Annotated in this window: 44 protein-coding genes and 2 pseudogenes; 19 read left to right on the plus strand and 27 right to left on the minus strand. The window is 62.8% G+C overall.

Translation table 11 applies throughout. The annotated features are described in order from the left end of the window. The coding region (locus QN397_RS20885; RefSeq protein ID WP_323501829.1) for a CHASE2 domain-containing protein at window positions 1-1,388 on the minus strand (1,388 nt) is incomplete at its 3' end. A 590-nt stretch (window positions 1,389-1,978) separates the two neighbouring features. On the opposite strand from QN397_RS20885, the pseudogene QN397_RS20890 reads away from it, so the two are divergent. Next, window positions 1,979-2,233, plus strand: a pseudogene (locus QN397_RS20890) (transposase); the annotation flags it as partial. Between the two features lie 356 nt (window positions 2,234-2,589). Here the strand turns inward: QN397_RS20890 and QN397_RS20895 are convergent. Further along, window positions 2,590-3,492, minus strand: coding sequence for a LysR family transcriptional regulator (locus QN397_RS20895; protein WP_323501830.1), 903 nt, complete (start codon window positions 3,490-3,492; stop codon window positions 2,590-2,592). 128 nt (window positions 3,493-3,620) lie between these two features. On the opposite strand from QN397_RS20895, the gene QN397_RS20900 reads away from it, so the two are divergent. Beyond that, window positions 3,621-4,361 (plus strand): glucose 1-dehydrogenase, encoded by a 741-nt coding sequence (locus QN397_RS20900; RefSeq protein ID WP_323501831.1) that lies wholly within the window; start codon window positions 3,621-3,623, stop codon window positions 4,359-4,361. 18 nt (window positions 4,362-4,379) lie between these two features. Here the strand turns inward: QN397_RS20900 and QN397_RS20905 are convergent, their stop codons facing one another. Then, window positions 4,380-5,204, minus strand: coding sequence for an ABC transporter substrate-binding protein (locus QN397_RS20905; RefSeq protein WP_323501832.1), 825 nt, complete (start codon window positions 5,202-5,204; stop codon window positions 4,380-4,382). Window positions 5,205-5,324: 120 nt separating this feature from the next. Here QN397_RS20905 and QN397_RS20910 point away from each other — a divergent pair, with 120 nt between their 5' ends. Further along, window positions 5,325-6,317 carry a Bug family tripartite tricarboxylate transporter substrate binding protein gene (locus QN397_RS20910; protein WP_323501833.1) on the plus strand — a complete coding sequence of 331 codons (993 nt, stop codon included), beginning with the start codon at window positions 5,325-5,327 and terminating at the stop codon, window positions 6,315-6,317. Between the two features lie 41 nt (window positions 6,318-6,358). Here the strand turns inward: QN397_RS20910 and QN397_RS20915 are convergent, their stop codons facing one another. The 12 genes from QN397_RS20915 to QN397_RS20970 form a co-directional block, all read right to left on the minus strand. Further along, complete coding sequence (locus tag QN397_RS20915) at window positions 6,359-8,230, minus strand: AI-2E family transporter (RefSeq protein WP_323501834.1); 1,872 nt, start codon at window positions 8,228-8,230, stop codon at window positions 6,359-6,361. Window positions 8,231-8,282: 52 nt separating this feature from the next. After that, a complete protein-coding gene (locus QN397_RS20920; RefSeq protein ID WP_323501835.1) occupies window positions 8,283-9,116 on the minus strand; it encodes an alpha/beta hydrolase in 834 nt (277 codons plus the stop codon). Between the two features lie 76 nt (window positions 9,117-9,192). Further along, complete coding sequence (locus QN397_RS20925) at window positions 9,193-9,888, minus strand: ABC transporter ATP-binding protein (protein WP_187051980.1); 696 nt, start codon at window positions 9,886-9,888, stop codon at window positions 9,193-9,195. Next, on the minus strand, window positions 9,860-10,666 hold the full coding sequence (locus tag QN397_RS20930; protein WP_323501836.1) for an ABC transporter ATP-binding protein: 807 nt from the start codon (window positions 10,664-10,666) through the stop codon (window positions 9,860-9,862). The genes QN397_RS20925 and QN397_RS20930 overlap by 29 nt, the downstream gene beginning before the upstream one ends. A 5-nt stretch (window positions 10,667-10,671) precedes the next feature. After that, window positions 10,672-11,604, minus strand: a complete 933-nt coding sequence (locus QN397_RS20935; RefSeq protein WP_323501837.1) for a branched-chain amino acid ABC transporter permease — start codon at window positions 11,602-11,604, stop codon at window positions 10,672-10,674. Window positions 11,605-11,620: 16 nt separating this feature from the next. Then, entirely contained in the window at window positions 11,621-12,508 is an 888-nt protein-coding gene (locus QN397_RS20940) for a branched-chain amino acid ABC transporter permease (RefSeq protein WP_323501838.1), read from the minus strand. Window positions 12,509-12,518: 10 nt separating this feature from the next. Next, window positions 12,519-13,679 carry an ABC transporter substrate-binding protein gene (locus tag QN397_RS20945; protein ID WP_323498267.1) on the minus strand — a complete coding sequence of 387 codons (1,161 nt, stop codon included), beginning with the start codon at window positions 13,677-13,679 and terminating at the stop codon, window positions 12,519-12,521. A 37-nt stretch (window positions 13,680-13,716) separates the two neighbouring features. Then, on the minus strand, window positions 13,717-14,259 hold the full coding sequence (locus QN397_RS20950; RefSeq protein ID WP_323501839.1) for a 3-isopropylmalate dehydratase: 543 nt from the start codon (window positions 14,257-14,259) through the stop codon (window positions 13,717-13,719). A 17-nt stretch (window positions 14,260-14,276) separates the two neighbouring features. Next, window positions 14,277-15,545: a 3-isopropylmalate dehydratase large subunit gene (locus tag QN397_RS20955; protein ID WP_323501840.1), complete on the minus strand. Its 1,269-nt coding sequence runs from the start codon at window positions 15,543-15,545 to the stop codon at window positions 14,277-14,279. Window positions 15,546-15,595: 50 nt separating this feature from the next. Beyond that, entirely contained in the window at window positions 15,596-17,173 is a 1,578-nt protein-coding gene (locus tag QN397_RS20960; protein ID WP_323501841.1) for an FAD-binding oxidoreductase, read from the minus strand. A 46-nt stretch (window positions 17,174-17,219) separates the two neighbouring features. Continuing rightward, window positions 17,220-18,125, minus strand: a complete 906-nt coding sequence (locus tag QN397_RS20965) for an MBL fold metallo-hydrolase (RefSeq protein ID WP_323501842.1) — start codon at window positions 18,123-18,125, stop codon at window positions 17,220-17,222. Between the two features lie 173 nt (window positions 18,126-18,298). Beyond that, a complete protein-coding gene (locus QN397_RS20970; protein ID WP_323501843.1) occupies window positions 18,299-18,442 on the minus strand; it encodes a hypothetical protein in 144 nt (47 codons plus the stop codon). Between the two features lie 130 nt (window positions 18,443-18,572). Here QN397_RS20970 and QN397_RS20975 point away from each other — a divergent pair, with 130 nt between their 5' ends. After that, window positions 18,573-19,430, plus strand: coding sequence for an IclR family transcriptional regulator (locus QN397_RS20975; protein WP_323501844.1), 858 nt, complete (start codon window positions 18,573-18,575; stop codon window positions 19,428-19,430). Between the two features lie 43 nt (window positions 19,431-19,473). On the opposite strand, the gene QN397_RS20980 is transcribed toward QN397_RS20975, so the two are convergent. Next, entirely contained in the window at window positions 19,474-20,349 is an 876-nt protein-coding gene (locus tag QN397_RS20980) for an isocitrate lyase/PEP mutase family protein (RefSeq protein WP_323501845.1), read from the minus strand. Window positions 20,350-20,547: 198 nt separating this feature from the next. Continuing rightward, on the minus strand, window positions 20,548-21,621 hold the full coding sequence (locus tag QN397_RS20985) for an SDR family oxidoreductase (RefSeq protein ID WP_323501846.1): 1,074 nt from the start codon (window positions 21,619-21,621) through the stop codon (window positions 20,548-20,550). 83 nt (window positions 21,622-21,704) lie between these two features. On the opposite strand from QN397_RS20985, the gene QN397_RS20990 reads away from it, so the two are divergent. The 3 genes from QN397_RS20990 to QN397_RS21000 all read left to right on the plus strand — a co-directional run bounded on the left by QN397_RS20990 (window position 21,705) and on the right by QN397_RS21000 (window position 23,174). Beyond that, on the plus strand, window positions 21,705-22,058 hold the full coding sequence (locus QN397_RS20990; protein WP_323501861.1) for a DOPA 4,5-dioxygenase family protein: 354 nt from the start codon (window positions 21,705-21,707) through the stop codon (window positions 22,056-22,058). Window positions 22,059-22,215: 157 nt separating this feature from the next. Beyond that, complete coding sequence (locus tag QN397_RS20995) at window positions 22,216-22,383, plus strand: DUF2256 domain-containing protein (protein WP_323498258.1); 168 nt, start codon at window positions 22,216-22,218, stop codon at window positions 22,381-22,383. 59 nt (window positions 22,384-22,442) lie between these two features. Further along, the gene (locus QN397_RS21000; RefSeq protein WP_323501847.1) at window positions 22,443-23,174 is read left to right on the plus strand and encodes an SDR family NAD(P)-dependent oxidoreductase; all 732 of its coding nucleotides are present in this window, start codon (window positions 22,443-22,445) and stop codon (window positions 23,172-23,174) included. Between the two features lie 73 nt (window positions 23,175-23,247). Here the strand turns inward: QN397_RS21000 and cadR are convergent, their stop codons facing one another. Beyond that, entirely contained in the window at window positions 23,248-23,694 is a 447-nt protein-coding gene (gene cadR / locus QN397_RS21005) for a Cd(II)/Pb(II)-responsive transcriptional regulator (protein WP_323501848.1), read from the minus strand. Window positions 23,695-23,792: 98 nt separating this feature from the next. On the opposite strand from cadR, the gene QN397_RS21010 reads away from it, so the two are divergent. Beyond that, window positions 23,793-26,051, plus strand: coding sequence for a heavy metal translocating P-type ATPase (locus tag QN397_RS21010; RefSeq protein ID WP_323501862.1), 2,259 nt, complete (start codon window positions 23,793-23,795; stop codon window positions 26,049-26,051). Between the two features lie 15 nt (window positions 26,052-26,066). On the opposite strand, the gene QN397_RS21015 is transcribed toward QN397_RS21010, so the two are convergent. Both QN397_RS21015 and QN397_RS21020 read right to left on the minus strand, forming a co-directional pair. Further along, a complete protein-coding gene (locus QN397_RS21015; RefSeq protein ID WP_323501849.1) occupies window positions 26,067-26,981 on the minus strand; it encodes a hypothetical protein in 915 nt (304 codons plus the stop codon). Next, entirely contained in the window at window positions 26,978-27,289 is a 312-nt protein-coding gene (locus tag QN397_RS21020) for a high-potential iron-sulfur protein (protein WP_323498254.1), read from the minus strand. The genes QN397_RS21015 and QN397_RS21020 overlap by 4 nt, the downstream gene beginning before the upstream one ends. A gap of 274 nt (window positions 27,290-27,563) precedes the next feature. On the opposite strand from QN397_RS21020, the gene QN397_RS21025 reads away from it, so the two are divergent. Beyond that, a complete protein-coding gene (locus QN397_RS21025; RefSeq protein ID WP_323501850.1) occupies window positions 27,564-28,868 on the plus strand; it encodes an ArgE/DapE family deacylase in 1,305 nt (434 codons plus the stop codon). Between the two features lie 66 nt (window positions 28,869-28,934). Here the strand turns inward: QN397_RS21025 and QN397_RS21030 are convergent, their stop codons facing one another. From QN397_RS21030 to QN397_RS21040, 3 genes are all read right to left on the minus strand, one after another. After that, window positions 28,935-29,576: a phosphatase PAP2 family protein gene (locus tag QN397_RS21030; protein WP_323501851.1), complete on the minus strand. Its 642-nt coding sequence runs from the start codon at window positions 29,574-29,576 to the stop codon at window positions 28,935-28,937. 125 nt (window positions 29,577-29,701) lie between these two features. After that, window positions 29,702-30,904: an MFS transporter gene (locus tag QN397_RS21035; protein WP_323501863.1), complete on the minus strand. Its 1,203-nt coding sequence runs from the start codon at window positions 30,902-30,904 to the stop codon at window positions 29,702-29,704. 369 nt (window positions 30,905-31,273) lie between these two features. Next, window positions 31,274-32,011 (minus strand): tRNA-uridine aminocarboxypropyltransferase, encoded by a 738-nt coding sequence (locus QN397_RS21040; protein WP_323501852.1) that lies wholly within the window; start codon window positions 32,009-32,011, stop codon window positions 31,274-31,276. Window positions 32,012-32,114: 103 nt separating this feature from the next. On the opposite strand from QN397_RS21040, the gene QN397_RS21045 reads away from it, so the two are divergent. The 6 genes from QN397_RS21045 to QN397_RS21070 all read left to right on the plus strand — a co-directional run bounded on the left by QN397_RS21045 (window position 32,115) and on the right by QN397_RS21070 (window position 36,292). Further along, window positions 32,115-32,645, plus strand: a complete 531-nt coding sequence (locus tag QN397_RS21045) for a peptidoglycan DD-metalloendopeptidase family protein (RefSeq protein ID WP_323501853.1) — start codon at window positions 32,115-32,117, stop codon at window positions 32,643-32,645. A 209-nt stretch (window positions 32,646-32,854) separates the two neighbouring features. Continuing rightward, window positions 32,855-33,193 carry a hypothetical protein gene (locus tag QN397_RS21050; RefSeq protein WP_323501854.1) on the plus strand — a complete coding sequence of 113 codons (339 nt, stop codon included), beginning with the start codon at window positions 32,855-32,857 and terminating at the stop codon, window positions 33,191-33,193. 480 nt (window positions 33,194-33,673) lie between these two features. After that, window positions 33,674-34,315, plus strand: a complete 642-nt coding sequence (locus tag QN397_RS21055) for a glutathione S-transferase family protein (protein WP_323501855.1) — start codon at window positions 33,674-33,676, stop codon at window positions 34,313-34,315. A 270-nt stretch (window positions 34,316-34,585) separates the two neighbouring features. Beyond that, on the plus strand, window positions 34,586-34,777 hold the full coding sequence (locus tag QN397_RS21060) for a hypothetical protein (RefSeq protein WP_323501856.1): 192 nt from the start codon (window positions 34,586-34,588) through the stop codon (window positions 34,775-34,777). 123 nt (window positions 34,778-34,900) lie between these two features. Further along, entirely contained in the window at window positions 34,901-35,839 is a 939-nt protein-coding gene (locus QN397_RS21065; protein WP_323501857.1) for a hypothetical protein, read from the plus strand. Window positions 35,840-35,950: 111 nt separating this feature from the next. Continuing rightward, window positions 35,951-36,292, plus strand: coding sequence for a hypothetical protein (locus QN397_RS21070; protein ID WP_323498243.1), 342 nt, complete (start codon window positions 35,951-35,953; stop codon window positions 36,290-36,292). 99 nt (window positions 36,293-36,391) lie between these two features. Here QN397_RS21070 and QN397_RS21075 read toward each other — a convergent pair whose 3' ends face one another. After that, window positions 36,392-36,667, minus strand: coding sequence for a metal/formaldehyde-sensitive transcriptional repressor (locus tag QN397_RS21075; RefSeq protein WP_323498242.1), 276 nt, complete (start codon window positions 36,665-36,667; stop codon window positions 36,392-36,394). Between the two features lie 47 nt (window positions 36,668-36,714). On the opposite strand from QN397_RS21075, the gene dmeF reads away from it, so the two are divergent. Beyond that, window positions 36,715-37,701 carry a CDF family Co(II)/Ni(II) efflux transporter DmeF gene (gene dmeF / locus QN397_RS21080; RefSeq protein WP_323501858.1) on the plus strand — a complete coding sequence of 329 codons (987 nt, stop codon included), beginning with the start codon at window positions 36,715-36,717 and terminating at the stop codon, window positions 37,699-37,701. 21 nt (window positions 37,702-37,722) lie between these two features. Here dmeF and QN397_RS21085 read toward each other — a convergent pair. Together QN397_RS21085 and QN397_RS21090 are read right to left on the minus strand one after the other, a co-directional pair. After that, window positions 37,723-37,971: pseudogene (locus QN397_RS21085) on the minus strand (ABC transporter substrate-binding protein); the annotation flags it as partial. Between the two features lie 42 nt (window positions 37,972-38,013). Continuing rightward, window positions 38,014-38,913: a TauD/TfdA family dioxygenase gene (locus QN397_RS21090; protein WP_323498279.1), complete on the minus strand. Its 900-nt coding sequence runs from the start codon at window positions 38,911-38,913 to the stop codon at window positions 38,014-38,016. Between the two features lie 354 nt (window positions 38,914-39,267). Here QN397_RS21090 and QN397_RS21095 point away from each other — a divergent pair, with 354 nt between their 5' ends. After that, window positions 39,268-39,843 carry a lipocalin family protein gene (locus QN397_RS21095; protein WP_323501859.1) on the plus strand — a complete coding sequence of 192 codons (576 nt, stop codon included), beginning with the start codon at window positions 39,268-39,270 and terminating at the stop codon, window positions 39,841-39,843. Window positions 39,844-39,877: 34 nt separating this feature from the next. On the opposite strand, the gene QN397_RS21100 is transcribed toward QN397_RS21095, so the two are convergent. Next, complete coding sequence (locus tag QN397_RS21100; protein WP_323498239.1) at window positions 39,878-40,075, minus strand: hypothetical protein; 198 nt, start codon at window positions 40,073-40,075, stop codon at window positions 39,878-39,880. 236 nt (window positions 40,076-40,311) lie between these two features. Between QN397_RS21100 and QN397_RS21105 the strand changes: the two genes are divergently transcribed. Then, the gene (locus QN397_RS21105) at window positions 40,312-40,764 is read left to right on the plus strand and encodes a hypothetical protein (protein ID WP_323498238.1); all 453 of its coding nucleotides are present in this window, start codon (window positions 40,312-40,314) and stop codon (window positions 40,762-40,764) included. A gap of 238 nt (window positions 40,765-41,002) precedes the next feature. Beyond that, window positions 41,003-42,069: benzoylformate decarboxylase (gene mdlC, locus QN397_RS21110; RefSeq protein WP_323501860.1), on the plus strand; the 1,067-nt coding region annotated here is incomplete at its 3' end.

A 42,069-nucleotide genomic window follows, 5' to 3' on the forward strand; every position in this document is an offset into this window, starting at 1 on the left:
CCGTCGGATCGGCACAGCACGACGGCGATGGGAAGTTTCAACAGCGAGAACCGCATGTATGCCTCCAATCGCATGAGCCGCAAGATTGCGTGATCTAGAGCGCCTATGTATCGCTCCACCGGGTCGTTGGCGCCAACGCGGACTGGCCCAACACGATCGGACTTAACAGATGGCACCTGACTCAGCGCAGCGATGTGTTCTTTTAAAAAGCCAATTACTTTGTGCAAGTGTTGCCAAGTCCAAAGCAAGTAGGCCGCCAAAATGCCGAACACGAAAAAGGACGAAGGGAGCCAGATGCCAAGTAAACCGAGCATCAAAGCGCTGAATGCGACGCCGATGGCAATGAAAGCCAGCCCCACCAGAGGCGCAGCCTTCGGTAACTTATCGAATGCAAACAGTACCGCCAAGATTGAAAGTGCCATCGCCAAGCCCAGCACCACCGGCGGCGCTACTGAAACGTAAGTGCCCTGCTGCAACGCGTCAATGGCACTCGCGTGAACTTCGGTCGAAGTCACCAGCGTGGCTCCGGAGGAGCCTGAAACGTACCACTGCCGTCCCAGCGGTACACCGTTAGTGGGTCCAACGACAACAATGCGCCCCTTGAGCCGATCAGCGGATAGCTTGCCTGCAAGGACCTCAGAATAGGAAATTGACGGGTGCGCTGCTTCGCCATTGAAAGGAATTCCAAATTGCAGATGCGTGCCGTTGGCGATAGCGCGATGCAACGGGGGAGCCGGAGCAACCATCGCGCCCACATAAGGTAGTGAGTTGTCCGGAGCAGGCGCAAAGAGGCTGATGAACCGAAGGCGCTTGCTTGAGTCGTCGGCGCTAAGGCTGGAATGCCCGATGCCTTGAACAGCTGCCGCAAAATGTCCTGTTCGAGTGCGAAGAGCTTCGCTTTGGTTCACGACAGCGCCGGATTGATAGCTTGGAATTGTGAGATACACCGGCAGTTTCCGCAGCGCAGCCGCCAACGCTACATCGTCGTCGCCTTCGAGCTTTGGAAAGCCGAGCCTGAAGTTGAGCACCACGGCGTGGGGCGCCTGCTGAGCAAGCTGGCGCAAGAATTCCGTGTGGATTGCTGCAGGCCACGGCCACGGCCCGATTTCTTGAATACTCCGAGCGTCAATCGAGATGATCTCGACCTCGGAGTTCACAGGCGCTGCCACGCTGGCCATTACGCGGTCATACAGACGTCCGTCCGCAGCCGTGGGCGTGGTGTGATCGACTTTCCATACGATGGCCAGCGGCAACAGGACAGCCAGTAAAACTCGCAATGCAACGCGTGTTTTAAGCTTCCGAAGCATTGACGCAAATTGCCTAAACATCTGCATCGCCAACGTCCGTTTGATCAACTCTTCTGTGAATGAGCCGATAACCCCGGCCATAAATCGTTTGCATCGGGAGCTCGTTACTTTCGAGTGCAAGCTGTCGGCGCTGTTTAAAAATCTGGCTGTTTTGAATTCGTGTGCTGCTGTGTCGCTGGCTTACGCTGGTAGCGTCCATCAAGCGGTTGTGCGATAAATCGCTCCCGATGTTTCGAAACGGCGCTATCGCCAGCCCGAACTCAGCGAATGAAAACGGAAACGTCCGCGGGAAAATCAGCTGCATGTGAAACGAGTCCGTGCGAAGCGATTGCCGGCTATAAACCCGGCACACGTCAAGGCTTCAGGGCCGACAATCGTTGGGAACCTCAGCGGCGAGACCCGCTGCCGCATTTGAGCGGATTCTTCTTCAAGCAGAGGTGTGCGCATTTCAAATTCCAACGGCTTGAAACCCGAGCACCATGATCAGTGAATCCGTGTACAAAATTATGAACAAAGTTTTCGAATTCATTCTCTTTAAATCTATTCCAACGAGGTCTTGTCTTGCTGTCAAAAACGTGCTCGATCGTTAGTTAGGGAGACGCTGATTTATTCCTTAATCACGGCATGCATCCTGCATGCGCAAGAGGGCAAGATTCCCAAGGGTGCCCGGCATGTTCCAACGCAGCTTCGCCAGCGCCGCGTACGCATTGAAGAGGAAACGAACTCGCCGGGAGAAGTTCCTCTTCGACATTGAACGCGTCGTGTCCTGGGCCCGGCTGATTGCCGTGATCGAGCCGCTGCACCTCACCAGTTGACAAGTCGGTCGTCAGCCCATCCGCGTACCTAGGATGCTGCGCATGTACTGTCTCCAGCGGTGGTACGCCTTGGCCGACGAAGCGCTGGAAGACGCCCTATACGACAGCCAGAAGCGCAAGGGACAACCTGGCACGTGGCGGGGTTACGCCGAACGCGCTGGCAAGGTGCCCGAGAGCGTGTGGCTGACTGGCTCGCCTTTGGGCTATCGAGGCGCATGGGAACCACCTGCGCATCGAATCTGCGTTCGCATTTCCAGTCCATGACAGCTGAGCAATGGGTGCATTACGCGGGGTGCGGGCGAGCGAGCCGCCGAAACATCAACGCCGACAGCAGTGTGATCGCGCCCATCGCCACGAAGGTGAATCGAAAGGCGAGCGCAGTCGATTCCAGCTGCGGCATGAAGAAGCCGGCTGCGACGATCCAGAGCGGCGCCCGGTCTGCGCGTGGTCTGGAGATCTGCTCTCAATCACGCATTCAAACGGCTTTGCATGAACTCGATGAACACCCGCAGTTTGCGCGGCGTGTGCGCGCGGCTCGGGTAGTAAAGATAGAAGCCCGGAAACGTCGGCCACCAATCCTGCAGCAGCGGCACGAGCTTGCCTGCGGCGAGGTCGTCCGCAACCAGCGCCTCGAACGTGCAGGCGATACCGGCGCCACCCCGGACCGCGGCCATCAGGATGTCGCCGTCGTTGGTCAATAGTGGCCCGTCGACTTCGATGTCGAAGTCGCGACCTTCTTGCGAAAACTCCCATCGGTAGATGCCGCCAGCGAGGCGCGCATTGAGGCAGCGATGTGACTTGAGGTCCTCAGGAGTCTGCGGCGCAGTAAGGCCCTTGAGGCCCTTCAGGTAACGCGGCGCCGCGACGGTCGCGATGCGATGTTGCCCTCCGAGCGGCACCGCCACCACATCTTGTGCCAGGTTCTCGCCGAGGCGAATGCCGGCATCGAAGCCGCCCGCCACCAAATCGATCATCGCGTTGTCGCAGCTCATCTCGAGAGTGATGTCCGGGAAGGCTTCCAGGAAGGCAACGAGGTGCGGCACGACCAGGATGTCCGACGCCGTGCGTGACAGGTTCAGCCGCAGCAGACCGACAGGCTTGTCTCGCGACTCGTTGACGCCGTCGATGGCGGCCGCGATCGTTGCAAGGCCGGGTTGCGCATCGAGCAGGAACCGTTGGCCGATCTCCGTCACGCCGACGCGTCGCGTGGTGCGGTCGAGCAGGCACACACCCAATCGAGTCTCCAGCGATCGCATAGTTTGCGACAACGCCGAAGGCGAGACACCGAGTTCGGCGGCCGCCTTGGTAAAGCTCGAATGGTGCGCGACGCGGGCGAAAGCGGCGATGGCCGGAAGCAGATCGGACGACATGGTCAATTATGAAGTTGGACTTCATGCCGCATCCCGATCACATGGCTTTATCCGAAGGAATGCGATGCCTATCGTCGAGACAGCTGTTGATTCAATCCGTTCTTATCTCTTTATCCAGGAGCATCTTCATGAGTTCACTCGCAGGCAAAGTCGCCATCGTCACCGGTTCATCGCAGGGCATCGGCGCCGGCATCGCCGAACGACTGGCAGCCGACGGCGCATCGGTCGTCGTCAACTACTCACGCAGCGTCGAACACGCCAATGCGATCGTGCAACGTATCGTCGCGACCGGCGGCAAGGCCGTTGCCGTAAGAGCCGACGTTTCCAAACCGGCTGATATTCCGCTGCTGATCGACGCGGCCATCGAAACCTTCGGGCGGCTCGACATCCTTGTCAACAACGTCGGCGTCTACAAGGTCGACTCGCTCGACACGTTGACCGCGGAAAGCTTCGACGAGCACTTCCACCTCAACGTGCGCGGCTTGCTGCTCGCCACTCAGGCAGCCGCACGCGTGTTGCCGGCCGGCGGCGTCATCGTCAACATCAGCTCTGGCCTCGCCAAGAGCCCGTATCCGATGGTGCATGTCTACAGCGCGACCAAGGGCGCGGTCGACGTGCTAACGCGCACGCTGGGAATGGAGCTCGGTCCGCGCAACATCCGTGTGGTCGGCATCGCGCCCGGCTTCGTCACGACCGAGGGCAATGCAGAGTCGGCTGCGAGCATGACAGACGTGCTGGTCGGCAAGACGCCGCTGGGCCGTGTGGGTCAGCCGCGGGACATCGCGGCAGCGGTGTCGTTCGCGGTGTCGGACGATGCGGCATGGGTCACCGGCAGCACGATCGACGTGGCGGGCGGCATGGTGTTTTAAAACGCCTGAGCCGCCAGCTCAACTATGCGTGCGCGGCGGTGCCACGCTGGCGCCTTCTATGCCGTGCCGCTGCAACGCAGCTGCGACGAAACCCGACGCCTTCATCTCTTCGAGGTAGCTGCTCAACCAGGCCTGCGCTGCAAGGCGACCCTTCGGCACGCCCATGGCCTGCTCGATGACCATGAAACGGCCGGGCAGCATGCGCAGGCCAGCTCCACCACTGCCGTTCAGTCGCATGGCGTCCGCCTCGAGTTGTTGCCGCACGCCCGCAGCCACTTCTAGCTTTTGCGCGATGAACTGGTTCGTTACCTCCGGTGAGGTCGGTATGCGCACCAGCGTGGCGGACTTGATATCGCGCGTGAGATAGAGGTCGTAGGCGCTGCCACGGCCGACCACGATGCGCGTGCCGGCGCGGTCGACTTCTTCATTGCGCTGAAGCGGCGACTCGTTGCGTACGAGGTAGGCGCCTTCGATCACCACGTACGGCGCCGTGTAGTCGGTGTCGGCAGCACGCACCGGATCGATCGCGACGAAGGCAAGGTCGACCTGCCGCGCCTTGACCGCTTCGACCACGTTGCCCGCGGAGTTGAACGGCACAAGTTCGATGGGCAAGCCCAGGCGGCGGGCTGCTTCGCGTGCGAGGTCGACAGAGACACCTTGCGGCTCGCCCGACGGCCCACGGCTCGCGAGGATCGGGTTGCCGAGGTTGATCGCGGCACGCAGCTTGCCGGTGCTGCCGAGTTCGGCGATGGCTGCGGCACGCGTATCGAGTCGGATGCTTGCGCAGCCGGTCAACAGCAGGCCGCCTGCGGCACCGTGGAAGGAACGTCGGGTCAGGTTCATCGGTAAGACTTTAGTGGCGCCGCTCGTCATGCTGCCCGACGACACCTAGGGAAATCCCTGAGTAGCATGCGCGCAGCCGCACATAGGATGCAAAGTTACATTTATTCACACTTGTACTCCATGCAATCCGATCTGAGTTGGTCACGGCGTTCCTTTCTGGCTGCCATGGGTGCGGGCGCATGCGCGCAAGCGGTGGGCGCGGCGGAGAGTTCAGCGCCCGGCGCGATGAAATGGATCGTCGGTTATCCGGCCGGCGGCGGTGCCGATTTCGTGACGCGTGTGCTTGCGGCGCAGCTCGGCTCCCAGATGAAGCAGGACATCGAAGTAGTGAACATGCCGGGCAAAGGCGGCACGCTCGCCGCCGGTGCCGCGGCGCATGCGGCCGCCGATGGCCGCAACCTGTTTACCGCTGACAACGGCATCCTGGTCTACAACGCCTCGCTGTTCAAGACACTGCCCTACGACCCGGACAAGGATTTCGCGCTCATTGGCTTCATGGCCCGCACGCCGTTGCTGCTGGTGGTGTCGCCCAAGTCCGGCTTCACCAGCTTCGAGCAGATCCTGAAGGCGTCGAAGGCCGGCCGTACGCCACCGCTTCAATACGCATCGCCGGGCGAAGGCTCGCCGCACCATCTTGCGATGGAACTGCTCAAGAGCCAGACCGGTCTCGTGGCCACTCACGTGCCTTACCGCGGCACCGGCATGGCGCTCCCCGATGTCGTGTCGGGCAAAGTGCCGATGCTCGTCGTCGACCTGGCAGGCGGGCTCATTCCGATCAAGAGTGCGGCTGTCGTTCCGGTGCTTTCGATGTCGGGGCGGCGAGTGACGCAACTGCCCGACATGCCGACGGTTTCGTACGACCTGACGGGCCCACTGAACGCCTATGCGACCGTCGGCCTGGTGGCCCCGGCCGCGACGCCCATGCCGATGCAGGAGCGACTCAACGCAGAACTGCAAACCGCCATGCGCGTCCCCGAGGTGTCTCGCAAACTCAACGATGCGGGATGGGAAACGGCGGCGGCCGATGCGACCTTGCTCCGCGCCTACATGGCTGCCGAACGCGCCATCTGGCCCGCGCTGATTCGCAATCGGGGCATCACCGTGACGCAGTAAAAAAGCGAATCGCACAGAGTTCGCGGAACAGCCTCGCGCGCTCACTCGACGGACGCGGCATCCGTTTTCTGTTTGCTCTCCAGCACAAACGCCTCCGCCTCGGAATACGAGTGGAGCACCAGATCGATCAAATCCTCGACCTGCTTTTCTTCGACCGAAGAATCGTCGAGTGCCAGCTTGATGGTGGCAAGAATCGCGTCCGGCAACGCGGCGCGCAGCTCGGCCGCCTTCTGCCGCCACTGCGCCAACCCGTCCTGCCGCGGATAGACGAGGAAGACAGTGCCCACCAGACTGGCCTTGTCCGCCGTCTCGGGGTCTTGGGGTTCGTTAGTCGACACGCTCCGGGCGTCCACGCCCTCCTCCCGCAGCGCCCTGACGAGCAGTTCCATCAGCAGATCGTCACGGTCGGTGCCAAAGCCCATGCACAGAACGATCGAACGCGAGGGCACATCGAGCCGCCCTTGCCACCGGCCGAGGCGCGCTTCGCGCATGTGCCGCAGATGGGCACCCATGTTGGCGTCGACCAGCGAAGTCGGCGCCCGACGGCGTGCCGTGCGCCGTGCCGGCTGCTCCCTCGACAACGATTCGGCCAAGGCGACGATGTTCGCCAGGATGCGCTCGCGCTGCTGCTGGTCGATACGCCCGATGCGAAAGTCCGCTGCGCCGAGCGCCAGTCCCGGAAACAGAACGTGATCGCAGTACCTGGCAAAGCTGCTGCGCCGTAGAAACGCCCGCGCCTCCTGCAAGTTGACGGACGCATTGCCCGACAACGCTCGCTGATAGAAGCGCTGGCCGGCAGACAGCCCCGGGGCATCGCTGAGAAGAATCGTGAATGGCGCAAGTGCTTTGACGTGTCGGCCCATCACCACCAGACACAGTGTCAGCGGCGTAGACAACAGCAGTCCCACAGGCCCCCAGAGCGCGCCCCAGAACAAGGCGGACACGATGACCGCCAGCGGCGCCAGACCCGTGCTGTGTCCGTAGACCTGCGGCTCCAGCACATTGGCGAAGACGAGTTCGAGCACACCGAAGAATCCCAGGCTGGCCAGCACGAGCGTCCACCCGGGATCGACCGCCGCCGCGAACACCGCGATCAGCGCGGCTGCGCCCAGCACACCCACATACGGGATGAATCGCAGCAGCGCGGCGACGCAACCCCATAGCGCGGCATGCGGCAGTCCTATCGCCCAAAGTCCCACGCCGACCACGGTGCCGAAGATCGCGTTGACGATCGATTGCGACAGGAAGAAGCGCGACACGCCTTGCGCCGCCGCGCTCAGTGCCTGCACCGTCGTCCCCAGCTCCGCCTCGCCGACCAGGCGGATGAAGCGGTCGCTGAGCGACTCGTGCTCCAGCAGGATGAAGACCAGCAGCACGAACACGATGCCAGCCTGCCCGACCGGTCCCCATAGCGTCGATAACAGTTTGGTGACCCGCTCCCCAGCCGACTGCGGTGCCTGGACGGCCGGTGCGGGCGGCGGCGCAACCACCGTGGCCCGACTGCCTTGACGCCGCGGTGCGGTCGCCTCGGGCGGCGCGGCCTGCGGCAACATTCCTTTGAGTTCAGACTCGATTCGTTCGAACGGGCGGACCGTGAACTCACGGATCGCGTCGACCTTGCCACTGATGGCCGCCGTGTACTGGGGCAGATCGCCGGCGACGGCGACGAGCTGTATCGCCAGCACCGCGCTGATCCAGGCCACGCACGCTGCCGCCAACACCACCGACACCAGCGTGGCCACGGTCCGGCCCAGACCCGCCACCGCAAGTCGTCGCACCAGGGGCGCCAGCACCAGGCTCAAGACACCCGCGATGACGATGGGCTTCAGAAAATCCTGACCGAAGTGCAGCAACAGCAGCACGCACGTGGCTGGGACGATCAGGCCGAACTGGAAGTTCTTGAGATTGGGCAATGGGCGCAGACAACGTTGTGGCGATGGTGAAGATGTTCTTGGGAAGCGAGATCTATGCCGCCTCCGGCATCGCCAGCACAGCGGTCAACGCAAAGTCCACCAGCAGCAGCCATGTCATTTCGAGATCGATGATGCTGTGGTGATCCGAGCCCGCAATCGTCTTCACCGATACCGGTGTCGGCCATGCCGCGATGAGCTTGGCGGAGCGCTCCGGCAACACGACGTCATCGCGCTCGGCCAGCAGCACTTGCGTCTTGGCAGCGACGCCGAGGCAATGCGCCAGCGAGTTGAACTGGTGCCGCAACAACAGCGATAACGGCACCAGCGGAAAGCGCTTCTTGGCGACCTCCAGCATGGAGTCGTACGGGGTGATCAGCTGCAGGCTGGTAAACGCCTGCTGCGCCACGAGTTGAATGGCCACGCCCGAACCAAGGCTGCGACCGACGACATGCAATCGCGCATGCGGAAAAGCCTTGCGCAAATGATTCGCGAACTGAACCGCGTCTGCGACCGAGGCGATTTCCGATGGATGCCCTTCGGAGTCCGCCATGCCCCGGTAGTTGACCGCGGCAAAGCCGAAGCCTTCAGGCAGCCAGTGCAGTGCCTTGGCCGTGGCACGAACATCCTCGCCGCGGCCAGCGAAGTAGATGAAAAGGTCTTGCAGCGCCGCCTCGCCGTGCGGGTGATAGACATAGCCGCGCACCATGCCGCCCGGCACAGTGTGAGAGTAGGTGGAGAAGTCGGCGGACAAGGCGACGACCGGCAGCTTGCGCGTGTCGAAAAGGATGTGGCCCTGCCGGGCGGAAAGCAGCGCCCAGTAAGCAGCGATCGCACCGAGCGCGGCGCCCGATGCGGACAGGGCGACGCGATAGGCTTTGGATGACAAAGTGGGTTCCGAAAGCGCATGACGGTATGCGCGTCCGAGTATGCATGGCGCGGGGATGCGCCGAATCTCGGGAACCTCAGGCCAGATAAGCCTCGAGCACGCCGGCATCGGCGCGCAGCGCGTCCACCGTTCCCTCCGTCACGATCGACCCGCGCTTCATGAGATAGGCGTAGTCGCAGACAGACAACGCGATCTCGGCGTTCTGCTCGACCAGCAGGATCGACTGGCCCTCGCGATGCAGGGTGACGATCGCCTGGAACACCAGGTCCACGATCGATGGCGCCAATCCCATCGACGGTTCGTCGAGCACGAGCATGCTGGGCTCGGTCATCAGTGCGCGGCCGATGGCGAGCATCTGCTGCTCACCGCCGCTCATGAGGCCCGCGATCTGGCCGCGCCTTTCCTTCAAACGAGGAAACAGGTCATAGACACGCGCCATCAAGTCGCTCGCGTTGCCACGCCCGGCGTAGCTGCTGAGCTTCAGGTTCTCTTCCACCGTGAGGGGCGCGACCACCATGCGTCCTTCAGGCACCAGCGCGAGCCCACGCCGGACGACACGATGCACCGGCATCGCAGAGATCTCTTCACCGTCGAGTTTGATCGAGCCCTTTACCGGCCGATGCAAGCCCGCGATGCTGCGCAACGTGGTCGATTTGCCCGCGCCGTTGGCACCGAGGATGGCGACCATGCTGCGCGGCCGGACCTCGAAACTGAGGTCGGTGACGGCGCGAATGGCGCCGTAGCTAGCGCAGAGCGCGGATACGGTCAGCATCAGCAGTGTTTCCAAAGTAAGCAGCCTGCACATCGGGGTGCGCCATGCAGTCTGCGGGTGTTCCATGGGCAAGCAGGCGGCCGAAGTTCATCACCGTGACGTCGTCGCAGAATTCTTTGACCAGCCGCACGTTGTGCTCGACCATCAGCACCGTCAGTCCGCCGTCGCGCAGGCTGTGGACGAGACTTCCGATCTCGTTCGATTCCTGCACGTTCATTCCGGCGGTGGGCTCGTCGAGCAGCAAAAGCCGCGGCCCGGTGCCGAGTGCACGAGCGATCTCGACCCGGCGCTGTTCTCCATACGACAGCGTTTCCGCCAGCAGATGCGCCTGTCGGCCCAGCTGCACGCGCTCCAGCAATTCGTAGGCATGAAGCTCGACCGCCTTGCGTGCGGCGCGGGCCTTCGGCAGGCCAAGGAACGATGCCCACAACGACGCACCGCGCCGCAGATAGCAACCCGCCATCACCTGCTCCAGCACCGTCATGCCGCTGAAGAGCCGCACGTTCTGATAGGTGCGGGCGATGCCCTGGGAAGCGATGTCGTATGCCGCACTGCGCTGGATCTCGACACCGCCGAATCGGATGGTGCCGGTGTCCGATGGCAGCAAGCCGCTGATGAGATTGACCAGCGTCGTCTTGCCGGCGCCGTTCGGGCCCATGACACCTGCAACGCTGCCCGCTTTGACCGTCATCGACAGGCCGGAGACGGCAGCGACGCCGCCGAAGTTCTTGCCGATGGCCTCGACCGCCAGCAGCGGCAGATCGGATGCAACGCTCATCGCATTCAAAGCGCGGCTCCGGCAGCTGACGCTACTTTTGCGGGCGCGCCGTCTGCATCGGCATTTGCATTTGCATTTGCATCTGCATTGCGTGCGGCGCGGCGCAAGCGAATGGCGCGCGGATCGACCAGCCCTCGCGGCAGGAAGATCATGATCAGCAGCAACACGACCCCGTTCGCCACTTCCTGGAAATGAGGCACGAAGGCTTGCGCGATCACCGGCAATGCAGTGAACACCGCCGCCCCGATGATCGATCCGATCCAGTGATACGACCCCCCCAGCACCACGGCCGCGATCATGGTGAAAGCGATGTTCACGAAGTAAGTGTCGGGCGAAAGAAACTGCAGGACCAGGGCGAGCAACATGCCGCCGAGGCCACCGACTGCCCCCGAGATCACGAACGCGATCGTCTGTATCCGGCGCGGTGCGATGCCCAGGCTGGATGCAACCGCCGGATCTTCGCGCACCGCTTGCGCCGCGATGCCGTACCACGACACCGACAGCCGGTAGAACACGATCATGGCCAGCGCCAGCAGGATGCCCAGTACGCCGATCGGCAGTGTGACCGGCACGCTCAGTCCGTTGACGCCGCCGGTCAGACTCGGCACGTTGATGACGGCGACGCGCACGATCAGGATGAGCGCCAGGCTTGCCAGCGCCATCCAGTGACTCTCGAGCCTGAGAAAGATCAAGGCGACGACATAAGCCAACAGCGCACCCGCCGCCATGGCCGCGGGCAAGAGGATCAGCGGATCGAGACCCGTCTGCAAAATCAGCCGCGCGCCCACGAAGCCACCGATGGCGGCATAGGTCACGGTGGCAAAGCTCAGGATGCCGGCCGACAGCACGGAATAGGTGCTGAGTGCGAAGAAGGCATTGACGATCGCGAACGCGACAGTGCTTTGGTAGGTACGCCAGAAATCGGCAAGTGCTTGCATGGTTGCTTGTATGAAATCAGGCCCGAGAAAAACCGAGACTGCCGAACAGGCCGCGCGGTCGTACCAGCAGAAAAGTCAGCAACAGCGCATAGGTGATGCCGTCACGCAGACCCGACGACAGGTACTGCGCCGACATCACCTCCAGCACACCGAGCCCGACACCGGCGACTGCGGTGCCGCGAACGTCGTCGTAGCCGCCGACCACCACCGCGGCGAACCCCTTGAGCAGCAGGCCCTCGCCAAGCAGGAACGAAACGTTGTGCGTGGTGATGCCACCGAGAACGCCGGCCAGGCCTGAAGTCGCACCGGCGATGAAGGCGGTGACGATCACGACATAACGCGGATTGACGCCGCCCAGAGAGGCGGCCGTCTGGTTCCAGCCGACCGCACGCATGGCCGCACCGAAGCGGCTGCGCCGGATGAGGATGTGGAGGCCGAAGGTCACGACGAGCATGACCGCCACGGTGATGAGCTGCATCGCCGGAATAGGAATGTCGCCCAGATGGAACATGGTGCCCGGATAGCTTCCGCGGGGAAAGCTCAGGCTCTGCTGCCCGGTAGCGGTACCGGCCAGGTTGTCGAGAATGATCCAGAACGCAATGCTGGTAATGAGCGCGCCCAGCATGCCGCTGCCGCGTTTGCGCAGCGGCTGAAAGGCGATCTGGTCGACCACGACCGCGAGCAGCCCGCCCCCGACGACACCGACGACCAGTGCCGGCAGGAAAGGCAGCTTCAGCTGTTCGACCGCTGCCAGCGCCGCGATCGCGGCCCAGCTCGCATAGCTGCCGTGCGCCGCATTCAGGATGCCGAGCGTCGAAAAAACGATCCCGAAACCGAGGCCGAACAGCGCGTACAGCGCACCGAGCGCGCAACCATTGATCAGTTGCTCGATGAAGAGTTGCATGACCCCGCGCCTACTTGGGTGCGACCCAGGGCACGATCTTGCCTTCAGCAGACCAGGCCACCACCAACGTGCCAGCCGTCTCTGCCTGGCCGTTGTTCATGGCCTCCCCGCCATAGACCTGATGGTCGATCTTCGTCACCTTCGACAGTGCCTGGCCCAGCGCCTCGCGGGTCGGTTTGCCGGAAAGCGACTTCAACCCCTGTGCGATGAACCACACCACCTGGTAGCCCTGGGCCGAATAGATGTCGGGCGCCGCGTTGAACTTCTTCTGGTAAGCCGCGACGAAAGCCTTGGCTTCTGGCGTTTCCACGATCGAGTCGGAGAAGCTGACCGGGAACGGTACGCCGACGACCGAGTCGCCCATCTTCTTGAAGATGGAAGCCGGCGACAGCACGTCGTTGCCGACGATGGTCTTGGCGTAGCCGCGATCCTTCAGCGCGGTGATGGCACCGGCGGCAGCACCCTGCGTCGCATAGACCAGGATGATGTCGGCCTTCAGACCCATGGCTTGCGTCGCGGCCGCGGTGAAGTCCGTGTCCTTCGTCAGCACGCTGACCACCCCGGCGGTGGTCACGCCCTTGGCCTCGAGCGCTTCGCGGGTCGCGTTCATGCGACCCTTGAAGGCGTCGTTGTCGGCCGCGAGGATGTAGGCGGCGGTCTTCGGCTTGACCGCATCGACGATCGTGAGCGCGGTGGCTTTGTCTTTGGGGCCGGGCAGGATCGTCATGCTGTAGACATAGGGCAGTTGCGGCAGGCCGGCCGCCGTCGCGCCGAAGATCACGAGCGGTGTCTTCGCCTCCGTCACGATCGGCTTCAGGGAGCCGGCAACCGGCGACAGAATGCAGCAGCTGATCGCCAGCAGCGAAGGGTCGGCCACGAACTGATTGGTCGCCTGGATCGCGCGGGCGGCATCGCTGCCGCTCTCCTTCGGGTCCAGCACGATCGAGGCGCCGCCGAGGTACTTCTGCGTCTTGACCTCCTCCGCTGCCAGCTGCGCGCCGTTCCAGTAGGACTGGCCGGCCGAGGCAATGGCGCCGGTGTTCTCGGTGACGAATCCGACCTTGTAGTCGCCCGGCGCGAGGCCCTGAGCGGACACCGGTCCGACATGGACGAACAATGCAGCCAGCGCTGCACCTACCAACGAAACATTCTTCAAGTTCCAGCTTTTCATCTCTTGTCTCCTCAGGGTGGTTGTCTTGGTCGGCTGTTCAAGGTTGCGCATGTTGAACAGTCCGCGTCTTGTCGGCGAGAAATCTTTTCTTCAGATAGGTCTCGAGTCCGCCCGCTTCCAGCATGTCGAGGTCGGCGCGCGGCAGCGGCTCGAAAGCGATCTCGGTGCCCTGCGTCAGGTTGCGCACGCAGTGGCCCGCCCAGTCGACTTCCAGTTCGTCCCAGCGTTCGGCGAACTGGAGGATGCCGGGGCACGGCACCTGCGGAAAGCCCATGCTGATTTCACCGCGCCAGTAGCCCGGAGAAAACGACTCGGCAATGACGCCCGCGATGCCCATGTGACGCATGGCTTTCATCGGCGGATAGTGAGGATGGCCGTAGCCGAAGTTGTGGTTGCCAAGCAGCAGATCGCCGGGCTTCACCAGACTGGCGAAGGCGGGGTCGTATTCCTGCATCGCGGCCTTGCTCAGTTCGTCGATGTTGGTGGTCTTGATGTTCTTGACGCCGACGATCTGGTCGACGTCGAAGTCGATCTCGTCGAACTTGAAGGCCACGCGGCCGCGCAGGTTGATGAGTGCCATGCTCTTCTCCTTGGCCGTTAACCGTTACCGGCGAGGTACGGACGCGGGTCGGCGATCTTGCCTTCGACCGCAGAGGCCGCGAGCACCGCGGCGTTGCACAGGTAGATCTCCGAATCCGGGCTGCCCATGCGACCGCGCACATTGAGCGTGCCGGTGGACACGGCGCGCTGGCCCGGTGCCATCGTCGCGATGCGGCCGAAGCAGTAGTCGCACGACGGCGACGACACGAAGGCGCCGGCCTCGACGAACACCGACAGCAGACCTTCCCGCGCTGCGGCAGCCATGATTTCCTGGCTGGTCGGTACCACGTGCAAAGCGAAACCCGGTGCGACCTGTCGGCGCGCCAGCACCTGGGCGGCAGCGCGCAGGTCTTCGATGCGACCGGAGGCGCAGGAGCCGAGATAGCCGGTATGGACCGGGAGGTTCAGGTAGTCGCTCAGGTCGCGCGTGTTGGCCGGACTTGGCGGGATCACGATGATGGGCTCGAGCGTCGACAGGTCGATCTCGTGTCGCGCTGCGTAGTGCGCGTCCTCGTCGCTGTAGACGGGTTCGAGCTTGATGCGGGCGCGCGGCATGGCGTATTCGAGGCGCTTGGCATCGGGATTGACGATGGCCGTCACAGCGCCGGTGAACATCGCCAGACCGGTGATGGTTTGCAGGGCGTCGTTCGACATGTCGGCCACCGCCGGCCCACCGATCTCCAGCACCTGGAAGCGACATGAAGCCGCACCCAGCACACGCACCAGGTGATGGAACACATCGCGCGCCATCACGCCGGGCTGCAACTTGCCGACCAGATCGACGCGTGTCGTGTGCGGCACGCGGATCGAGACCCGCTCCAGTGCAAAGGCCTCGAGCACGTTGCGCCTGAGACCCATGGCCAGCGTGCCGAAGGTGCCCAGCTGGCTCACATGGCCGTCGAAGTGAACCACGAACGCGCCTGGCGTGGCGTAGCCCACTTCGGACGACACCTGGTGCCCGATGCCCTTGCGTTCATACAGCTTCACGTCGTTGATGGTGGTCCATTCACGCGTGCCCTTGTGCAGCTCTTCTTCAGCCGGCGAGATGGCTGGGACCATGTGGTCGATGAAGATGCCGAAGCGTTCCGGCTCGGGCATCTTGGTGATGCCGAAGTCGTCTTTCAACTGCTTGAAGATCACGTCGGTGTAGCCCGGGAAGTCGTAAGCCAGCACGAAGTCGGGCTTTGCCATGACCTCGTCGCCGGCCTTGACGGACGCCAGGCCCGACACGCGCGCGAGGATCTTTTCGGTGATGGTGAAACCCATGGATTTGTCTCCAGTTCGAGAGTGTTTTTCAGTGCTCGGCGCGCGTGGACTCAGGCCGCGTTGCGCAATCCGAGCGAGCCGGGATTCATGAGGCCCTTGGGGTCGAGTGCCCTCTTGATAGCCGTGAGCATGTTCCAGGTCGCTGGCTGCATCACTTGTTGCAGCGGATAGTCACGGCCGATTTGCCAGTTGACACCGCCCAGTTCCAGGTAGACCTGCTGCACGCCCTTGCGCAAGGCGATCACGGCCTCACGCGCAGGCAGATTGGCGGGACGGTCGAGCCATGGCCCGACCACGTCGTCACCGAGACTCTGGCGGTGCAGCGGCGTGATCTCGTCCTGCCAGTAGAAGGCCGGTTCGAGAAAAAATTCGTTGCCGACGGTCATGGTGAGGTGCGACAGGATGATGCCGTGCTGCTTCATCATCGCGGCCTGACTCTCGAAGTACGCCGCACTCGCCTCGACCACGCGCGCGGTCTCGCTCATCGGGAACACCGCATGGATCGGGACCCAACGCTGACCATCCGCGCCGAGCATGCCGCGCACCGGGTTGAAAGGACGCGAGCGCATCACCCGCGCTGCGGCGTTCTCGATCTCGATGCCATGCTTCTTGCCGATGGCGCGCAGCGCTGCCAGGTTGGCGGTCAGCGCATCGGCCGTCTTGCCCTCGACAACGAGGTGCAGCGAACACGCATGGTCGGCCAGGTAGTTCGCGCCGGTCGTCGCCACGTTCACTGCATCCTTGATGCCCTGGAACAAACCTTTCGACGAACGCGCAACACTGCTCAGGATCTTCACGCCGTCTGACAACTTGTTGACGCTCGCCGAGTTCAACGCCTTGGCGCGGTCGATGCCGAAACCTTCGGAGATCGCCTGTACGGCGCTCATCTCGGCCTGGGCCAATGCCATCGACTTCATGTCTTCGAAGCCGAAACCCAGGTAGTCCAGATGCTGGGGCGCCGCGTCGAGCTTGAGCGTGGCACCGAGCTTCAGACCGAAGGCGCCGGTGTCTCCGAGAAACAGGCCCGTCATGTCCGGCCCTGCATAGCGGGTGAAGGGCTTCGTGCCCACACGTCCGCCCGAACCGGTGGTCACGACCTCGCCGCTGGCGAGCAGCACGGTCACGCCCAGTACGCTGGCGGCGACAGTCCCGTGCAGGGTCGATCCGAAGAAGGCGCTGTTCTGAGACAAGGCGCCGCCGACCGTGGCGTTGATGCCAGACAACGGACCCCAGTAGCCGGTGTTCATGCCGGTGGCCTTCAGCGCTTCGTGCACCTGCGCCCAGGTGCAACCGGCCTCGACCGTGATGTACCGGTCAGGCACGTTGATCTCCAGCACCTTGTTCAGCTTGCGCGTGTCGATGACGATGGTTTGCGTGCTCTCCGGCAGGTAGCCCTTGGTATAGGACATGCCGCCGCCGCGCGGCACGATGGCGATCTCGTGCGCCGCTGCAGTCTTGACCGCAGCCACGGCCTGCGCCTGCGTTTGCGGCAACACGATGCACATCGGCACGATGCCCGGCTGCCAGAAGATATCGTTGGCGTAGTACTCGCACGTCACGCTGTCCGACAGCACCTGGGCGGAGCCCACGGCGTCGCACAGCGCTGAGAGAAAGGATTCGTTTGGCATTGGGAATGAATCTTTGTGGTGACCGTGCGATGTGAGAAGACCGGACTCAGCCGGCCACCACGAGGTCGTCGGCAGGCCTGAAGTCGTAGCCGGCCGCATGGCGCTTCACGTACCCGCCGTGCGGCGCGCCGAAGTGGGCAGGAAGCAGCAATGCGTTGCGGTCGTGGCAGTAGTCGAGGATGGAGCGGCGCGTGGCGCGAGCCTGGCTCGCCATCTCGCAAAAGCGGCTGTTCCAGTCGGGGCGAAACACCTGCATCGGCTGGTGCAGCGAGTCGCCGGGAAAGATCGCCGCGTCGTTGCCGGATTCGAGCTTCAGCATTCCGTGACCGGCGGTATGGCCGATCGCGTCATGGAAGAACAGGCCTTCGATGATCCTTGAACCGTCGTCGATGAACTCGGCTTGCCCGGCCTCGATGACCGGCATCACGCTGTCTTCTATGACCGCGATGTTCTCAGGCATCGTGACGTGTCCGCCGGTCGGCGATTGCCAATGCTCGAATTCGCGACGCGAGAAGATGTACTTTGCGTTGGGAAAGGTCGGCACCCATTTGCCGTCCACCCATCTCGTATTCCAGCCGACGTGATCGATGTGCAAGTGCGTGCAGATCACGAGCGTCACGTCCTCGGGACGCACGCCGGATTCGGTGAGCCGGTCGAGGTACGGCAGATGCAATTGATGGAAGCGCTCGAACAACGGAAGCGCACGTGTCTTGTCGTTGCCGCAGCCGGTGTCGATCAGGATGGTGTGCTTGTCGTCGCGGATCATCCACGAGTGCATGCTCGACATGACCTTCTGGCTGGGCTCGTCCCAAAACCGCGGCGTCGACAGCACCTTGTGCTCTTCGAAGATGTCGGGCGTGTAGTCAGGAAAGAGAAACTCAGGCTTGAATCCCGGCGTCAGCATTTCTTCAATGCGCGTCACGTGGTACGAGCCGATCCGGAATGTCTTCATCTGTTTCGCCGTGGTCTCTTGGTGCGTCGATGTTAGGCAGGCCGTATCGGTCGCCTCACAGGGTAAACGTCCATGCCACCACAATGTGGCGAAAGAATTCCAGGTGTCAGGCCTATGGTTTGGAGTGAATGGGTCGAGCCGAGGGCTCGATCACTTCTCCACAATGTAGAGCCTCAATCGGCACTGAGGAATGCCTCGAGTAGCGTCGTGGCTTCGATGCCAAGAAGCGCTGCGGCCTCCTCCATCACAGCAGCAATTTGCGCGGCGCTTCGTGGATCGATGCGTGCCGAGCCGCCGATGCCCGGCAACTCGATCACCGTGATCGCCCAGCAGGCGGTTCGACTTGCTGAGCGTCTTCATAGACTCGATGCCAGGAATCACCGGCACTCGCTGTACTCAGGGTTATTGGTTAGCCAACCACAATGTGGACTCCATATGATGTGAGCGATGGTCGCAAAAACACGAACAGCAACTGATCAGGCAAAAATCCCTCCACAAGGTGGAGAGTCCAGATCCGGTACGCAGAGCATCGAACGGGTAGTCGACGTGCTTCGCGTGATCGCCTCGCGTGGACGTCGCGGCATGCGTGTCGGCGAAGTCGTCGCCACTTCTGGACTGGCGGAAGCAACCTGCTTTCGGATGCTTCGGAGACTGGAGTTGGAAGGGATGCTCGATCGCGACCCGCACAGCAAAAAGTACTTTCTCGGGCCGCTGCTGCATGAGTTGGGCTTGCTTGCGCGCCCCCGCTACAGGCTCGCTGAACTGTGCGATGCAACATTGCAGCGCCTGGCTGAATTCACGCAAGACACGGTCTATCTGAGCGAGCGCAGCGGACTGGAAGCTGTTTGCGCCAACCGTGCACTCGGCGACTTCCCAATCAAGTCGCTGTCGCTGGACATCGGGGTGAGAAGACCGTTGGGCGTCGGTGCCGGCGGACTGGCGATCCTCTGTGCATTGCCCGCGTCCGAAGCCCACGCACTGGTCGAGGCGAACGCCCATCGCTATGAAAAGTTCGCGTCGTTTACAGCCGATTTTCTGTATGGCGCCATCGCGGAAGGCCGAAAGCGCGGCTACTCTTTTCTGGAGGGCGCCGTCACGCCCGGCACTGCATCGATCGGCGTGGCATTTCCGCCCGACAACCCGGTCGCGGCCATCAGCGTGGCAGCGATCGCTGGGCGCCTGCTGCCGGAACGCAGGCAGGAGATTGCGCGGCAGATGCACCGGGAGGTCGAGAAGCTTGTGGTTGCCTTGGCGGCTGCCAAGGTATCCGGCGACATGGCAGCAACGGACGTTACGCAGAAGTGACAGCGCTACCTTGCGCTTGACCTCGACTTTTTCGTAACCGTCTTCAGGTCATCATTTCGTAGTGCGTCTGCCGTTCCTCGATGGCCTTCCAGCCGATGACATCCTTGAATGCCGGCATGGACGTCTGACCGCAGGGAAGACTGCCGATGTCTCCGCCCCGGCGACTCGCCATCACCCGCAGGTTTTCCTGCAGCGCATGGACCGTGCTCATCAGCGTGATCAGCGGATAGCTCGCGAAGGCCGCGACGGACTCGATCTGTTCCCGCGTGAGATCGGCCATCCATAGGCCCTGCATCAACTGCAATGACAGCCGACGCCCCGTCACCTCTTTCAGCTTGACCAGGTCCTCGTAGCGACTGAAGGTCCGCGAGATCGGTTGGATCAGATCGGCGCCTGCCTCCGCATACTGTGCGCATCGGTCGATGGCCTCGGACGGATCGAGCACGTCGGTGCGCGCAACGATCAAAAAGTCGGGGTCGGTTCGCGCGTCGACCGCTGCCTTGATCTTTGCGACAGCATCGCGCACCGGAATTACCGGCATGGTCGATGCCGCTGCGGGACAGCGCTTGGGACTGAACTGGTCTTCGAGTTGAATGGCGACCGCCCCCGTCTTCTCGAACTCGCGCACCGTGCGAGCCATGTTGATCACGTTGCCATAGCCGGTATCGGCATCGGCGAACACGGGCTTGTTCACCAGATTGACGATGCGATCCACGACAGCCACGTTCTCCGTGAGCGTGTAGATCTCCACGTCGGGCTGGCCCAACAGCGCCGCTGAGATTCCGAATCCGGTGGTGAAGATGCCGTCGAAATCCGACTGGTCGACGAGCAGTGCAGACAGTGCGTCTTGCGCTCCCGCCATCCAGAGAGTGGGTCCTGACTGGATGCGCTGACGCACCGCCTTGCGATGGTTTTTCATGGAGGCTCCTTGCGAATTGAATGGACATCGGCAGGCCAACCAGTCTCCACAATGTGGCGACAACCGGGATGCCATTGAGGCATTAATTACATTGCCTGCAAGACCGATGCTCTACAAGGTTTACCCTCAACTCACCACATCGTGGACAAGATCTACAGACGGTTCCGTCGAAGAGCTACGGTGCTCATCGAGAACCCGTCAAGGAATCACGCGCTCAGCCCTCAGCTTGTCGAACAAATCCGTGAACGCATCCGGCGTGCTCTGGAAATCCAGGAACCCCGCCTTGCGACTCTTGGTCATGTCGGCCAGCACCTCCATCGGCCGGCCAAGGTCTGCGTCGGTGTGCCACCACGACACGAGGTTGTCGACATTCGCCTCTTTCAAGGCATGACGCTCGGCGATCTCCTTCCATTGCCCGGCGCATCCTTGCATCCGCTCGGCCAACGGGCGCATGGTGCCGTCGAAGTCAGCTGCTTCGATGCCGAAGTATTCGGCCAGCCGGGGCCACAACCATTTCCAGCGAAACACATCGCCATCGACGACGTTGAAGTCCTGATTGCGTGCTGCCGCGGTGTCTGACGCCCACGTGAGATGACGGGCGAGCAGCCGCGCATCGGTCATGTCGGTGAGACCTTCCCACTGCGCTGCAGACCCCGGGAATACGAACGGTTGGCCCGTCTCCCTGCAGAGCGTGGCATAGACGGCGAGCGTCACACCCATGTTCATCGCGTTGCCTATGGCGAACCCAATGATGGTGTGGGGCCGATGCACGCTCCAGCTGAAGCCATGGCGCTCGGCGGCCGCGAAGAGCCTATCTTCTTGCTCGTAATAAAAGTTGTCGACCGGCTGCCGCCCTTGCTCTTCGCGGAACGGCGTCATGGGCACGTTGCCGGTGCCGTATGCCTCGAAGGGGCCGAGGTAATGCTTGAGCCCGGTGACCAGTGCCGCATGGCCGCCGCGCAAGCCGGGGCCGACGGCATCGAGCACGTTGCTCACTATGGCGCCGTTGACGCGGATGTTCTCTTTCTCGTTCGCCTGTCGCGCCCAGGCAGTAAAGAACACTTTGGAAAACTCGATGCCATCGAGTGAGCCTAGAACTTCAGCCAGCGCGACAGGATCGGTCAGGTCTGCCGTGAGGGGCTTCACGCCGGCAGCGACGGGCGTTCTGCCGCGGGAGAGACCATAGACCGATGCGCCATCGGCGAGCAAATGCACTGCAAGCGCACTTCCAATGACACCGCTGACCCCGACGATAAGCGCGTTTTTCTTCATTCCGACAATCCTGTTCATAGTTCGCCATGGACAATAGACGACTGGCCTCGCAATGGCGAACTCAAGGTCTTCCGGCAATGAACATGACCCTGTTGAATCCTTCGACCATCGGCAGCTGGCACGCCCACGTGTACTTCGACGCCGCGACAGGAGCGGCGGCCTGGACGCTGCGCGAAACCATCGAGATCGAATTGGCCGGCCGCATCGCCATCGGCCGCTTTCACGAGAAGCCGGTGGGACCACACCCGATGTGGAGCTACCAGCTGGCCATCTCGCCTGACGACTTTCCGCACGTACTGGGATGGCTTGCACTCAACCACGGCACGCTCGACGTGTTCGTTCATCCGAACACCGGCGATGCGCTGCGCGATCACCGGGACTGTGCTGTCTGGCTGGGCAAGTCCCATGTCTTGAATCTGGCGGGGTTCACTGGCTGAGTTCACTGGCTGAATATTTTTCAGCCCGAGTGCATCCAACCGCACATGGGCTAAGTCTGAAGGTTTGACCCGGATTTGACTCGCCTAAAGTGCGACAGCCACCGAGTTTGCCTCGATGTTGACCTCAAATCGACCCGGAAACTCGTAGCATTGCGACATGGCAAAGAGCAAAGAAAGCTTTAAAGGCAACAAGGCAGCGCTGCCCAGCAAACCCTGCGTGAGTTGTGGCCTGACCATGACCTGGCGGCGTCGATGGGCGAAGAACTGGGCCGAGGTGAAGTACTGCTCGGATGCCTGCCGCCAAAAGCCACGTCCGGCCCAATAAATCCGGCAGCACACAGCCCGCTGATCTCACCCAACTCAATCACCGTCGCAATACATCCCATGACTTCGATCGTTCTCATCACGGGCGCCAGCGGTGGCATCGGCCGCGCCTTGGCACACCAACTGCACGCACAGGGCTTCCGCGTCGCCGCGGCAGGGCGCGACCTCGACCGCCTGGCCGATGTCGAAGCCGCCGTGCGGATCGCCGCCGACACCACCACACCCGAAGGCGCAGCCCAGGCCATTGCCGCCTGCCAGGAGGCGCTCGGCGCCGCGCCCAGCTTGCTGGCGCACTGCGTGGGCAGCACGCTGATCGCACCGCTGCACCGCACCCGAGAGGACGCCTACCGCGAGGTGATGCGCGTCAACCTCGACAGCGCCGTATTCATGCTGCAGGCCTGGATCGGCGCTTTGCAGGGCGGGCCTGGTGCGGCGGTGTTCGCGAGCTCGGTGGTGGCGCGAATCGGCGTCGCCAATCACGAGGCGATCGCTGCGGCCAAGGGTGGCATCGAAGCCCTGGTGCGCAGCGCCGCAGCCACCTACGCCGCGCAGCGTCTGCGCATCAACGCCGTGGCACCGGGCATGACCGAAACGCCGATGACGGCCAGCATGCTGAAGCTGCCCGCCATGCGTGACGGCGCAGCGCGCCAGTACCCTTTGGGCGGCGTGCAGACTGCAGAACAGGTGGCTGACGTCATGGCCTGGCTGCTCAGTGACGGCGCAGCCCGCCTCACGGGGCAGGTGATTGCGGTGGACGGCGGCTTCACTACCGTGCGGCCTCTCGTAAGGTAGCAGTCGGGCACTCCGGAGCGACATCCGTCACCGAGTCGTCGACCGGACAGACGCCGGTCACGCTCGCTGGGCTTCAGTGCGTGCCGTGCACGTGCTTCGTGACTGCGCGCTTGAAAGCCCGGGCCGGCCCCTCGCTCGACAGCTCTTTCAGAATGCCGCAATCGCCCGAAGCGGCGGTCGTCGAACACTGCTCCAGAAGGCCCTTCAGCTGCTTCTCCAAAGCACGCAATTCGCGGATGCGCTGGGCGACGTGCCCGAGATGTTCTTCAAGCAGCTCGCTGACCCCGCCACAGTTTTCCTGCGGCGATTCCTTGAAGCGAAGCAGCGCACGAATCTCGTCCAGCGCCATATCCAGCGAGCGGCACCGACGGATGAACATCAGCCGTTCGACGTGCTCCAAGCCGTAGATGCGGTAGTTGCTCTCGGTCCGCGCCGGGGTCGGCAACAGCCCTTCCTTTTCGTAGAAGCGGATGGTCTCTACGGGCGTGTCCGTGGCTTGCGCCAGTTCACCGATCTTCATCGAAATCCCTCCAAAAAACCGTTTGGACATTTGCGCTTGACTCTAAACCCGCTACAGGGTTTCCAATCGAGCCAATGACAAAAACCACAGTGCCTGAAATGAAAGAGAAGCCGTCCGCCATCGCGGCCAAGCCAACCGTTCCCGCCGGCGCAACGGTGTTCCGCATTCCGGCTATGGACTGTGCGGTGGAAGAAAGCGACATCCGCCGCGCGCTCGACAAGGTCGTCGGCATCAAGAGCCTCAACTTCCAGCTGGGCGCACGAACGGTGGCCATCAACGCGCCCGCCGAGGTGATTCCGCTGGCTGTCAAGGCTATTCAAAGCGCAGGTTACGAACCAGTGCCGGTGAGCGCGCCTCGAAGCGGCGCAGGCCAAGCTGCGGCCCACACAGCCGAGGACGGCCACCACGGCCACGACCATGCGGGGCATGACCACGATCACGGCCACGCTCATGTCGAGCAATCGTCCAGTGTGATTCGCCTCGGCGCCGCGCTCGCACTGGCCATCGGCGCCGAGACGCTGCATTTCTTCGCCAGCGATGTCCCCGCGATGAAGTACGTCGGCCTCGGCATGGCCGCAATCGCAATCTGGCTGTCGGGCGTCGAGACCTATTCGAAGGGCATCAAGGCGCTGAGCCGCGGCCGGCTGAACATCAACGCGCTGATGAGCGTGGCCGTCACCGGCGCCTTTGTCATTGGCCAGTGGCCGGAAGCCGCGATGGTCATGGCGCTCTACGCCATCGCCGAGTTGATCGAAGCGCGTGCCGCCGATCGCGCCCGCAACGCGATCAAAGGCCTTGTCGCTCTTGCGCCGGAAGGAGCCGACGTACAGCAGGCGGACCGCAGCTGGAAGACGGTGCCATCGGCCGGCGTGGTGCTCGATGCCATCGTGCGCATCCGTCCTGGCGAGCGCGTGCCGCTCGACGGCGTGGTCACCGAAGGCCGCAGCGCGGTGAACCAGGCGCCGGTCACGGGCGAGAGCCTGCCGGTCGATCGCAGCGTCGGAGACACGGTCTACGCCGGCACCATCAACGAGACGGGCGAACTCCAGTTTCGCGTGACCGGCATTGCGTCCAACACGACGCTGGCCCGCATCATTCACGCGGTCGAGGAAGCGCAGGGAACGCGCGCACCGACTCAGCGCTTCGTCGACCGCTTCGCGGCCATCTACACGCCATCGGTCTTCGTGCTGGCGCTGGCCGTGGCCCTGCTCATGCCGTGGCTGACGGACGCCACCTGGCTCGAAGCCATCTACAAGGCACTGGTGCTGCTGGTGGTTGCCTGCCCGTGCGCGCTGGTGATCTCGACGCCCGTGACGATCGTCAGCGCGCTGGCGGCGGGCGCGCGGCGTGGCATCCTGATCAAGGGCGGCACCTATCTGGAAGAGGCACGTAACCTCAAGGCCATCGCGCTCGACAAGACCGGCACCATCACAGAGGGCAAGCCGAAGCTGGTCGACTGGATGGTGCTTCGCCCTGACGCGGACAAAGAGCGGGTCGGCCGGATCGCGACGAGCCTTGCGGAGCGCTCCGACCACCCTGTGTCGAAAGCCATCGCGCAAGGGCTCGGCTCGCCTGCCGCGCGTGCAGAGGCCGACACGGTTGAAGGCTTCATCGCCCTCCCCGGCCGCGGCACGCAGGGCACGGTCGGTGGACGCGACCACGTGCTTGGCAACCATCGCCTGATGCAGGAGCGCGACCACAGCAATGCAGAGATCGCGGCCCAGCTTGCCGCGCACGAGCAGCAGGGCCGTACGGTCACGCTGCTGGCAGACGATCGCGGCGTTATCGCCCTCTTCGCCGTGGCGGACACTATCAAGGAATCATCGCGCCAGGCCATCGCGGAACTCAAAGCGCTCGGCGTGACCCCGGTGATGCTGACCGGAGACAACACCGCGACGGCAAGGACCATCGCGGCCGAGGCCGGCATCGACGAGTCACAAGGCAACCTGTTGCCCGAAGACAAACTTGCCGAGATCAAGGCGTTGCAGAAGCGCTTCGGCGCCACTGCGATGACTGGCGACGGCATCAACGACGCACCGGCGCTGGCGCAGGCCGACATCGGCTTTGCGATGGGCGCGATGGGCACCGACATCGCCATGGAAGCCGCCGACGTGGTCGTCATGAACGACGACCTGCGCCGCATTCCGGAAACCATCCGACTGTCGCGCAAGACGCACGCGGTGCTGGTGCAGAACATCTCGCTGGCGCTCGGCATCAAGGCCGTTTTCATGGTGCTCGCTCTGGTCGGCACGGCCACCATGTGGATGGCGGTGTTCGCCGATATGGGTGCGACGCTGCTGGTCGTCGCCAACGGGTTGCGGCTGATGCGGGCCCGGACGACTGCGGATCGGGCTTGAGGCGCGGCTTTGCAACTACACCGGCGTTGCAGCCGCTGCGGCCGCGCCTGTGAACGCCGGTCCGCTCACCTCCCTGGCCTCGTAGCCTCGGTTCACATCGAGCCCGGTGATGCGCCAATCGTGAGCCGGCAACGCGATGGGATGCACGATCCGCTCGAACGATCGCATCGGCCACGTCACGCCAAAGCGGCGCTCATGCTCGAAGGTGTCGACCTCTGCCACCGCCCCTTGCGTGTTGGCGAAGCCTTCCAGCGTGAAGCGCATTCGATGTACGAGCCCGTCGCCGCGGTCGATGCACAGGGCGACGCGGTCGGTGGCGACTCGGCCCAAGCCTGGCGATAACCAAACGTCGACGACATCGCAGACGCGGCCATCGACGCGCTCGGTGCCGCCCGACTGCATGCGCAGCCCGCGGTCGTTCAACCAGAGCGGTCCGAGCAGAAAGAGCCCATAGCCTTCGGCCACGAGAGCCGCCGCCTGCTGCGCAGCGTCATCGGCGCTGCGCACGCCGTTGAACCACACCGCAACCTCGCCTGCGTCGTCCGGCGCCGTGCCACCCCTGCGCCACCAGACGTGCTTGTTGCCCTTCGCCCCGGTGTAGGCCTGTGCCACGACAGCGGTCGAAGGCAGCAGCCTTTCTTGCGAACTGCCGCGATAGCCTTCGTCGACGACTTCGGGCTGGATGCGACCCACCAGCGGCCGCCACTTGCCGCTGTAGCTGACATTGATATCGGTCATCTGCCGGTATGCGGCAAGGCCGTGCGCCTCTGCGCTGTCAAGCAGCCGCGATACGGCACCTGCATCGTTCGCTGGTGGTTGCACGAGCGGCAGCGGCGTGGTGCAACCGCCCACGAGCCATGGCAGTGTCAGCGCGCCGAGCAACGTCCTGCGGCTGATCGCGCGCGAGGCCATTGCGTGCGAGTTCGTCATCCCTTTTTCGCCCAGGCGCTGCACCATCCCTTGGCGCTCACCTGTTTGCCGGCGAAGAGCGGGCAAGCACCGTTCGCGTCGGCGGGCTTGCCTTGGTACAACGCGCAACTGCTGCACATCTGGCCGGCGGCGTACTTCGGAAATTTCTTCGCGTCGACTCGGCTGGCGTCTGCCACATAACCAAGCGCTGCGGCCTGCGGATCTTTTTCATCAACGGCGGCTTGCGCCATGGCGTCGAGCCCGAAGCCAGTGGCTCCGGCGGAAATGGTCAGCAGAAAGATGCGGCGTGTGGTCTCGGTCTTGTTCATCGTGGTCTTTCGTGGTTGTGGGGAACTGGAACTGGCGGCTAGTAGCGCGCTCTCTGCTTCATTATTCATTTTCGTGAAACGATAATGAAGCGTTAAATGCTATTTTTCATATCGAATAACGATTCAATACCGCGTCATTCGAATTAGCGCCACAACGCATCGGCGGTCGAGCACGTTTTGGCGGCAACCCTACTTCGCCAGCGCCGCACCCCGCCACAACCGCACTGCCCGTTTCCAACGACACTGCCAATCCTTCGATAGCAGAATGGTTCTCATGCAAGAAGTCATTGAAGTTCTGACGAACGAATCCGCCATCGTCGCCGCTGCCCATGCCCTGCGTGATGAAAGCGTCGCCATGCTGAGCGCGCTGGTCAAGCACCCTTCCCTGCTCGGCCACGAGAAGAGCGCGCAAAGCTTCATGGCCGAGCGCTTCGGCGAACTCGGCCTGCAAGTGGACGAGTTCGAGATCGACGAAGAAAAGCTGAAGGCGCACCCCGGCTATTCCCCTTCGATCTTCTCTTACGACGGCCGCACGAACGTGGTGGGCATCCACCGGCCGAGCGGCCGGTTCAAGGGCAACTCGCTGATCTTCAACGGCCACATCGACGTAGTGCCGACGGGCGCCGAGGTGCTGTGGGAGGGCTCTCCGTTCTCCGGCCGGGTCGAAGGCGATCGCGTCTATGGCCGCGGCGCATCGGACATGAAGGCCGGCATCATCGCGTACACGATGGCGTTCAAGGCGCTCAAGTCGATCGGCCTGGAGCCCGCGTCTCCCGTGTACTTTCAGTCGGTGATCGAAGAAGAATGCACCGGCAACGGCGCCCTCGCGTGCCTGGTGGCCGGCTACCGCGCCGACGCCGCCGTCATCACCGAACCGATCTCCGAGAACGGCATCATGACCTGCCAGATGGGCGTGTTGTGGCTCGCCATCGAAGTGCTGGGCAAGCCGGTGCACGCCTCCGTCGCGCAAACCGGCGTGGGCGCCATCGACTTCACTCACTACCTTTTCGGCGAACTGAAAAAGCTCGAAGACAGATGGAACGCACCGAGCGCGCGCTACCGCTCCTTCGCGCACCACGACCATCCGGTCAACTTCAACCTCGGCAAGATCAACGGCGGCGAATGGGCATCGTCCGTGCCTTCAGCCTGTCGCGCAGACGTGCGGATCGGCTTCTATCCGGACATGAAGGTCGGCAAGGTCAAGGCCGAAGTCGAGGCGGTGCTCGCCGCCGCCTACGAGGCGCATCCCGCCCACGCTGCACTGAGCTACAAGATCGTCTACGAAGGCTTCCAGGCCGACGGATGCCACGTGCCGGACGACGCACCGATCGTTGTCGCCATCGCCAAGGCCCACAAAGACATCGTCGGCAAGGAAGCGACTTCAACGTCGTTCACCGGAACGACCGATGCCAAGTTTTTCAACCTCTACGGCGAGACGCCCGCCATCTGCTACGGCCCTTCGGGCGGCGCAAACATCCACGGCATCGACGAGTGGGTGTCGATCGACAGCATGATGCAGACGGTCGCGGTGCTGGCGGTGTTCATGGCACGGTGGTGTGGGGTGAATCGGTTGGGGTGAGCGAACGCAACACCACCGTCCTGAGCGGCGCGCGCACACGGCATAAAAGCGCCCGTTGGTGGACCCCTAGTGCGGTTGCGCACTCCGGCGAAGAGCGGTTCGTCGCCGGAGTTCGCGCACCAGCACTGAGCACAGAACTAGCCAAGCCGTGCCCCAGGCCGCTGCGGCGACCACGTCGCTGAAATAGTGGGCGCCGAGGTAGATGCGCGTCGTTGCCACCAACAGAACTGCCAGGCAGGCCGTCGCGTAAAGCGTCACCTGCCAGCCTAGCTTGGGCGTTCGCGTCGCGAGAAAGACGGCCAGCACGCCGTAGAGCAACGTTGCTGCCGTCACATGGCCGCTCGGAAAGCTATAGCTGGAAAGGCCCAGCAATGGCTCTTCGAGAATGGGGCGCCCGCGTTGAAAGATCTGCTTGAGCACCAGGTTTAACAACATGCCACCCGGCAGCACCAGAAGCAAGGTGAGGAGCCAGTACCCATCTCGTCGCCACCCTAAGTAAACCGCGAACGCAAGGCCGATAGCGCTGATGGGAATGGCGTTATGGGCGTCAGTGACAAGCAACATCCAGCGCGTGACGCCGGCTGCCGAGTGCCGCTGAAACCAGTGCGTGATCATTTGATCGACCTTGACGAGCGGATCGCCGGTGACGACGTCTTCGGCCACCCCTGCGAAGAGCCACGTCGCGCCGATGAACAGCAGAACGCTCAAGGTCAGCCTCAGCCCCACTTCGCTGCTCGGGGACAGGCGGGCACGAGCGAAATCCAGTTGCGGCGCGAAACGCCGTATGGCGGCGGCGAGATGCGGCGACGCGAGTCGGTGTTTGATCCAGTCAATCACCGCAAACGAAGCGGGGCGAACCGCAGACCGAGCAGCGTCAACACGCAGAACGCCGCTCCGGCGATGAATGTTGCTGGAGCACCCAAACCGTCCCACAGCAAGCCGGCGAGAACGCTGGCTACAAGCACAGCCAACCCGCTCATCAGGTTAAAGAAGCCAAACGCCGTGCCGCGCAGATGATCCGGTGCCGCGTCGGCAACCATCGTCGCGAGCAGGCCCTGCGTCATGCCCATGTGCAGGCCCCAAAGCGACACGCCCAACAGGACACTGACCCAGTGCGAGTTCGACGCAAGCACCAGGTCGGCAGCAATGAGTATCAACAGACCCATCGAAAGTAACGCTCGGTGGCTCATACGGTCGGAGAGCTTGCCGAACGGATAGGCCGATAGCGAGTAGACCAGGCTCATCACAACCATGACGAGCGGCACCCAGGCCATCCGGATCCCGCTCTGTTGCGCCCGTAGGACCAGAAATGCCTCGCTAAAGCGGGCAAGAGTGAAGACTGCGCCCACTGCAACGACCCACCAGTAAGCGCGGTCGAGCTGGCGCAGGTTGTCTCGACGCAGAGGATTCGTCCGTTTCAAGCCGGCTTCACGCGCAGGCTCCCGGACGCCGACGCCCAGCAATGCGACGGACGCTATCGCAGGTATGACGGCGACCCAGAACACCGCCCGGAAGTCGTTTGACCAGGCGATCATCAGCCCCACTGCTACAAGGGGCCCGATGAATGCACCGACCGTATCGAGTGATTGGCGCAGACCGAAGGCCGCGCCTCGAAGTTGTGGCGGCGCGATATCGGCGACCAAGGCATCTCGCGGGGCGCCTCGCACCCCCTTGCCAACCCGGTCCACCAGTCGCGCCGTCAGGACCATGCCTGTGGTCTGGGCTATCGCAAATAAAGGCTTAGAAAAAGCGCCCAACGCGTAGCCGGCAATGGCGAAAGGCTTGCGCCGGCCGAAGTAGTCGCAAAGCACGCCCGAAAAGACCTTCACCATCAAGGCTGTCGCCTCGCCCACGCCCTCCACCAAGCCGACCATGAAGGCACTTGCGCCAAGTGCAGACACCATGAATAACGGCAGCAGGCTGTGCACCATTTCCGAAGAGATGTCAGCCAAGAGGCTGACGAAACCGAGCGCCCAAATGCCTGCAGGCAGTCGCGTGGTGTTGATCGTCTCCGACGGAACTTCGTCTGTCGTCATCCTGGATGGCCTCTGGAGCCTTGTAAGGTGTTTCAGCGCGTGGTGGCCGACGCCGAACGATAACCCCGATAGGCGCCCTCCACTAAAGAGCTCCAAGGAAGGCGACCCCTCGTGCTGGCGCTCCGGCGCTCCCGCAATACCTGTGTATCCGCCGTCAAAGCGGCTGTCAGCAGCACTTACCTCTTTGCGACGCCTGGACGCGAGCCTGAAGCCGCCCTTCGCTAGCGTCGGCAACTGGCCGTTCAGCAATTTTGACGAAGGTCGGCTTCTCTTATTAATGCTGAAGGAACGCAACGGGCCCTGCTGCCGGCCACATTGATGGACGTACGACGGCTATCCGGCTTGAACCGGAGGTTCAACGCATATTGGCTAGCCAACAGACGCCTCGCGCAACCGCAGATGCGCGACCCCATCCCACGCGACAGGCAACTGATTCTTCGCCTGAAGATAGTGGTGCGTAAAGACCGCGAGGTACGCGTCCAGCGTTCGCTCTGCAATGTGCTCTCCTGCCAGATTCATGCAGAGCGCAGCCACTTCGCTGGTGCAGAAATGATCGTCGCGGCCGGAGCGGCGCAGTTTGTAGTGCGGTAACCGATCGGGCTGCAGACTGAGCACGGGCAATGGGTCGAGGTACGGGCTTTTCCCAAACATCTTGCGTGCCTCGGCCCAGGTGCCATCGAGCAGGATGAACAGCGGGCGCTTGACCGGTTCACCATGGGCAGCGCTGGACGGCGCCACTGCATGCACCACCCGGCCCGGCGCTGCGTACTGGCCTGGGAATACGACATAGGGTTGCCACTGCGGGTCGCTCAGCAAGGCCAGAAGTGCGGGATCGGTTTCAGTGCGCGACCATCCGAATGCGAAGGTGTCGACCACCACATCGGCGATCAACCAGCCCGTGTTGCTCGGCTTGAGCGGCTCGATATCGGCCATGAGCAGGCATACGCCGGCACGCGTGACGACGGACGGACGCAATGCGCACATGCAGTGACTGGCAACCAGACGGCAACCCGTGCAACGCTCACGCTTGAAACCACCACGGGCGAAGAAGGGTTTGGCACTGCGGGCCAGGCGCGCGGCGCGCAGGCGGGAGACGGCATGAGGCATGCGGGGATTCTCAGGCGTCTTCGGCCCGTCAGAGAGCGCCGTGTAGCATGAGCGAGTGCAAAAAAGTCAGGGAAGTCAGAGACATATGGTGCAGAGAATTTGGGTGCGCGCAGCATTCGTTTTGGTTGCCGCAGTGAGTGCGGTCGTGTTGGCAGGTTGCGCGAAGGATCAGCCAGCGAGCGTCAAGAGCGCCGCAAGCAAACAGAGCGGACCTCGGCAGGCGCCCGCAAAGCCGGGACCGTCGGAACAAGCCGCGCCGGCAACAGGCAACAGCAGCTTCGTTCGCCCCGCGGCGGGCAACACGATTGCAGGCTATGACGGGGTGCGCAACAAGGGCATCGACATCGACGGCAGCCGCGGTGATCCGGTTATCGCGGCTGCATCGGGGCGCGTCATGCTGGTCAGCAATTCGCTGCGGTCATACGGCACGATGATTATCATCAAGCACAACGCCAAGCTGATCACGGCCTATGCGCATCTGGATCGCGTGCTTGTGCGTGAAGACGAACAAGTCAAGCAAGGCCAGAAGATCGGCGACATGGGCAGCACGGGTACCGACCGCGTCAAGCTGCATTTCGAAGTCCGGAAGGATGGCGTTGCCACGAATCCAGCGCCGTATCTGCAAGGGAGATAAGCGACATCGATGTTGACGATGTCGCCCCACATCAGAATCTTGGACGGAGACGGGATGACACAACACACCACATGGTTGACTGAGGTGAGGATGGTTTTAGGATCCTCCTGATACCCAGATACACCGCGCTGGTTGGCATGGCGCCGCACGTTCTCGATGTGGTCGTGGCAGATCCGTTCGAGCGTGTCCGTGCAGCGTTAAGCTGAAGCATGCCTCGCAGCCGCGCCGACCTTCATTTTCAGACGCCCGACAAGCGGCTGACTGCTGTTTGCGAGTTGCGCACTCTTGACACGGTGTGTCATCCCTACGCAGCCTTGACCCAGCTTGCTGGAGACTCCGCACAGACCTTTGCGGAGCAGGCCTCCGACGGCTGGCAGCGATGGGACGGCGAACTCAGGCGGACCGCACCCGATGCGCCCACGTCCCACGCGGTCATCGGTCGCTGCACTGTCTACTGCTTTCCATCGGACATGGAGCGCGACGAGTTCTGTCGCATGACCGGATCGAGGGCCGCGACGCTGGTACGGGTGTCGGCGGCAGGGCGCTGATCAACGTCGGCGTTAGCGTCGAGTCGGCGAGTTCATTTGGGTGGTCCCCGCAGGCAGGCCCTGGATCGAAGAGCCCTGGGCTCGCGAACTGGAGGGCGGCGGCGTGCTGGGCGGAAATGCCGGCGCCACCTGCGGCTGCACAGGCGTCGAGCCCGCCCCACCCTGCGACTGCACACCTTTGCGTCCGACGCATGGCCGCCTCGGGTCGGAGCTGAAGGTGCCATCGGCACACTGCGCGGTCGTACCGGCGGGCGCGCCGCGGGTCGCTTGCGCGGACGCTTCGTTCACTGCACCCACGCAGAAAGCAGTTACTGCGTAGAACAACAAAAATCGATTCATGCCTCACTGTATGGCAGCCACCGAATCACTTGCGCCGGCGTGGGCAAACGCATCCCCGCAAGCACACCAGGATGTTCCGACCGCGTGCGCGGGCGGTGTCGGGGCAAGATCGAGCATCTCCAACCCTCCTGAAAATCAACTGTGCTCACCGTCCATCACCTCGGCAAATCCCAGTCGGAGCGCATTCTCTGGCTCTGCGAAGAACTCGGCCTCGACTACGACCTCGTACACCACGTCCGTGACCCAGTCACCGGCCTTGCCCCGCCCTCGCTCGTCGCGCTACATCCCATGGGCACCGCACCCGTCATCGAAGACGGCGAAATCGTCCTCGCGGAATCGGGCGCCATCATGGAATACATCATCGGCAGACATGGCGGCGGGCGCTTGATGCTCGCGCCTACGCACCCCGACTACGCGCAATATGTTTTCTGGTGGCACTACGCAAACGGCAATTTCCAGCCTGCGATGGGCCGCAACATGGTGATGAGTCGGCTGAACCTGCCCGCAGACAACCCGATCGCCGCGCGCATCCGGAGCCGACTGCTCGATGCTTTCACGATGATGGAAACCCGGCTCGGCAAGACGCCTTTTCTGGCCGGCGAGCGCCTGACCGCCGCGGACATCATGATGGTCTTTTCGTTGACCACCATGCGTTACTTCTTCCCGTTCGATCTCGCGCCGTACCCCAATGTGCGGGCCTACCTGCAACGCGTGGCGGCCCGCCCGGCCTACCAGCGCGCTATGCAAAAAGGCGACCCCGGAATGAAGCTGCTGCTCGACTGACCAGGCAATTGACAAAGTGAAGGGGACAGCAAAAGTTCCGCCACTTTTGCCAACTAGTTCCGAAAAAGTACGACAACGTGTACCTTTGACCGACTTGGCGTGTCGCAGCCGCGTGACTACGCTTGAGGCTTGGTTCTCCAAGGTGGTTTCAAGGGCCACACTTCCAAAGGCCCGCCCCGCGCGGGCCTTTTTTTGTCCTGCACGACGGGGGTGGTTCGTCGACAGCAACCCCGCGTACATTTACGGACCATGAAAAACGCTCTGCTCCTGATGTTGCTGCTCGGCACAGGCGCGATCGTCTTGCTGCTGGCAGGCCGCCTGATCGACGCACGCAAGCTGAAGGGCGGCCACTGGGACATCGCCATATCGGCGATCGTCATCGTAGCGATTGCGGCCGCCGGCATTTTTCTGTCGACAGATCACGACGACTGGCTCCGCTCTATCGCGAGCAGCAAACGCTGAAAGTCCGCGGCGAGACATCGGCAAGACCTCGGCGCCAAGCCTGCCGGGACTCTTTTCTTTAAGCCTGCCCTAAGCCACGCGTGATTTAGTCGCTTGAACAATTTTGGAAGGAAAGAGGCTCCCATGTTCAAACGTCTGGTCATTCATCTCGGTCATCTTGCTCTGGCGCTCGCGCTGACCGTTCCTGTCCTGGCGCTGGCACAGGCCGACACTGCCGCGACCCGCGCTCGTGAGCCTTCCATCGACGAGATCTACAAGGCGGCGGAGAGCGGAAAACTCTCCGAAGCCGACAGCATGATCGCCACGGTGCTGACGGCGCATCCGGGCAGCGCCAAAGCTCATTTCGTACACGCGGAACTGCTCGCCAAAGAAGGCAAGCTCGCGGCGGCGAAGACAGCCTACGCCAGGGCCGAGGCGCTGGCGCCAGGCCTGCCTTTTGCCAAGCCAGAAGCGGTTGCAGGCTTACTCCAGCGGATCGATGGACCAGCGTCCGCAGCGCGGCCCGCGTCCACAAAGGTGGTCGAATCACAGAGCGTCGCGTCGTCCGGTCTCGGCGCACCGGCCAAGACAGGCATCGTGGTGCTGCTGATCGCGGCAGGCTTCTTCATGTTCAAGCGAATTTCGGGTGCAAGGCCTGGTGCAAGCGGTGCACCCGGTGCGCCGGGCAGTGCGCCGGTCACTGCGCAAACGGGCTACCCGAATCCTTCGTATGGCGGCGTTCCGGCTGGCTACGCACCGGGATCGACGGCACAACCCAACTACCCCTATGCCACACCGGCGCCCGCCGCGCCATCGGCAACTTCCGGCCTGGGTGGCGCGTTGATGACGGGCGCCGCCGTTGGCTTGGGCGCGGTCGCAGTCGAGCAAGCCGTGCGGCACTTCAGCCAACGCGACAGGTCTGACGACATAGCCGAAAAACGTCGCGATCAGCCTGCTTTCGACAACAATCTCGGACCGGATACCAATGCAGACATGGGCGGCTCCGACTTCGGAATTTCCGATGCCGGCTCATGGGACAGTGGCGGTGGCGGCGGCGGCGGCGATTCCAGCAGCGATTGGTGAGTCGCTTACGTCGCTTAACAGCGAAACAGCACCAGCGCATCATCTTCTTTGAGGACGTCTTGAGCCGACGAACGGGCACCACGAAAGCCAGGTAAAAAGCATCATTGAACAATGGTGCTGACCCTTCAATTCCTGTCGGTGGACGACAAGATCCAGGCCGATTGCCGCTCTGGCTCACTGAAGACCGACATTTACGAACACGTCGCGATCTTCGTCGGCCACCACCTCGATCGAGCACACGCCGCAATGCTCAGAGCGTCGCGCTGCGAGTTGGTGGAAGGCCGGTATGCCCGGTATACGGGCGATGTCTATCGGCCAGCACACGGCGACCCGGTTGAAGTTGGTCAATGCTTGGTCGGCGTCTTTCCGACAGCGGGCGATCGCGATGCCTTCACATTGCTTTCCGGTGCGCACCGTGCCTACTTTGCCCGGGCTATTGCGCAACTCGATTGATTGACTGATGAGTAGCCGAGCAGGCGTCCCAGCGTATCCCCATATACAGCGTTGCCACGTCGGCGTTCATGTGCGGTTCCCTCGACCTCACCTCGACTGTCATTTCATGTAGGAACGAAGCACGGAGACGATGGCCTCGACGTCTTCCATACGGTCATGCGATGCGTCGCTCCCTGGCCCTATGTGCTCGCGGAGATGCCCTTCGAGCACTTGCGACATAAGGCCTTTCACCGCCCCGCGGATCGCCGCGATCTGCTGCAGCACCGCCATGCATTCGGTGCCGGCTTCAAGTGCGCGCTCCAGTGCCTCTGCCTGGCCTTTGATGCGCCTGACGCGTGCGAGCAAGGGCTTTTTGTCGGTGATCGTGTGTGCCATGGTGCATTGTAAAAGGCACCGAACGAATACTGGGGTAGAGTATGTGAATGCAAACAGACGACGCCGCCCAGTCACCTTTGAGCTGGCAGCACTCCCACGCTTTCGACGAAGGCAATCCACTCGCCGAACGCCTGACCAAGGGGGTAGTCGTTTTGACCGCCGTGATGATGGTGGTCGAAATCGCAGGCGGCTGGACCTTCAACTCCATGGCCCTGCTGGCAGATGGATGGCACATGAGCTCGCATACGCTGGCGTTGGGTTTGTCGGTCATCGCATATGCAGCAGCCCGACGCTTTTCTGGCGACAGTCGCTTCGCTTTCGGCACCTGGAAAATCGAAGTGCTCGGCGGCTTCAGCAGCGCGATCCTGCTGACGCTGGTCGCGGCGCTGATGCTCTACCAATCGGTCGAGCGGCTGGCCTCGCCGACCACGATCCATTACGACGAAGCCATCGCGATCGGCGTGATCGGCTTGCTGGTCAACCTCGCTTGCGCGTGGCTGCTACGCGGCGGTCATCAGCACGAACACCACGGTCACGGTCACGACGACGCCCATGGTCATGCGCATCACCAGGACCTGAACCTTCGCTCCGCCTACGTGCATGTGGTGGCCGATGCCGCGACGTCCGTGCTGGCCATCGTCGCGCTGTTCGGCGGCAAGTTGTGGGGCGCAGCGTGGCTCGACCCCGTCATGGGAATTGTCGGTGCCGGGCTGGTGGCAGTGTGGGCCTACGGGCTGATGCGCGATTCAGGTCGGGTACTGCTGGATGCAGAAATGAACGCGCCTGTGGTGCAGGAGATTCGGGAGGTGATCGATGCCAGTCCGGTCAAGGCGACGTTGTGCGACCTGCATGTCTGGCGCGTCGGCAAAGGCAAGTACGCCTGCATCGTCTCGCTCGCGACGACGGCGGCTGTCGAGCCAGACTTTTTTAAGCAGCAGCTGCGCGTCCATGAAGAGCTGGTTCACATCACAGTCGAAGTCAACCGCGTGGAACACCGTGTTGCTGACGTGGCTCATCGCCCGATCGCGTCCTGAGCTTTCTCCGACGACTCAACGCTGCTGACCCCAGCGCCGAACGGTCAGCCGCTCGAACGTCGCGGCCGGCAATGCGATGCGGTCCTTGTCGGTGAAATCTGCGATGGTCTTGATCGCAGTGTTGTTGCGCACCAGGTAGTACGGAAAGTGGCCTAGCGACGCCATGCGCTTCACGTTTTGCTTGCCCTTGGTCCGGTCCTTGTTGCCTGACAGCAAGGCGTCGTTGATGGCCGCACCAACCGACAGCTTGATCCACTCGACCTTGGCGTCGAACTCGCGAGACGAAGTGCGCAGCGACCTGGGGGCGAGCAGCTACCTTGGCGTGTCGCCAATGACAGTTGTGCGATAGAGCTTCCGACGAAGGTTGCCCGCCGTACCAGCCGCCAGATGCATCAACGAACGGTTGTCCCAGAACACCAGGTCGTGCGGCTTCCACGCGTGGCGATAGACGAACTCGGGCTTCACGCTGTGAGCGAACAGCTCTCCCAGCAGTGCGTCGCTTTCATCTTGCGGGAGGCCGACGATGCGGGTCGTGAAATGCTCGCTTACGAACAGCGCCTTGCGGCCCGTTTCGGGGTGGGTGCGAACCACCGGCTGCACCGCAGGTGCGACCTGATCGATCTGTGCCTGCGACAGCTTCGGCCGCCAGGGATTCTTCGCACGCAGGTCTTCGTACTTGGCGAGGTAGCTGTGCTCGGCCTTCAAATGCAAGACCTTTTGCTGGAGCTTCGGGCTCAATGCTTCCCACGCCAGATGTTGATCGGCGAACAGCGTGTCTCCCCCTTCCGCTGGCAATTCCTGCGCATGCAACAGCGAACCCAGGCTCGGCTTCGGCTTGTATGAAATGTCGGAGTGCCAGTACACACCGGCGTCGCCAAGCCCGATCGGCTCGTCGTTTTCCTTGATGTTCGAAACGATCAGGATCTCGGGATGATTCTTCAGATGGAACTGGTGCAGCACATGAATCTCGAGAGGGCCGAATCGGCGGCTGAACTCGATTTGCGCTTCAGGTGAAACGTTCTGGTCGCGAAACACCACCACGTGATGATCCAGGTGCGCGCGATGGATGCGCGCAAAGTCCACCGCGTCAATCGGTTTGGAAATATCGAGCCCGACGATCTCGGCGCCGACAGGTGCGTCGAAGCGCCGGACTTCGAAAGCTTGCGATGAGATCGAGTCGGCCGCCGAATCGGTCGATGTTGCCGTTGGCATAGTTGATGGGACTGTAGCAATGGCGGTCATGCGAGTCTTGTTCTTCAAACGAGACCCTTACTTTAGGTTTGCACCCGGCAAACACGAACGATTGATTTCTTGGTTGCTTATGAAAAATCGGTTGATTGAAAACCGATCGGCCGCCCTGGGGCGCAACCGTTGGTCGAGCCGAAGAGCGCCTCGGAAGCAGCGCGCCAACCGGTGGTGTCCGGGCTGTCGTTCCAACGCAGTCCATCCGACCGTGTGCCGACTCGATGTGCGCCATGTCTGACGCAGGGTTTCTGCGGGCGCCTTCACGCGTCTGCGCCCCTCCGGCAATGATCGGCTCAACGAAATATTTGGCCTCGAACACCCATGAAGTTGCGCACGTCGAACACCCTCCGCACCACACTCCCGGTTGCCGTGCTGGCCCTCGCAGCGATCGCGCTGCTTGCCGCATGCGCCACCTCCCCTTCTGCGGGCCGAAGCCCTGTCGCGCTGGCACCCAAGGTGGACTTGCCGCGGTTCATGGGCGACTGGTATGTCATCGCGAACATTCCGACATTCCTGGAAAAGGGCGCGCACAACGCCAAAGACAGCTACCGGCTCGATGCCGACGGCACCATTCCGACCACCTTCAGCTTCAACGCCGATGCGCCAGACGGGCCGCGCAAAAGCTACGGCTCGCGTGGCTTCGTGATGGATGGTGGAGCGAACGCGGTGTGGGGCCAGCAGTACGTGTGGCCGATCAAGGCGGACTACCGAATCTCTTACATTTCGCCGGATTACACCCAGACGGTGATCACCCGCGACAAGCGAGACTACGTGTGGATCATGGCGCGCACGCCGACGATCCCAGAATCTGACCTGGCGCGCCTGACCGCATTCGTCGGAAGCCAGGGCTACGACGTCGACAAGCTGCAGCGCGTGCCGCAGGTCGCAATCAAGTGAGGCGCACCGCGTTTGCCGATGCCGTACCGGTGATTCAGTTCGGGTAGAACGCCTGCTGGCGGTCGTTTCGCGCCGGCGATTTTCCCGCCGAGTGCTCCGGCGAACGGCCCCAGAAGCGTGGTGTCATCACAGCTGCAAAAGGCGCAATGCGCGGATCCCGGGCACGGCCTCCAGTGGCGGCCATCTCTATCAGGGCGGCGTATTCGGACGTATCGGTGTCAGGAATCTGCATGCCCCGATGCTAGGCCGTTCTTCTCACCAATCCTCTCCTCCGACTGCCGGGGCGTACGCATAGCGCGTTTTACGTCACACATTTGCCGGAATGTTGGTCGCCGGCGCTCGACGAACCATAGGTCAAAGCCCTACGGATCCACCCCGTGCGGGCCGACACGTCGTGAGGTCGTCTCGCCGCCAAACTGACATCCACGGGCGACAAGGTGTCTCCCTGTCATTCAATAGAGGTGTTTCATGAATCCAGACAACGTCAAATCCCCATCGCAACTAGCCGATGAAGCTCGTGGAACTGCAGGCGACGCGCTCGACACCGCAAAGAATTTTGCGCAAGCCTCCCGCGCTGTCAGTGACGACGCACTGAGTTCGGTAAAGGACTCTCTGCAGGACAGCGCCGATGACGCAAAGGTGCTCGGCCACGATGCAGCCAGCGCGGCCCGCAGTTATGTGCGCGATGCAAGGCAAACCGGGAAGGATGCGATCGAAACAGGCCGCGCCTACGCGAAGGACGCCGTTAACGCCGCCGGAAAAAAAGTTGCCGACATCAAGGATCAGTTGTCGACCGCGCGCAAGCAAAGCGAGCAATACATCATGGACCAGCCCGTGCGCGCGACCTTGATCGCAGCGGCAGGCGGTGCGGTGCTGACAGCGCTGCTCGTGTCGTTCATGCGAAAGAGCGACCGTCGGTAGTCGTTAGCTTCCGGGAAGCCGCGCGCGCGAGTGCCGCGGCGACCCGATTTCGTCGGCCGACGGTATCGGAACGCATTGAACCGAGCGTCGTGCTACCCACGATGAGCGACTTTCTGGTCCTGTGGTTTGCAGACGCGGGAAATCGCGCGTGAGGGACACTGCCCGTGCCGACGCGCCGCAAGGTCCGAACACGAGGCAAGATACGGGCGAAACCAAGCCTGGATCACAGAAGACTTCGATGACAAAAAACCCTGCAGCCGACATCGCACTGAATGACGGAGCCGATGCTGTCGCCGCCACAGCAACCGCCGCAAGCACCCATGTCACCGTCCGCACCGCCGTGCTGGACTTGCTCCGCGCGTTCCACATGACCACGATGTTCGGTAACCCGGGCTCTACGGAGCTGGGCCTGTTCCGCAACTTCCCCTCAGACTTTCGCTACGTGCTGGGCCTGCAGGAAGCCGTGGTCGTGGCCATGGCCGATGGTTATGCGCAGGCCACGCGAAACGCCAGCTTCGTCAACCTGCATTCGGCGGCCGGCGTCGGTCATGCGATGGGCAACATCTTTACCGCGTACAAAAACCAGACGCCGATGGTGATCACCGCCGGCCAGCAGGCAAGGTCGATCCTGCCATTCGACCCCTTCCTTTTCTCCGGTCAGGCGACCGAGCTGCCCAAGCCCTATGTCAAGTGGAGCGTGGAACCGGCGCGCGCCCAAGACGTGCCGCTGGCGATGGCCCGCGCGTACTACATCGCCATGCAGGAGCCGCGCGGTCCAGTGCTGGTATCGATTCCAGCCGATGACTGGGACTGCCTGACCGAGCCGGTGTTGCCCCGCGTGGTGAGCACCGAGTCCCGTCCCGAACCGATGGTGCTCGGTCTCATCGGCGATGCACTGGACGCGAGCCGACGCCCTGCTTTTGTCGTGGGCACCGCGGTCGACCGCTGCCAGGCCTGGGATGCGGTAGTGGCGCTGGCCGAGCGGCATAACGCCAGCGTGTGGGTGGCGCCGATGTCGGGCCGCTGCGGCTTCCCGGAAGACCATCGCCTGTTCGCCGGCTTTCTGCCCGCCATGCGCGAGAAGATCGTGCAGTTGCTCGGCGGTCACGACTACATCTTCGCGGTCGGTGCGCCTGCCTTCATCTATCACGTGGAAGGCCACGGCCCGCACGTGCCCGCCGGCGCCATGCTGGGTCAGTTGATCGACGACCCGACGATGGCGGCATGGACTCCGGTCGGCACCACGGCGGTTGGAAATATCCGGCTCGGCGTACAGGACTTGCTTGTGCGCCCCCTCGCCCCGCA

It is taken from the genome of Variovorax sp. RTB1 (assembly GCF_035018765.1).
Classification (GTDB): domain Bacteria; phylum Pseudomonadota; class Gammaproteobacteria; order Burkholderiales; family Burkholderiaceae_C; genus Variovorax.

What these genes read in the sequence shown, in the direction of transcription:
- QN397_RS20895 (WP_323501830.1), bottom strand. Translation starts at nt 3,492, where the DNA reads ATGTCGTCCGATCTGCTTCCGGCCATCGCCGCTTTCGCCCGCGTCGCG.
- QN397_RS20900 (WP_323501831.1), top strand. Translation starts at nt 3,621, where the DNA reads ATGAGTTCACTCGCAGGCAAAGTCGCCATCGTCACCGGTTCATCGCAG.
- QN397_RS20905 (WP_323501832.1), bottom strand. Translation starts at nt 5,204, where the DNA reads ATGAACCTGACCCGACGTTCCTTCCACGGTGCCGCAGGCGGCCTGCTG.
- QN397_RS20910 (WP_323501833.1), top strand. Translation starts at nt 5,325, where the DNA reads ATGCAATCCGATCTGAGTTGGTCACGGCGTTCCTTTCTGGCTGCCATG.
- QN397_RS20925 (WP_187051980.1), bottom strand. Translation starts at nt 9,888, where the DNA reads ATGCTGACCGTATCCGCGCTCTGCGCTAGCTACGGCGCCATTCGCGCC.
- QN397_RS20930 (WP_323501836.1), bottom strand. Translation starts at nt 10,666, where the DNA reads ATGAGCGTTGCATCCGATCTGCCGCTGCTGGCGGTCGAGGCCATCGGC.
- QN397_RS20935 (WP_323501837.1), bottom strand. Translation starts at nt 11,604, where the DNA reads ATGCAAGCACTTGCCGATTTCTGGCGTACCTACCAAAGCACTGTCGCG.
- QN397_RS20940 (WP_323501838.1), bottom strand. Translation starts at nt 12,508, where the DNA reads ATGCAACTCTTCATCGAGCAACTGATCAATGGTTGCGCGCTCGGTGCG.
- QN397_RS20945 (WP_323498267.1), bottom strand. Translation starts at nt 13,679, where the DNA reads ATGAAAAGCTGGAACTTGAAGAATGTTTCGTTGGTAGGTGCAGCGCTG.
- QN397_RS20950 (WP_323501839.1), bottom strand. Translation starts at nt 14,259, where the DNA reads ATGGCACTCATCAACCTGCGCGGCCGCGTGGCCTTCAAGTTCGACGAG.
- QN397_RS20955 (WP_323501840.1), bottom strand. Translation starts at nt 15,545, where the DNA reads ATGGGTTTCACCATCACCGAAAAGATCCTCGCGCGCGTGTCGGGCCTG.
- QN397_RS20960 (WP_323501841.1), bottom strand. Translation starts at nt 17,173, where the DNA reads ATGCCAAACGAATCCTTTCTCTCAGCGCTGTGCGACGCCGTGGGCTCC.
- QN397_RS20965 (WP_323501842.1), bottom strand. Translation starts at nt 18,125, where the DNA reads ATGAAGACATTCCGGATCGGCTCGTACCACGTGACGCGCATTGAAGAA.
- QN397_RS20975 (WP_323501844.1), top strand. Translation starts at nt 18,573, where the DNA reads ATGGTCGCAAAAACACGAACAGCAACTGATCAGGCAAAAATCCCTCCA.
- QN397_RS20980 (WP_323501845.1), bottom strand. Translation starts at nt 20,349, where the DNA reads ATGAAAAACCATCGCAAGGCGGTGCGTCAGCGCATCCAGTCAGGACCC.
- QN397_RS20985 (WP_323501846.1), bottom strand. Translation starts at nt 21,621, where the DNA reads ATGAAGAAAAACGCGCTTATCGTCGGGGTCAGCGGTGTCATTGGAAGT.
- QN397_RS20990 (WP_323501861.1), top strand. Translation starts at nt 21,705, where the DNA reads ATGACCCTGTTGAATCCTTCGACCATCGGCAGCTGGCACGCCCACGTG.
- QN397_RS20995 (WP_323498258.1), top strand. Translation starts at nt 22,216, where the DNA reads ATGGCAAAGAGCAAAGAAAGCTTTAAAGGCAACAAGGCAGCGCTGCCC.
- QN397_RS21000 (WP_323501847.1), top strand. Translation starts at nt 22,443, where the DNA reads ATGACTTCGATCGTTCTCATCACGGGCGCCAGCGGTGGCATCGGCCGC.
- cadR (WP_323501848.1), bottom strand. Translation starts at nt 23,694, where the DNA reads ATGAAGATCGGTGAACTGGCGCAAGCCACGGACACGCCCGTAGAGACC.
- QN397_RS21010 (WP_323501862.1), top strand. Translation starts at nt 23,793, where the DNA reads ATGAAAGAGAAGCCGTCCGCCATCGCGGCCAAGCCAACCGTTCCCGCC.
- QN397_RS21015 (WP_323501849.1), bottom strand. Translation starts at nt 26,981, where the DNA reads ATGACGAACTCGCACGCAATGGCCTCGCGCGCGATCAGCCGCAGGACG.
- QN397_RS21020 (WP_323498254.1), bottom strand. Translation starts at nt 27,289, where the DNA reads ATGAACAAGACCGAGACCACACGCCGCATCTTTCTGCTGACCATTTCC.
- QN397_RS21025 (WP_323501850.1), top strand. Translation starts at nt 27,564, where the DNA reads ATGCAAGAAGTCATTGAAGTTCTGACGAACGAATCCGCCATCGTCGCC.
- QN397_RS21035 (WP_323501863.1), bottom strand. Translation starts at nt 30,904, where the DNA reads ATGACGACAGACGAAGTTCCGTCGGAGACGATCAACACCACGCGACTG.
- QN397_RS21040 (WP_323501852.1), bottom strand. Translation starts at nt 32,011, where the DNA reads ATGCCTCATGCCGTCTCCCGCCTGCGCGCCGCGCGCCTGGCCCGCAGT.
- QN397_RS21050 (WP_323501854.1), top strand. Translation starts at nt 32,855, where the DNA reads ATGCCTCGCAGCCGCGCCGACCTTCATTTTCAGACGCCCGACAAGCGG.
- QN397_RS21060 (WP_323501856.1), top strand. Translation starts at nt 34,586, where the DNA reads ATGTTGCTGCTCGGCACAGGCGCGATCGTCTTGCTGCTGGCAGGCCGC.
- QN397_RS21065 (WP_323501857.1), top strand. Translation starts at nt 34,901, where the DNA reads ATGTTCAAACGTCTGGTCATTCATCTCGGTCATCTTGCTCTGGCGCTC.
- QN397_RS21070 (WP_323498243.1), top strand. Translation starts at nt 35,951, where the DNA reads ATGGTGCTGACCCTTCAATTCCTGTCGGTGGACGACAAGATCCAGGCC.
- QN397_RS21075 (WP_323498242.1), bottom strand. Translation starts at nt 36,667, where the DNA reads ATGGCACACACGATCACCGACAAAAAGCCCTTGCTCGCACGCGTCAGG.
- dmeF (WP_323501858.1), top strand. Translation starts at nt 36,715, where the DNA reads ATGCAAACAGACGACGCCGCCCAGTCACCTTTGAGCTGGCAGCACTCC.
- QN397_RS21090 (WP_323498279.1), bottom strand. Translation starts at nt 38,913, where the DNA reads ATGCCAACGGCAACATCGACCGATTCGGCGGCCGACTCGATCTCATCG.
- QN397_RS21095 (WP_323501859.1), top strand. Translation starts at nt 39,268, where the DNA reads ATGAAGTTGCGCACGTCGAACACCCTCCGCACCACACTCCCGGTTGCC.
- QN397_RS21100 (WP_323498239.1), bottom strand. Translation starts at nt 40,075, where the DNA reads ATGCAGATTCCTGACACCGATACGTCCGAATACGCCGCCCTGATAGAG.
- QN397_RS21105 (WP_323498238.1), top strand. Translation starts at nt 40,312, where the DNA reads ATGAATCCAGACAACGTCAAATCCCCATCGCAACTAGCCGATGAAGCT.